At 71.0% G+C, this 55,539-nt stretch carries 52 protein-coding genes and 1 tRNA gene; 15 read left to right on the forward strand and 38 right to left on the reverse strand.

All coding sequences use genetic code 11. From position 1 onward, the window contains the following. Positions 1–33 precede the first annotated feature (33 nt). From C4V41_RS53635 to C4V41_RS53655, 5 genes are all read right to left on the reverse strand, one after another. Complete coding sequence (locus C4V41_RS53635) at positions 34–786, reverse strand: EI24 domain-containing protein (RefSeq protein WP_200824879.1); 753 nt, start codon at positions 784–786, stop codon at positions 34–36. Between the two features lie 10 nt (positions 787–796). Next, positions 797–1,378: a Maf family protein gene (locus C4V41_RS53640; protein WP_103963811.1), complete on the reverse strand. Its 582-nt coding sequence runs from the start codon at positions 1,376–1,378 to the stop codon at positions 797–799. Between the two features lie 16 nt (positions 1,379–1,394). Next, positions 1,395–2,003 carry a DUF937 domain-containing protein gene (locus C4V41_RS53645; protein ID WP_160150710.1) on the reverse strand — a complete coding sequence of 203 codons (609 nt, stop codon included), beginning with the start codon at positions 2,001–2,003 and terminating at the stop codon, positions 1,395–1,397. 69 nt (positions 2,004–2,072) lie between these two features. Continuing rightward, on the reverse strand, positions 2,073–4,028 hold the full coding sequence (gene ftsH, locus C4V41_RS53650) for an ATP-dependent zinc metalloprotease FtsH (RefSeq protein WP_103963900.1): 1,956 nt from the start codon (positions 4,026–4,028) through the stop codon (positions 2,073–2,075). 38 nt (positions 4,029–4,066) lie between these two features. Further along, entirely contained in the window at positions 4,067–4,828 is a 762-nt protein-coding gene (locus C4V41_RS53655) for a hypothetical protein (RefSeq protein ID WP_160150711.1), read from the reverse strand. Positions 4,829–4,998: 170 nt separating this feature from the next. Here C4V41_RS53655 and C4V41_RS53665 point away from each other — a divergent pair, with 170 nt between their 5' ends. Beyond that, on the forward strand, positions 4,999–5,961 hold the full coding sequence (locus C4V41_RS53665) for a DUF3616 domain-containing protein (RefSeq protein ID WP_235030959.1): 963 nt from the start codon (positions 4,999–5,001) through the stop codon (positions 5,959–5,961). Here C4V41_RS53665 and C4V41_RS53670 read toward each other — a convergent pair. Beyond that, positions 5,951–6,613, reverse strand: coding sequence for a peptidyl-tRNA hydrolase (locus tag C4V41_RS53670; RefSeq protein ID WP_103963815.1), 663 nt, complete (start codon positions 6,611–6,613; stop codon positions 5,951–5,953). The two genes, C4V41_RS53665 and C4V41_RS53670, sit on opposite strands and share 11 nt — an antisense overlap. Beyond that, positions 6,610–7,875, reverse strand: coding sequence for an MFS transporter (locus tag C4V41_RS53675; RefSeq protein WP_103963816.1), 1,266 nt, complete (start codon positions 7,873–7,875; stop codon positions 6,610–6,612). Before C4V41_RS53675 ends, C4V41_RS53670 begins: the two co-directional genes overlap by 4 nt. Before the next feature lie 70 nt (positions 7,876–7,945). Here C4V41_RS53675 and C4V41_RS53680 point away from each other — a divergent pair, with 70 nt between their 5' ends. Beyond that, the gene (locus C4V41_RS53680; RefSeq protein ID WP_103963817.1) at positions 7,946–8,896 is read left to right on the forward strand and encodes a GlxA family transcriptional regulator; all 951 of its coding nucleotides are present in this window, start codon (positions 7,946–7,948) and stop codon (positions 8,894–8,896) included. 84 nt (positions 8,897–8,980) lie between these two features. Continuing rightward, positions 8,981–9,802 (forward strand): SAM-dependent methyltransferase, encoded by an 822-nt coding sequence (locus C4V41_RS53685; RefSeq protein WP_103963818.1) that lies wholly within the window; start codon positions 8,981–8,983, stop codon positions 9,800–9,802. Positions 9,803–9,815: 13 nt separating this feature from the next. Here C4V41_RS53685 and C4V41_RS53690 read toward each other — a convergent pair whose 3' ends face one another. Both C4V41_RS53690 and C4V41_RS53695 read right to left on the reverse strand, forming a co-directional pair. Next, positions 9,816–11,267 carry an FAD-dependent monooxygenase gene (locus C4V41_RS53690; protein WP_103963819.1) on the reverse strand — a complete coding sequence of 484 codons (1,452 nt, stop codon included), beginning with the start codon at positions 11,265–11,267 and terminating at the stop codon, positions 9,816–9,818. Between the two features lie 9 nt (positions 11,268–11,276). Beyond that, positions 11,277–11,882 (reverse strand): TetR/AcrR family transcriptional regulator, encoded by a 606-nt coding sequence (locus C4V41_RS53695; RefSeq protein ID WP_103963820.1) that lies wholly within the window; start codon positions 11,880–11,882, stop codon positions 11,277–11,279. 85 nt (positions 11,883–11,967) lie between these two features. Here C4V41_RS53695 and C4V41_RS53700 point away from each other — a divergent pair, with 85 nt between their 5' ends. The 3 genes from C4V41_RS53700 (at position 11,968) to C4V41_RS53710 (ending at position 13,914) form a co-directional block, all read left to right on the forward strand. Then, positions 11,968–12,525, forward strand: coding sequence for a CGNR zinc finger domain-containing protein (locus C4V41_RS53700; RefSeq protein WP_103963821.1), 558 nt, complete (start codon positions 11,968–11,970; stop codon positions 12,523–12,525). Positions 12,526–12,610: 85 nt separating this feature from the next. Continuing rightward, positions 12,611–13,054: a VOC family protein gene (locus C4V41_RS53705; RefSeq protein ID WP_103963822.1), complete on the forward strand. Its 444-nt coding sequence runs from the start codon at positions 12,611–12,613 to the stop codon at positions 13,052–13,054. Then, positions 13,054–13,914: a pyridoxamine 5'-phosphate oxidase family protein gene (locus C4V41_RS53710; protein WP_200824881.1), complete on the forward strand. Its 861-nt coding sequence runs from the start codon at positions 13,054–13,056 to the stop codon at positions 13,912–13,914. Before C4V41_RS53705 ends, C4V41_RS53710 begins: the two co-directional genes overlap by 1 nt. On the opposite strand, the gene C4V41_RS53715 is transcribed toward C4V41_RS53710, so the two are convergent. After that, positions 13,898–14,800: a bifunctional helix-turn-helix transcriptional regulator/GNAT family N-acetyltransferase gene (locus tag C4V41_RS53715; RefSeq protein WP_103963823.1), complete on the reverse strand. Its 903-nt coding sequence runs from the start codon at positions 14,798–14,800 to the stop codon at positions 13,898–13,900. The two genes, C4V41_RS53710 and C4V41_RS53715, sit on opposite strands and share 17 nt — an antisense overlap. Positions 14,801–14,843: 43 nt before the next feature. Continuing rightward, the gene (locus tag C4V41_RS53720) at positions 14,844–15,089 is read right to left on the reverse strand and encodes a hypothetical protein (protein WP_103963824.1); all 246 of its coding nucleotides are present in this window, start codon (positions 15,087–15,089) and stop codon (positions 14,844–14,846) included. A 256-nt stretch (positions 15,090–15,345) separates the two neighbouring features. On the opposite strand from C4V41_RS53720, the gene C4V41_RS53730 reads away from it, so the two are divergent. Beyond that, entirely contained in the window at positions 15,346–16,971 is a 1,626-nt protein-coding gene (locus C4V41_RS53730) for an alpha/beta fold hydrolase (RefSeq protein WP_146104169.1), read from the forward strand. A 109-nt stretch (positions 16,972–17,080) separates the two neighbouring features. Here C4V41_RS53730 and C4V41_RS53735 read toward each other — a convergent pair. From C4V41_RS53735 to C4V41_RS53755, 5 genes are all read right to left on the reverse strand, one after another. Next, a tRNA-Ala gene (locus tag C4V41_RS53735) sits at positions 17,081–17,153 on the reverse strand. A 92-nt stretch (positions 17,154–17,245) separates the two neighbouring features. Further along, positions 17,246–18,736 carry a vWA domain-containing protein gene (locus C4V41_RS53740; RefSeq protein WP_235030960.1) on the reverse strand — a complete coding sequence of 497 codons (1,491 nt, stop codon included), beginning with the start codon at positions 18,734–18,736 and terminating at the stop codon, positions 17,246–17,248. A 175-nt stretch (positions 18,737–18,911) separates the two neighbouring features. Then, positions 18,912–19,457 carry a TIGR03086 family metal-binding protein gene (locus C4V41_RS53745; protein ID WP_160150712.1) on the reverse strand — a complete coding sequence of 182 codons (546 nt, stop codon included), beginning with the start codon at positions 19,455–19,457 and terminating at the stop codon, positions 18,912–18,914. After that, positions 19,420–19,977: an isoprenylcysteine carboxyl methyltransferase family protein gene (locus C4V41_RS53750; RefSeq protein ID WP_103963829.1), complete on the reverse strand. Its 558-nt coding sequence runs from the start codon at positions 19,975–19,977 to the stop codon at positions 19,420–19,422. Before C4V41_RS53750 ends, C4V41_RS53745 begins: the two co-directional genes overlap by 38 nt. Next, entirely contained in the window at positions 19,974–21,029 is a 1,056-nt protein-coding gene (locus C4V41_RS53755) for a type III polyketide synthase (protein ID WP_103963830.1), read from the reverse strand. Before C4V41_RS53755 ends, C4V41_RS53750 begins: the two co-directional genes overlap by 4 nt. Before the next feature lie 6 nt (positions 21,030–21,035). Here C4V41_RS53755 and C4V41_RS53760 point away from each other — a divergent pair, with 6 nt between their 5' ends. Beyond that, positions 21,036–22,007, forward strand: coding sequence for a helix-turn-helix domain-containing protein (locus tag C4V41_RS53760; protein ID WP_103963831.1), 972 nt, complete (start codon positions 21,036–21,038; stop codon positions 22,005–22,007). Positions 22,008–22,046: 39 nt separating this feature from the next. Here the strand turns inward: C4V41_RS53760 and C4V41_RS53765 are convergent, their stop codons facing one another. Then, entirely contained in the window at positions 22,047–23,135 is a 1,089-nt protein-coding gene (locus tag C4V41_RS53765; RefSeq protein ID WP_103963902.1) for a methyltransferase, read from the reverse strand. A gap of 44 nt (positions 23,136–23,179) precedes the next feature. Then, the gene (locus C4V41_RS53770) at positions 23,180–23,818 is read right to left on the reverse strand and encodes a TetR/AcrR family transcriptional regulator (RefSeq protein WP_103963903.1); all 639 of its coding nucleotides are present in this window, start codon (positions 23,816–23,818) and stop codon (positions 23,180–23,182) included. 23 nt (positions 23,819–23,841) lie between these two features. Here C4V41_RS53770 and C4V41_RS53775 point away from each other — a divergent pair, with 23 nt between their 5' ends. Continuing rightward, on the forward strand, positions 23,842–25,176 hold the full coding sequence (locus C4V41_RS53775; RefSeq protein ID WP_103963832.1) for an MFS transporter: 1,335 nt from the start codon (positions 23,842–23,844) through the stop codon (positions 25,174–25,176). On the opposite strand, the gene C4V41_RS53780 is transcribed toward C4V41_RS53775, so the two are convergent. After that, the gene (locus tag C4V41_RS53780) at positions 25,130–25,678 is read right to left on the reverse strand and encodes a TetR/AcrR family transcriptional regulator (protein WP_103963833.1); all 549 of its coding nucleotides are present in this window, start codon (positions 25,676–25,678) and stop codon (positions 25,130–25,132) included. The two genes, C4V41_RS53775 and C4V41_RS53780, sit on opposite strands and share 47 nt — an antisense overlap. 80 nt (positions 25,679–25,758) lie before the next feature. On the opposite strand from C4V41_RS53780, the gene C4V41_RS53785 reads away from it, so the two are divergent. Both C4V41_RS53785 and C4V41_RS53790 read left to right on the forward strand, forming a co-directional pair. Next, positions 25,759–26,430 carry an SDR family NAD(P)-dependent oxidoreductase gene (locus tag C4V41_RS53785; protein WP_103963834.1) on the forward strand — a complete coding sequence of 224 codons (672 nt, stop codon included), beginning with the start codon at positions 25,759–25,761 and terminating at the stop codon, positions 26,428–26,430. A gap of 16 nt (positions 26,431–26,446) precedes the next feature. Further along, positions 26,447–27,229 carry a DUF2071 domain-containing protein gene (locus tag C4V41_RS53790; protein ID WP_160150713.1) on the forward strand — a complete coding sequence of 261 codons (783 nt, stop codon included), beginning with the start codon at positions 26,447–26,449 and terminating at the stop codon, positions 27,227–27,229. Here C4V41_RS53790 and C4V41_RS53795 read toward each other — a convergent pair. The 5 genes from C4V41_RS53795 to C4V41_RS53815 all read right to left on the reverse strand — a co-directional run bounded on the left by C4V41_RS53795 (position 27,184) and on the right by C4V41_RS53815 (position 32,820). Then, entirely contained in the window at positions 27,184–28,707 is a 1,524-nt protein-coding gene (locus C4V41_RS53795; RefSeq protein WP_200824883.1) for an acyl-CoA carboxylase subunit beta, read from the reverse strand. The genes C4V41_RS53790 and C4V41_RS53795 overlap by 46 nt on opposite strands. Before the next feature lie 40 nt (positions 28,708–28,747). Further along, positions 28,748–30,247: an FAD-binding oxidoreductase gene (locus C4V41_RS53800; protein ID WP_103963836.1), complete on the reverse strand. Its 1,500-nt coding sequence runs from the start codon at positions 30,245–30,247 to the stop codon at positions 28,748–28,750. Positions 30,248–30,266: 19 nt separating this feature from the next. Then, positions 30,267–30,659 carry a DUF3224 domain-containing protein gene (locus C4V41_RS53805; RefSeq protein WP_235030962.1) on the reverse strand — a complete coding sequence of 131 codons (393 nt, stop codon included), beginning with the start codon at positions 30,657–30,659 and terminating at the stop codon, positions 30,267–30,269. A 36-nt stretch (positions 30,660–30,695) separates the two neighbouring features. Then, the gene (locus C4V41_RS53810) at positions 30,696–31,490 is read right to left on the reverse strand and encodes an LLM class flavin-dependent oxidoreductase (RefSeq protein ID WP_235030963.1); all 795 of its coding nucleotides are present in this window, start codon (positions 31,488–31,490) and stop codon (positions 30,696–30,698) included. Positions 31,491–31,611: 121 nt separating this feature from the next. After that, positions 31,612–32,820, reverse strand: coding sequence for an FAD-binding protein (locus C4V41_RS53815; RefSeq protein ID WP_103963839.1), 1,209 nt, complete (start codon positions 32,818–32,820; stop codon positions 31,612–31,614). Between the two features lie 79 nt (positions 32,821–32,899). On the opposite strand from C4V41_RS53815, the gene C4V41_RS53820 reads away from it, so the two are divergent. Continuing rightward, entirely contained in the window at positions 32,900–33,253 is a 354-nt protein-coding gene (locus C4V41_RS53820) for a PLD nuclease N-terminal domain-containing protein (protein ID WP_103963840.1), read from the forward strand. Here the strand turns inward: C4V41_RS53820 and araA are convergent. The 12 genes from araA to C4V41_RS53880 all read right to left on the reverse strand — a co-directional run bounded on the left by araA (position 33,250) and on the right by C4V41_RS53880 (position 48,022). Beyond that, positions 33,250–34,704: an L-arabinose isomerase gene (gene araA / locus C4V41_RS53825; RefSeq protein ID WP_103963841.1), complete on the reverse strand. Its 1,455-nt coding sequence runs from the start codon at positions 34,702–34,704 to the stop codon at positions 33,250–33,252. The genes C4V41_RS53820 and araA overlap by 4 nt on opposite strands. After that, positions 34,701–35,348: an L-ribulose-5-phosphate 4-epimerase gene (locus C4V41_RS53830; protein WP_200824884.1), complete on the reverse strand. Its 648-nt coding sequence runs from the start codon at positions 35,346–35,348 to the stop codon at positions 34,701–34,703. The genes araA and C4V41_RS53830 overlap by 4 nt, the downstream gene beginning before the upstream one ends. 14 nt (positions 35,349–35,362) lie before the next feature. Beyond that, entirely contained in the window at positions 35,363–36,979 is a 1,617-nt protein-coding gene (gene araB / locus C4V41_RS53835; RefSeq protein WP_103963843.1) for a ribulokinase, read from the reverse strand. Between the two features lie 55 nt (positions 36,980–37,034). Continuing rightward, positions 37,035–38,048 (reverse strand): LacI family DNA-binding transcriptional regulator, encoded by a 1,014-nt coding sequence (locus tag C4V41_RS53840; RefSeq protein WP_235030964.1) that lies wholly within the window; start codon positions 38,046–38,048, stop codon positions 37,035–37,037. A 35-nt stretch (positions 38,049–38,083) separates the two neighbouring features. Further along, positions 38,084–39,343, reverse strand: a complete 1,260-nt coding sequence (gene mmsB, locus C4V41_RS53845; protein WP_200824885.1) for a multiple monosaccharide ABC transporter permease — start codon at positions 39,341–39,343, stop codon at positions 38,084–38,086. Between the two features lie 5 nt (positions 39,344–39,348). After that, positions 39,349–40,878 (reverse strand): multiple monosaccharide ABC transporter ATP-binding protein, encoded by a 1,530-nt coding sequence (gene mmsA / locus C4V41_RS53850; RefSeq protein WP_103963844.1) that lies wholly within the window; start codon positions 40,876–40,878, stop codon positions 39,349–39,351. A gap of 55 nt (positions 40,879–40,933) precedes the next feature. Then, on the reverse strand, positions 40,934–42,052 hold the full coding sequence (gene chvE / locus C4V41_RS53855) for a multiple monosaccharide ABC transporter substrate-binding protein (RefSeq protein ID WP_103963907.1): 1,119 nt from the start codon (positions 42,050–42,052) through the stop codon (positions 40,934–40,936). A gap of 194 nt (positions 42,053–42,246) precedes the next feature. Then, the gene (gene yjfF, locus C4V41_RS53860) at positions 42,247–43,242 is read right to left on the reverse strand and encodes a galactofuranose ABC transporter, permease protein YjfF (RefSeq protein ID WP_103963845.1); all 996 of its coding nucleotides are present in this window, start codon (positions 43,240–43,242) and stop codon (positions 42,247–42,249) included. A gap of 4 nt (positions 43,243–43,246) precedes the next feature. Beyond that, complete coding sequence (locus C4V41_RS53865; RefSeq protein ID WP_235030965.1) at positions 43,247–44,347, reverse strand: ABC transporter permease; 1,101 nt, start codon at positions 44,345–44,347, stop codon at positions 43,247–43,249. After that, positions 44,344–45,855, reverse strand: a complete 1,512-nt coding sequence (locus tag C4V41_RS53870) for a sugar ABC transporter ATP-binding protein (protein ID WP_103963846.1) — start codon at positions 45,853–45,855, stop codon at positions 44,344–44,346. The genes C4V41_RS53865 and C4V41_RS53870 overlap by 4 nt, the downstream gene beginning before the upstream one ends. A 130-nt stretch (positions 45,856–45,985) precedes the next feature. Further along, positions 45,986–46,966 (reverse strand): ABC transporter substrate-binding protein, encoded by a 981-nt coding sequence (locus C4V41_RS53875; protein WP_200824887.1) that lies wholly within the window; start codon positions 46,964–46,966, stop codon positions 45,986–45,988. A 75-nt stretch (positions 46,967–47,041) separates the two neighbouring features. After that, positions 47,042–48,022 (reverse strand): LacI family DNA-binding transcriptional regulator, encoded by a 981-nt coding sequence (locus tag C4V41_RS53880; protein WP_103963908.1) that lies wholly within the window; start codon positions 48,020–48,022, stop codon positions 47,042–47,044. A gap of 229 nt (positions 48,023–48,251) precedes the next feature. Here C4V41_RS53880 and C4V41_RS53885 point away from each other — a divergent pair, with 229 nt between their 5' ends. Further along, a complete protein-coding gene (locus C4V41_RS53885) occupies positions 48,252–51,644 on the forward strand; it encodes an alpha-L-arabinofuranosidase C-terminal domain-containing protein (RefSeq protein WP_160150714.1) in 3,393 nt (1,130 codons plus the stop codon). Positions 51,645–51,678: 34 nt separating this feature from the next. On the opposite strand, the gene C4V41_RS53890 is transcribed toward C4V41_RS53885, so the two are convergent. Beyond that, positions 51,679–52,428, reverse strand: coding sequence for a metallophosphoesterase (locus C4V41_RS53890; RefSeq protein WP_103963848.1), 750 nt, complete (start codon positions 52,426–52,428; stop codon positions 51,679–51,681). 311 nt (positions 52,429–52,739) lie between these two features. Between C4V41_RS53890 and C4V41_RS53895 the strand changes: the two genes are divergently transcribed. Further along, positions 52,740–52,943, forward strand: coding sequence for a DUF4236 domain-containing protein (locus tag C4V41_RS53895; protein ID WP_103963849.1), 204 nt, complete (start codon positions 52,740–52,742; stop codon positions 52,941–52,943). Between the two features lie 101 nt (positions 52,944–53,044). Beyond that, the gene (locus tag C4V41_RS53900) at positions 53,045–54,511 is read left to right on the forward strand and encodes a pyridoxal-dependent decarboxylase (protein WP_235030966.1); all 1,467 of its coding nucleotides are present in this window, start codon (positions 53,045–53,047) and stop codon (positions 54,509–54,511) included. A gap of 37 nt (positions 54,512–54,548) precedes the next feature. Here the strand turns inward: C4V41_RS53900 and C4V41_RS53905 are convergent, their stop codons facing one another. Continuing rightward, the gene (locus C4V41_RS53905; RefSeq protein WP_103963851.1) at positions 54,549–55,490 is read right to left on the reverse strand and encodes a helix-turn-helix transcriptional regulator; all 942 of its coding nucleotides are present in this window, start codon (positions 55,488–55,490) and stop codon (positions 54,549–54,551) included. Between the last annotated feature and the right edge of the window lie 49 nt (positions 55,491–55,539).

Genomic DNA, 55,539 nt, shown 5'->3' on the forward strand with positions numbered 1-55,539 from the left:
AGAGGGGCGGGTCAGGGTTGTGGGGGGTGACCCTTAGGGGATGGGGGCTGGTGTCGGGGGTGGGGAGAGGCGGGTTCGTACGAGGAGCGCGGCGCCCGCGACGGCGGCCGGCATGGCGATGACGGCCACGAAGGGCACCAGGAAGAGCAGGAACACCGCCACCCCGAACCCCAGCGAGCTGGCCTTGTTCGCGCGCAGAAGCCGGAAGCGGTCCTTGCGGGCGAAGCCGCGGCGTTCGAGGGCCAGGGTGGTGAGTTCGACTGTCAGGAAAAATCCGGAAACGGCCGCGCCCAGGACCGGGGCGACCGTCTGGCCCACCACCGGCACGAACCCCAGGAAGAACAGCGGGATCGTGAACATCAGCACGTACATGAGCGTCACCAGGCTGTCCCGGATCGAGCGCGGCAACGTCCGCCACCACGGCTGCTCATGCTCCTCCACCAGCGGATCCACCGCCGCCGACAACTTCTCGTAGAACGGCTCCCCGATCACCAGCGTGATGGCCGCGAAGGTGATCACGGCCAGCGCCAGCCCCGCGACGAACAGCACGATGCCCACCAGTGTCCGGAAGGTCTCCCGCCAGCTCCACGAGTCCGCGAACGGCGTCAGGAACTCGGCCAGCTCCGTGGCGTTGGTGCCGAGGTAGATCAGCGCCGCCACGTACACGGAGAAGGCGATCAGCGCCGGGATCAACCCGAACAGCCACCACCGCGTGTTCTTGGCGACCCAGCCGAACCCCTGGAAGAAGAAGCCGACACCGGAGGTGAAGTCGCGCACTGATCGCATGCCCGGCAGGCTAGCGCCAGAACGACGTGATCGCGTAGCCGAGGTCGGCGAACAGCTCGCGGACCAGCGGCAGCGAGATGCCCAGCACGTTGCCGTGGTCGCCCTCGATGCCCTCCATGAACCACCCGCCGCGCCCCTCGATGCTGAACGCGCCGGCCAGGCTGAGCGGCTCCTCGGTGGCGACGTAGGCGGCGATCTCCTCGTCGGACGGCTGGCCGAAGCGTACGACGGTGGTGGCGACCTCGGCCGCCTGCCGGCCCGCGGCCACGTCGATCACGCAGTGGCCCGTGACCAGGCGGCCGGTGCGGCCCCGCATGAGCCGCCAGCGCGCGGCGGCCTCCTCGTTGGTGGCGGGCTTGCCGTAGGGGCGGCCGTCAAGCTCCAGGATCGAGTCGCAGCCGATGACCAGCCCCTCGTCGAGCCCGCTCGCGACCGCCTCGGCCTTGGCCTTGGCCAGCACCAGGCTGAGCGCGGCGGGAGAGTAGGCGGAGAACGCGTCCTCGTCGACGCCGCTGACGATCACCTTGGGGTCGAGACCCGCGCTGCGCAGGAGGGCCAGTCGGGTGGAGGAGGCTGAGGCCAGAACGATCACCGGCTTAGCCTACCGTTCACCAGTCGGGGTTCGACGTCCCCGGTGCCACCTCCCGCTCCTGCTGGACGCGCTCGCCCGCGGGGGTGTACGGCCCGCCCTGCTGCGGTACGGCGCCACCGAAGATGCTCCCCAGCAACCCCCCGAGCAGCTCCCCCAGCCCGCCGGGCACCGCCGACTGCTCCCGGTCGAGGGTGTCGGCCACGGCGCCCGCGTCCATGTCGCCGCGCGTGGCCCGGGCGGCGAGCAGCGACATGATCATGGGGGCGATCAGGGGCAGCAGCTTCATGATGGTCGCGGTGTCGACCCCGGCGAGCTGGGAGAGCCCGGCCGCGGCCTGCTCGGTGCCCTGCCCGCCGAGCACGTGACCGAGGATGCTGTGCCCGTCGCGGGTCAGCGAGGCCACGTCGCCGTTGAACGGGTCGGCGTCCAGATGGTCGTCGAGCGCCCCGCGCAGGGCGTCGGCGCCGTCAGGGTGCTCGGCGTTGCGGGCCATGCCGCCGACGATGGTGCCCGACACGGCCTCGACGACCTTGCGGGCCGTGAGGGTGTCCGTGCCGAGCATCCCGGCGATCTGTTCCAGTCCTGAGTCTCCGAGCCCGGCGAGCAGCTCGTCATTCAGTGTCACGACTAGTCCCCCGATCGTTGTACGCGGGAGACGTTCCCCTGCCGGGCTCCAGCCAACGTCCGGCCTGCCCTAATTCTCGGAAAAGCCCTCCGATGACGCACCGGAGAGTGCCGGCTGACCGTTGGAGGAGCGGGCGAGCCCGGCCGCCATGTAGGCGCTGGCCTCGTCGAGCGTCTCGTGCTCCAGCAGGGCCTCCACGATGGCGTCCAGCTTGTCGCGGTTGTCGCTGAGGATCCGGAGCGCTCGCTCGTAGCACTCGTCCACGATCCGCCGCGCCTCCTCGTCGACCATGGCGAGCGTGACGGGCGAGGCCTGCGGCGGCTGGCCGTCGTTGGGCAGGATGGTCAGCGGGCCGACCTTCTCCGACATGCCCCACCGGCCGACCATGCCACGGGCGATCATGGTGACCTGTTCGAGGTCGTTCTCGGCACCGGTGGTGATGACGCCGTAGACGACCTGCTCGGCCGCCATACCGCCGAGGGCGCCGGTGATGCGCCCGCGCAGATACTGCTCGTCGTAGGCGTAGCGGTCGGAGTCGGGGGTGGACAGCGTGACGCCGAGCGCCCGTCCGCGCGGGATGATCGAGATCTTCCTGACCGGGTCGGCGCCCGGCTGGAGCATGCCGAGCAGCGCGTGGCCGGCCTCGTGGAAGGCGGTCCTGGTGCGCTCCTCCTCCGGCATCACGATGCTGCGCGCCGCGCCGAGCTGCAGCTTCTCCAGCGCGTCGGCGAAGTCGGCCATCGCGACCTTGTCCTTGCCGCGCTTGGCGGCGAGCAGGGCGGCCTCGTTGACCAGGTTGGCCAGGTCGGCGCCGGTCATGCCGGGGGTGGTCTTGGCGAGCGAGTCGAGGCTGACCTCGCCGTCCATCGGCACGCCGCGCGTGTGCACGCCCAGGATCGCGGTGCGTCCTGCCGCGTCGGGCAGGCCCACCTGCACCGTACGGTCGAAGCGCCCGGGCCGCAGCAGCGCGGGGTCGAGGACCTCGGGACGGTTCGTGGCCCCGATGACGATCACGCCCTCGGCGCCGGAGAAGCCGTCCATCTCGGTGAGGATCTGGTTGAGCGTCTGCTCGCGCTCGTCGTGCCCGCCGAGGCCGCCGGCACCGCCGCGAGCCCGCCCGATGGCGTCGATCTCGTCGATGAACACGATCGACGGCGCCACCTTGCGCGCCTCCTCGAACAGGTCGCGTACGCGCGAGGCGCCCACGCCGACGATCATCTCGATGAACTCGGAGGCGCTGGCCGAGAAGTAGGGCACCTTGGCCTCGCCCGCGACCGCCCTGGCCAGCAGCGTCTTGCCGGTGCCGGGAGGACCGGCGAGCAGCACGCCCTTGGGCAGCTTGGCGCCCAGCCTGCGATATTTATCGGGGTCCTTGAGGTAGTCGACGATCTCGACGAGCTCGTTCTCGACCTCGTCGATGCCCGCCACGTCCTCGAACGTGACCCGCACCTGCCCGGCCTCGACCGGTTTGGCGGCCTTGGACTTGCCGAGCCCGCCCAGGCCACCGCCCATCATGCTGGCGCCGCGGCGCATGATCCAGATCCACAGGCCGGCCAGCAGCAGCACGGGCAGCAGCGACAGCAGTAGGTTGGAGAAGAAGCCCCGGGTGATGGGCTGGGAGGTGATCTCCACCTGGCCGGAGGCGAGCTGCTGGTCGAGCTGGTCGGTGTTGGCGAAGGCCGGGATCTCGGTCGCGAACTTGCTGTAGGACTCTTCGCTCTCGGGGTTGGTCGCGGCCTTCCTCAGGTCGCCTTCGACCGACAGGCCCTGGGCGTAGATGTCCTTGACGTTCTTGGCGTTCACCTGCTTGGTGAACTCGGTGTACGAGATCGTCTCGACCGATCCGCTGTCGACGAACGACGACACGACGAAGAAGCCCGCGTACACGACGAGCAGGGTGACGACGAACCGCCACCAGTTGATCTTGGGCCGGCCGCCAGGTGTTCCGGGCAGACCTTCCGAGCGCCAGGGCGGCTTGCCCTTGCCTTTGCTTCCAGAGGCCTGTGGCGGTCCAGAGCGTTCCACGGCGTCACTCCCCCACATCGCCGCAATACATGATCTTTCTAGCCTAGAACACGCACCCCTGAGGCCACGCGTGCGATATCGCGCCACTGTTTGCGCTGCGAGTCAGGCACTGACACGAACGCCAATCCGGGCTTGCTCATTCCCCCGTCCATCACCACGACGGCCGCGCGGGACGTGCGCTTGCCGTAGGTGACGCGGTAGACGAGCATCCAGCCGCGTTCGACCGGCTGGGAGGCCAGCCATTTGATGCGGGAGCCCTTGGGGTGGTGGTTGAGCGTCCAGCGGGCGGCCAGCAGCGCCGTGTTCCGGGCGGATTTCTGCTCCAGGATGGGCAGCGGGCAGGTGACGAACACGCCCCGCAGGCCGGTGCCGCGCTGCTTGGGGAGCACCTGCTTGGTGGTGAACGGCGCCGGCCCGTACGCCTTCCACGGCCGCGGCAACCGGGGCACGGCCAGCCCGGTACGCCCGTCCTTGATCACCCGCTTGCCCGGGGAGGCCAGGCTCATGCGCTTGACGGCGCGGGTCAGCCTGGGGACGCGCGGGTCGGCGTACAGGGCCTCCATGGCCGTGTAACCAGGGGCGAGCGACGACGTGGGAGAAGGCGTCGGGGAGAAAGACCCGGAGAACGACGGGGACGACGATGGGGAAGGTGCGGGGCCGGACGAGGGCGGCGGGGCCGGCGGCGCGGCTACCGGCCCCGCCACCACCTCGTCCGGCTCCGACGGGAGCGCCACGGCCAGCGTCACGGCGATCGCCACGACGGCGGCGACCACGGCCAGCCCCCGATACACCACCCGCATCCGGATATCTCCGATGCGGGAGCGTTTGGGCGGAGAAACAGGGATCCCGGGCCTGGGCGCGGTTCTCACTCGGGAACCCTTGATCTCTTCTTCCCCATCGAGCACGACGGGAGCGTACGACATATCCCGCCATTGCGCTCATGAAGCGACCGAAGTGCAATCATGGCAACGTGGAACAGGTTGAGCTGCGATTCGACCACGCCTCGCAAGCGTCTCAAACGCACACGAACCTCTCAGCGATCCGGCAGAGCGCCACCGGCCTTTGGGTCGCCGGCGACGAGACCGCGTCGTTCGAGCACCTCACGTGGACGGGCGACCATTACGGAGCCCAGCGCACGTACCAACTCGCCGACTACGTCAACCTCCCCGCGGGGCCCGAGGACGAAGCCGACATCGAGGGGATGGCCCGGGCCAACGGCCACCTCTGGCTGGTCGGCTCGCACAGCCTCAAGCGCCGGCGGGCCAAGGCCAAGGATCCCGACAAGGCCGCCGACCGCCTGGCCACGGTGATCAGGGAGGAGAACCGCTACATCCTGGTACGCCTCCCGCTCGACGACGCCGGAGATCCCGGCCCCGGGCTGATCATGTCGGGCGGCAACAGCCTGACCACGCACCTGAGCGACGACCGGCACCTGGCGCCGTTCCTGGCGCTGCCGGGCAAGGACAACGGGCTGGACGTCGAGGGCATCGCCGTCACCTCGGATCGTGTCTACATCGGCCTGCGCGGCCCGGTGCTGCGCGGCTGGGCGGTGGTGCTGGAGCTGTGCCCGGAGGAGGGCGGCAAGGGCCGGCTGCGGCTCAGGGAGCCGTACCGCAAGCACTTCCTCTACCTGCGCGGGCTCGGCGTGCGCGACCTGTGCCCCGACGGCGACTCGCTGCTGATCCTGGCCGGGCCGACCATGGACCTCGACGGCCCGGTACGCGTCCTGCGCTGGCGCCCGGGCAACAAGAAGCGCGTCGTGCCGGAGGACGAGCTGGAGGTCGTGCTCGACCTGCCCTACGGCGTCGGCTGCGACCACCCGGAAGGGCTGGTACGGCTGGCGGACGGCAGGCTCATGGTCGTGTACGACAGCCCGTCACCCGCCCGGATCACCCCGGCGGGCGGCGTGCTGGCCGACGTGTTCACGATCTAGCGACGCGCCCCCGCAACCAGGGGGCGTCCGCGACGAAGGTGCACGAACCCGGCTCGATCTCGGTGAACCCCGCGTCGCGCACCACGGGTAGCCCGGCGGCCACCATGGCGTCGAACTCGCCTCGCGCGGTGGCCGTGCGCACGGACACCGCCAGGCTGCGCTCCGCCCAGGCCGCCCGCTCGCCCGGGTCACTGGCCCACCAGGCGAGCTGGGCGGCGTGCCCGGCCTGGGCCATGGCCTTGCCCGCCGACATCTCCAGCGACGGGTTGGCCCACAGGACCGGTGGTTCGGCGGCCGGCGGCTCGGCCGTGTCGGTCAGCTCGGTGCCGCCCACCTGCAGCCGCGCCAGGTCACGGGGCCAGCCGTCGAGGGGCACGGGCGGGTGCACGCGCACCTCGGCCGTACGGTGCTCGACCGTGCGGCCGGGCAGCGCGACGGCCCTGCGCCACTCGGCGCCCCTGGCCCGGCGGACGACCTTGCGGATCCGGCCGGTGGACTGCCACGCGTGCAGCTCCTCGGCCCAGTCGCCCGGGTCGGCGAGCAGGCCGAGCACGGCCATGGCGGCGGCCTCCATCGCGTCCGTGCGCTCGGGAGGCGCCGCCTTCTCGATCCTGACGACCAGCGGCAGGACGTAAAGTTCGGAGTCGTTCATCGCCTTCTAGCATGCCCGATGGCCAGGGACATGCCGGCGGCGACGAGGCAGAGGGCGCCGGCGGCGTACCAGGCGAGGTCGTAGGCGCCCAGGTGGTCGCGGGTGAGGCCGGCGCCGACGGCGGCGATCGCGGCCCCGACCTGGTGCGAGCCGAACACCCAGCCGAACACCACGGCGCCGTCGGCCCCGTAGATCCGCCGGCACAGCGCCACCGTGGGCGGCACGGTGGCCACCCAGTCCAGGCCGTAGAAGATGATGAAGATCAGCATGCTGGGCTCGGTCGTGGCCGCGAACAGGCTGGGCAGCACCATCAGCGACAGCCCGCGCAGCCCGTAATAGACGCCGAGCAGCACCTTCGGGTCGATCTTGTCGCTGAGCCAGCCGGAGGCGATCGTGCCCGCGATGTCGAAGATCCCGATGACCGCCAGCAGCCCGGCGGCGACGGGCGCGGCCATGCCGTGGTCGTGCGCGGCGGGGATGAAGTGGGTGCCGACCAGGCCGTTCGTGCTGGCCCCGCAGATCGCGAAGCCGCCCGCGAGCAGCCAGAACGGCCGGGTCCGCGCCGCCATGACGAGCACGCCGATGGCTCTGACCGCCGCGTTGGCCTTGCTGGGCTCCGTACGCACCGCGCCCGGCTCCGCGCCGAGTGCCGTCGTGCCCACGTCCTCGGGGTGGTCGCGCAGCAGCCACCACACGAACGGCACCACGGCCAGCGCCGCCGCGGCCACGGTCAGCGAGGCGAAGCGCCACCCGGGCCCCTCGGCGAGCTGGGCCAGCACGGGCAGGAAGACGAGCTGCCCGGTCGCGCCGCCCGCGGTGAGCACGCCGGTGACCAGCCCGCGGTGCCGGACGAACCAGCGGTCCACCACGGTCGCGGCGAACACCAGCGCCATCGAGCCCGTCCCGAGCCCGACCAGCACGCCCCAGAACAGCAGGAGCTGCCAGCTCGCCGTCATCAGCACGGTGAGCCCGCTGCCCACGGCGATCAGCAGCAGGGCGAGGGCGACCACGCGGCGCATGCCGAAGCGGTCCATGAGGGCGGCGGCGAAGGGAGCAGTGAGACCGTAGAGCACCAGGTTGATCGAGACGGCCAGCGAGATCGTGCCGGCCGACCAGCCGAACTCCTCCCGCAGCGGGGTGATCAGCACGCCGGGGGTGGCGCGGAAGCCCGCGGCGCCGAGGATCGCGACGAAGGCGACGGCCGCGACGAACCAGGCGCGATGCAGCCTGCGGCGGGCGGGGGCGGTGGTGCTCACTGTCATGCGCCAATCCTGGTTCATCCCTTACCCGCTCACGAGTGGCCGGATAGCCAATATGTGAAAGAATCAGGCCATGCCCCATCGCATCGCCGTCGTGGTGGCCGACCATTTCGCCCCGCTCGACCTCGGGGTGCCCGGCCAGGTGTTCTGGGCAGCCAGGACGTCGTCGGGCGAGCACCTCTACGAGGTCGTGACCTGCTCGGAAGGGCGCCGTCCCGTGCGCTGCTCGGCCGGCTACAGCGTGCTGCCCGACCACGACCTCAACGTGCTCGACACGGCCGACACGGTGCTGGTGCCCGGCGTCCACGGCGGCCGGGTGATGAAGGACGGCACGATCTCCGCCACCCTGGCCGGGGCCCTGCGGGGCAGGCCACGCACGATGTCGATCTGCACGGGCGCGTTCATCCTGGCCGCGGCGGGGCTGCTCGACGGCCGCCGGGCCACCACGCACTGGACCGAGTCGGCGCGCTTCGCCCGGCTGTTCCCGCAGGTCGAGCTGGATCCGGACGTGCTGTTCGTGGACGACGGCGACGTGCTCACCTCGGCCGGGGTGGCGGCGGGCATGGACCTGTGCCTGCACGTGATCAGGCGCGACCACGGCAGCGAGGTGGCCAACCGGGCGGCGCGGCGCTGCGTGATGCCGCCGTGGCGGGAGGGCGGCCAGGCCCAGTTCATCGAGCGGCCCCTCCCGTACGGGAACGGCGGCGGCACCGCGGCCACCCGCGACTGGATGCTCGCCCACCTGCACGCCCCGCTCGACCTGAACGCGCTGGCCGAGCACGCCAGGATGAGCGTGCGCACGTTCACCAGGCGCTTCAGGGAGGAAACGGGCGTGAGCCCGGCCAAGTGGCTGACCGGGCAGCGGGTGCGGCACGCCCGGCACCTGCTGGAGACGACCGATCTCGGTGTGGAGGAGGTGGCCAGGCGGGCGGGCTTCGCCACGGCGGTGTCGCTGCGCCAGCACCTGCACGCGGCCGTCGGGGTGCCGCCGCTGGCCTATCGCCAGACCTTCCGCCGCGTCTGATCAGCCATTCAGCGCATGACTTGCGGCATTGGTCCGATTCCCGCCTAGAATCCCCATCAAAGATCATCTAGGGAAGGGCGTCAGATGTCCGAGGCGGACCGCGTACCCGCCGGGGTCAACCCGAACGTGCCCAGCGTCGCCCGGATGTACGACTACTACCTCGGCGGCCGGGACAACTTCGCGGCGGATCGCGAGGCGGCCGAGAAGATGATCGAGATCGGCCGTCAGATGGGTAATGACGCGCGCCAGATCGCCCTGGCCAACCGCGGTTTCCTGGGCCGCGCGGTGCGCATGATCGCGGAGGCGGGCGTGCGCCAGTTCGTCGACATCGGCGCCGGGCTGCCCACGCAGGACAACGTGCACCAGGTGGCCAGGCGGCACGCCTCCGGCTCCCGCGTCGTCTACGTGGACAACGACCCGATCGTGCTCACCCACGCCCGCGCCCTGCTGGCCAGGGACCCGGACGTCATCGCGCTGGAGGGCGACGTCAGGGACCCCGGCGCGATCCTGGACGACCCCCGTCTCACCGGGCACCTCGACCTCACCCGGCCGTACGCGGTGCTGCTGGTGGCGGTGCTGCACTTCGTCTCCGACGACGAGGAGGCCGCCAGGATCGCCGCCCGCGTCCGGGAGCGGCTGCGCCCCGGCGGCTATTTGGTGCTCTCCCACCTGTACGCGGGCAACGCCACCGACGACGTGACCCACGCGAGCCAGAGGGTCTACGCGAGCACCGCCCCCGGCGGCCTGGCCAGGCGCGACCACGGCCAGGTCGCCGGCTACTTCGACGGTCTCGAACTGCTCGGCCCCGGCATCGTGCCGGTCTCGGACTGGACGCCGGACGCCTCCCCCGCCGACACGTACGACCTCGTCACCCCGGGCATCGTCGCCGGGGTCGGCCGCGCGTAGTCACACCAGGCTGTCACACCAGGCTCTCGGCGAACCACGTCTCCAGGGCCTCGTCCAGCGTCCTGTCCGGCGTGCCCGCCCAGGCCACGTAACCGTCGGGGCGCACGAGCACGGCCTCGGGCCCGTCGGAGGGCACCACGTCGACCCGCCCGTGCCGTACGCGCAGGCCGCCCGTCACGTCCAGCAGCACCGGACGGGCCCGCGCGGCGGCCGCGGCGGGCACCTCGGGCAGGAACCGCCCCGCCAGCGGATGCGACGGCCCGGGCACCGGGTAGGCCACGTCGGAGCCGGCCAGCAGGGCGGCGACGCGGCGGCGGGCGGGCGGATCGTTCAGCAGCTCGCCGAACACCTCCCGCAGCGCCGTGACCCCCTGCCCCGGCGCGGTCAGCGCGAGCTGGGCCTGGCTGTGCACGGCGACCCGCTCGGCGGCGGGCCTGCGCTCGGCGTCGTAGGTGTCCAGCAGCCCGGGCGGCGCCCAGCCGTGGACCTCGGCGGCCAGCTTCCAGGCCAGGTTGGCGGCGTCCTGGAGGCCCAGGTTGAGGCCGGGCGCGCCCATCGCCGAGTGCACGTGCGCGGCGTCGCCCGCCACGAACACCCGGCCGGCCCGGTAGCGGTCGGCGACCCGGGTGTCGCGGCCGTTCAGCCGCCTGAGCATGTGCGGGCCCGGCCCGGCGGGGGCGGCCAGCGGCAGGCCGGCGCCGAGCACGCGGGCCAGGCTCTCGCGCAGCTCCCCGACGGTCATCGGCACGTCGTCGCCGGGCGCGTCCGCGTCCCACTCCATCGCGCTGACCGTCAGCACCTCGGCCCCGGCCGGCAGCATCGCGTACGCGCCCCGCTCGGTCCTGTGCCAGGCGTAGAGCCCGAACGTGCCCACCCCCGGCACCTCCATCTCGGCCCGCTCGGGCCGCAGCACGGCCCCCGGCACGGTCACGTGGGCGGCGCGGCTCACCACGTCGGCCGCGTGCACGCCGGGGAAACCGATGCCGGCGAGCTTCCTGACCGTGCTGTGCGCGCCGTCGCATCCCACCAGATAGCGGGCACGCAGCTCATAAGGCCCGTCAGGCCCTGCCAGCTTCAGGGTGACGCCCTCGGAGTCCTGGGTGAAGCCGCGCAGCTCGTGCCCGCGCCTGATCTCCACGCCCAGCTCGGCCGCCCGCCGCTCGAACAGCTCCTCCAGCTCGGGCTGCCTGATGCCCATCCCGTGCAGCGGGTTGTCGTCGAGCCCCGACAGGTCCAGCGGCATCGCGCCGAACATGAACGCCGGCATGGGCGCCTCCGCCTCGGCCAGGCCGCGCCCGCGCAGCAGCCGGACGACCTGGCCGACGATGCCGTTGGCCTTGGGCTGGTCGCTGCGCCGCGGCAGGCGCTCGATGACGAGGGGCCTGACCCCGGCCAGGCTGAGCTCACAGGCCAGCATCAGCCCGTTGGGGCCGCCACCGGCGATGACGATGTCCATGGTGTCCATGGGATCTCCTCAGGGAGTCGGCAGTCCCGCGGCGAGCGCGCGCAGGGAGTCGCGCAGCAGCGGCACCAGCGGGATCGGTGGCTCGGAGCGCAGCCAGTGGCCGACGGCGGCCTGGACGGCGGCGGTCACCGTGACGGCGACCAGGGTGGGGTAGAGATCGCGGGCGGGGTCGGTGCCGGTGCGCTCGGCCACGGCCGTGGCCAGCTCGCCGTCGGCCGCGAACACCACCTTCAGCGACTCGGCCCGCAGCATGGGCTCGTCGGCCAGCATGCGGATGCTCGCCAGCAGCTCGGGCGGCGGCGCCGCGTCGGTGGTGCCCGCATGGCGGGCCCATGGCTCGACCATGGCCTCGGTCATGGCCTCCCAGAAGGGCTCGCCCGCGGGCCGGGCGCGCAGCGCGGCCACCGACCGGCGGACGCGGTCGGTGTGGCGGGCGGTGATGGCCTCGTACTTGCTCGCGAAGTAGTTGTTGAACGTCCGTGGCGAGACCCCGGCCTCGGCCGCGATGTCCTCGACCCGGACGTTCTCCAGCCCTCGCTCGTGGGCCAGCCGGAGTGCGGCCGTCATCAGGGCCTCACGCGTGGCCAGCTTCTTCCGCTCTCTCAGCCCGCTCATGGCACGAGAGTCGCAGAATTTTGCCGAATCCGCAAGTTTTCCGACTCCGCAATTTTCGCCCGCGACGAGGCATTAGATTGAGGCAATGTCCTTGGCCTTGGAATTCGTCAGCACGGTGCGGGCCGATCGGTCCGGGCCGGTCGACACGCTGGCCGACGTGGACGGCCTGACGAGCTGGGCCCGCGCGCACGCGGCCGGGCCGGGCTTCACCGCCTCGGAGGAGGCGCGGCAGGAGACGGTGCGGCTGCGCCAGGCCGTCCGCGCGCTGTTCGCCAGGGCCGTGGCCCCGGAGCCGCCGAGCCGGGCCGATCTGCCTGACCTGCCCCCGTTCAAGGAGGCGCTGGCCCTGGTCAACGCCACCGCGCTGGCGGCGCCCACGGCCCCGCAACTGTCCTGGGACGACAAGCCGGTCCTCGTCATCGCGCCCGCCGCCGAGACGGACGAGCCGACCCGGCTGCGCGCCCGGCTCGCCACGGCGGCCGTGGAGTTCCTCGCGGGGCCCGAGGTGGCCCTGTTGCGCACCTGCCCGGCGCCGCGCTGCGTGCTCTATTTCGTGAAGGAACACCCACGTCAGGAGTGGTGCTCGACGGCCTGCGGCAACCGCGCCCGAGCCGCCAGGCACTACCGGGAGCACAAGAAATAGCCGACTTCTAACGCCAGAGACGCTGATTTGCCGTTATAGTCCTTCTAACGGCAAATCAGCTATTCATGCGTTAGAGGAGTGTTGGATGTCCTTTCAGACCGGGCACGTCGGGCTCAACGTCACCGATCTCGACGCCTCCAAGGCGTTCTACGAGCGCGTTTTCGGGTTCTCGGTGGCGGGCGAGTCGAAGGAGGACGGGCGGCGCTACGCGTTTCTGGCGCAGGACGGCACGCTGGTGCTGACGCTGTGGCAGCAGAGCGAGGGCCGGTTCGGCGCCGGGCTGCCGGGGCTGCACCACCTGTCGTTCCAGGTGGTGGATCTGGCGGCGGTGCGGCGGGCCGAGGCGGTGATCAGGGAGCTGGGCGCGACGCTGCACCACGACGGCGTCGTCCCGCATGGCGAGGGCGCCTCGTCGGGCGGCGTGTTCTTCGAGGACCCCGACGGCATCCGGCTGGAGATCTTCGCCCCCGACGGCGCCGGCGATCGTGGCGCGCCCACCTCGGGCGCGCCGACCTGCGGATTCTTCTAATGAGACGGCACCCGGGCGAGGTCGCCGTGCAGCGCAGGCTGGGTGTCCGGCAGGAGGATCACGGCAGCTCCCGCACCCGGCCGGAGATCCCGGAGGTGGCGGCCGCGTTCCTGCGCGCCCAGCGGCTGATCGTCACGGGCGCGGCCGACGATCTCGGGCGCGTCTGGGCGGGCGCGCTGACCGGCCCGGCGGGCTTCGCCGCCCCTGAGGACGACCGCACGATCGTGCTGCACGCCCTGCCCGCCGCCGGCGACCCCCTGCACGGGCTGTTCACGCGGGAGCGCGACCTCGGGCTGCTGGCCATCGAGGCGCACACGCGGCGCAGGATGCGCGTCAACGGCACCGCCGTACAGGCCGGTGACTCGCTGGTGGTCTGGACGGAGCAGGTCTACGCGAACTGCCCGAAGTACATCCAGACCCGCGAGCCCACCTCCGCCGCCGGCCCGCCCGCCGGCCTCGGGCGCGGCACCGAGCTGACGGAGCGGCACCGTGACTGGATCGGCGCGGCGGACACGTTCTTCATCGCCACGCGCGCGGAAGGGCACGGGGCCGACGTGTCCCACCGGGGCGGCAACCCGGGATTCGTCCGGGTCACCGGGCCGCGCACGCTGGAGTTCGCCGACTATCCGGGCAACGCGATGTACATGACGCTGGGCAACCTGGAGCTCGACCCTGCCGCCGGGCTGCTCTTCGCGGACTGGGAGCGCGGTGAGACGCTGCAGCTCACCGGCCGGGCCAGGGTGGAGTGGGGCGATCCGCGGGTGGTGCGGTTCGAGCTGGACGAGTGTGTCCACCTGTCGGGCACCGTGCCCGCCGGGTGGACCGCCCCCGGCTACCACCGGTTCAATCCGCCCGTGTGACGGCCACGCGCTTCTCGAACCAGTGGTGGGCGTAGGGCTCGTCGTTGAAGGCCGCCACCTCCTGGTAGCCGGCCTGGCGGTAGAGGGCGATGGCCTCGGCGAGCGCCCGGTTGGTCTCCAGCCGCAGCGTACGGACTCCGCGCCCGGCGGCCCGCGCCTCGACCTCGGCGAGCAGCCGGCGACCCAGCCCCAGCCCCCGGACGGACGGATCCACCCACATCCGCTTGATCTCCGCGAGCACGGACCCGGGGCGCGACTTCAGCGCCACGCACCCCACCGGCTCGGCGTGCAGCATGGCGACCAGCAGGAGCCCGACCGGGGGCCGCAGATCCTGGTCGTCGAGCGGCGTGCTGCGCGCCGGGTCGAAGCCGCTCTCGAAGCGGCGGGCCAGCTCGGCGGCGTAGGCCTGCAGGCAGTGCCGCGCGGCGGGGTGGTGCGGGTCGAGCGCGTCGATGTCCACCATGGACACGAGGAGCAGCCGCTCGACCTCGGACATGGCCGCCACCAGGCGGTCGCGCTGGGCCTCCGACAGCGGTTGGAGGATCGACGTGGCCGCCTCGTCGGACCGCCGGTCGAGCTCGGCGTGCTCGGCGAGCCCCGCCGGGGTGAGCCGGGCCGTGCGGACCCGACCGTCGGTGCCGCCGCAGTCGACGACGACCAGCCCGTCGGCCTCCAGGCAGCGCAGCAGCCTGCTCATGTAGCCGGAGTCGAGTTCGAGCCGGGCCCGCAGGGCGCGCACCTCGCTGCCGCCCGTTCCTATCTCCCAGAGCACCCGCGACTGCCCGAGGGGCCGGTCCCTGGCCAGGAACCTGTCGTTGAGCACCCCGATCCGCTGGGTCACGGTGCGCTGGAAACGCCGCACGTGCCCGATCGCCGTACCGTCCATTATCTGACCCTAGTCAGGTAACGGACGGTACGGAAGCCCCTAATCACATCAACGGGTCCGCGACCGGGACCGTGCTGTAGTCCTCGCCCATGATCGGGCGGATGTCCTCCCAGTGCACCCAGCGCGCGCTCCCCTCGCGCGCCGGCCAGAGCAGGTATCCCCACCGGGCGCCACGGGCGTCGTCGCCCCAGGCCAGCAGGTAGCGTGCCGCCCCGTCGGGTATCGCGGGAGCGTGCTCCACGATCGGCGGCCTCCAGAGCTCGGGCAGTTCCTCAGGCTTGAGATCCATCTCTCCATTATACGAACAAAAGTTCGATTTTGGTCTGTAACCTGCAAGATCGCGGGATCTTGTGGATGCTCCTGTTGTATCGTGCTGCCCGTCGATACGTCGTGGTCAACACGGGGGCCGCGGTCGCCGCCACTCCAGCCGTCGATCGACGAATCAGGGCCGGCCCGAGAGCCGCGCGAGCGAGCCCGGCCGGCCGATCCACGATGGGAGCACTGTGCCAGGAAGATCTTCTCTGCTCGCCACCGCCTTCATGGCGATGGCGACGCTGTTAACCGCATCCCCCGCCGTCGCGGCGGGCCCCACCGACCGGGCGACGCCGACCCCGGCGGCCTCGACGACCGCGAAGGCCGTGGCGACGCCGTCCGCGAGCCCGACTCCGTCGCCGTCGCCGACCCCGGCGACGACCGCCGGGAAGAGCACCATCACCTGGGCACCCTGTACGGAGGAGCCCGAGGCGGAGTGCGGCAAGCTGGCGGTGCCCATCGACTGGTCGCGCCCGAAGGGGCAGACCATCGACCTGGCCCTCGCCCGCCGCAAGGCCACCGACCCCAAGGCCCGCGTCGGCTCCCTGGTGATCAACCCGGGCGGCCCCGGCGGGTCCGGCGTGGAGGCCGCCTACGGCGCCCCCGGCTTCTTCACCGAGGAGCTGCAGAAGCGGTTCGACATCGTCGGCTTCGACCCCCGGGGCGTGGGCCGCAGTCACCCGGTGATCTGCTCGGCGTCGGTGTTCAACCAGATTCCGCCCGCCGTCATGAAGAGCCAGGCCGACTTCGTCAAGTGGACGGCCTACGCCAAGAAGCTGCGCGCCGACTGCCGGGCCCGCACCGGCCCGCTGTACGACCACGTCGACTCGGTCAACGTCGCGCGCGACCTCGACGCCCTGCGCGCCGCGCTGGGCGAGGAGAAGCTCACCTTCTACGGCATCTCGTACGGCACCCTGATCGGCCAGATGTACGCCGAGCTGTTCCCGAACAAGATCCGGGCCATGGCCCTGGACAGCAACATGGACCACAGCCTCGGCGTCAAGGCGTTCCTCGACACCGAGGCCGCCGCCGTCGAGGACGCCTTCGACCAGTTCGTCGGCTGGTGCGACCAGGAGGCCGCCTGCGCCCTGCACGGCAAGGACGTCCGCGCGGTCTGGGAGCGGATCCTGGCCAAGGCGCGCGACGGCAAGCTGTACTACCCGGGCGTCACGGACCGCCCCATGACCGAGATCCAGGTCCTGTGGCAGGGCGTGCTGGGCAACGAGGGCCCCGCCTGGCAGCTCCTGAGCGAGATGCTGCGCGCCCTGGACGGCGGCGACCCGCCATCGTGGGTGCCGCCGCTGCCCGGCCGTCAGCCCGTGTCGGGTGAGGTGGCCCAGTTGCCCACAGCGATCCTCTGCCAGGACTACAAGCTGCGGGTGCGCAACTACAAGGAGTACGCGGCCCTGCTGCGCAGCTCGAAGCGTCAGGCCCCGGACATGCGCTTCAACCCGATGCCCATGGAGGACCTGCCCGTCTGCCTCAACCACCCCACCACCAACCCGCAACACCGGCTGCGCTACACGGGCAACACCCCGATCCTGCTGGGCAACTCGCTGCACGACCCGTCCACCCCGTACTCCTGGTCGGCGAGCGTGGCCAGGCAGCTCGGCTCCAAGGCGCGCCTCATCACCTACGAGGGCTGGGGCCACCGCATCTACGGCAAGGACGAGTGCAGCACCGTGCCGATCGACAACTACCTGATCTCGCTGACGCTGCCTCCGCACGGCTTCCGCTGTGAGGTGGGCGGCCGAGTCGAGACCATGCTCAAGAAGCAGAAGCAGCAGCGTGAGCTGTGGCCGACGGACAAGCTCCCGTGGAGCGCCCCGTTCCTGGCCTCCGCCCGCACGTCCGGCTGAGTTCCGACCCGCTCCGGCCGTGCCGTCATCCAGACGGCACGGCCGGACGGCCATGTCCGGGCAGACGAAAACGGCGGCGCCCGGAAGGGCACCGCCGTAGTGATCGGGGTGGAGCTATGGGGATTCGAACCCCAGACCTCCTCCATGCCATGGAGGCGCGCTACCAACTGCGCCATAGCCCCTTGTTGCGTGCACAAGTCTAGCGGACTCCGGCACCACCGACGCACACGTATTTGACGGCGGTGGCGCGCAGGGCGCCACCGCCGCCGCGAGGTCAGCCCACCGACGACGCCTTGGTGATGAGGGAGGCCAGCTCGGTGACCATGGGGTCCTCCGAGTCGGCCGCCAGCCGGGTGACGTGTTCGCCGATCTCGGGCAGGTCGAGGCCGAACGCCTTCCGGTCCCGCATGTACAGCGCGAACGCGGCCACCGCCACGTCCACCTGCAGCCTGACCGGGGCCTCCTTCCACAGGGACTCGGCCAGCTGGCCGGAGGTCAGCGACTCGCTCGTCTCGGAGGCGGTCCTGGTGTCGGGGTCCTGCCAGCGCACGGTGGCCTGGGCGAGCTGGCCGGTGGCGCCGGGCTTGAGCTTGAGCGCGTACAGGGCGGTGACGGAGTGGCCGGGCCCGATCTCGCCGCCGTCCTTGCCGTCGTCGCGGAACTCCTCGGTGGTCAGGGCGCGGTTCTCGTAGCCGACGAGCTGGTAGCTCTCCACGACGGACGGGTTGAAGACGACCTGAGCCTTGGCGTCGCGGGCGCGGAGTTCGATGGTGGCGGGGAGCTGAGTGGTGAAGATCTTGGTGGCCTCTTCCTCGGTGCTGACGTACACGGCCATGCCGTCGCCGTTGTCGGCGAGCTGCTCCATCAGCTCGTCGCCGTAATCGCGGCCGACGCCGACCGTGAGCAGGGTGACCTGCCTGCCCGCATATTCCTTGGCCTGGGCCAGGATGGCCTGCCACTCGGTGTTGCCCTGGTTGGCCAGGCCGTCGGAGAGCAGGATGACCCGGTTGGTGGCGGCCGGGCGGAACGCCTTGGACGCCTGCTCGTAGCCGGTGACGAGCCCGGCCTCCAGGTTGGTGCCGCCGTCGATCGTGAGCTGGTTCACCGCGTCCATCAGCTCGCCCCTGGCGGTCAGCGGGGTCATCGAGGCGAGCACCTCGGCCTCGTCGCTGAAGGCCACGATGGAGACCTGGTCGCCGGGCGCGAGCTGGTCGAGCAGCTTCAGCAGGGCCGTCTTGACCAGGTCGAGGCGGCCGGGCTCGGCCATCGAGCCGGACACGTCGACCACGAACGTGAGGTTGGCGGGCCGCCGCGCGGACGCCTCGGACGCGCGGGTCTGCAGGCCGACGCGCATGACGGCCTCGTCGCGCGAGGGCATGCGGGCGCCGTCCACGTGCACGGCGAACCCGTCGTCGGACGGCTGCGCGTAGTCCTGCCGGAACGCGTTCACCCACTCTTCCGGGCGGATCTCGGCCGGCGCGGGCCAGCGGCCCTCCTGGAGGGTACGGCGGGCGTAGCCGTACGAGGCCGTGTCCACGTCCAGGGCGAACGTGGAGATCTGGGCCGTCGTCGTGTCCTTCTCGCTCTTGCTCTCGTCTTGGGCCTCGCTGGTCTGCTGAGGCGCTTGCTCAGGGCGCTGCTGCGTGCTGCTGTGCGCGGGCGCAGCCGCCCGGTCACCGCTCGTGGCGCTGGGGCCACCGCCGCAGGCGGCGAGTGCGAGAAGGGCGGTAAGCCCGACACCGACCACCAAAGGACGAAATTTCATTTCCAACCACCTCCGAGTCGTACGACGGAAGTGGCCCCCCGATGGCCGGGCCGGTGACGCAAGCGAGCACAAACCGCGATCGACACGTGATCAACCGTGACCATTGGCGCACGTGAGGCGGATGAGCGTTGCCGCTCAGGTCCTCAGAAGAGGTCGATCCGTTATCGAATGCCGATCACGGCTTCCATGCCGGATCCCGTCCGATGAGCCCGAGGAACCGGTCGAGCGACGAAGCGTCGTCGGGCACCGCCACCTCGTCGCCGAACGCCCCGCGAGCCCGGCCGGTCGGCGCCATCTGCGCCGAGAACGCCCGCAGCGCGGCCGCCGTCTCCTCCTCGACCTCGTAGTGCCTGCCCGTCGCCCGGGCCAGATCCCAGCCGTGGGCGACCAGGTCGGTCAGCGCCATGCGCGCGAGCACGGTCTTCGGCAGGCCGCCCATGGCCTCGCTGACGCCCTCCCACGTCTCCGGGCGCTCCCAGACGGCGAGCATGCGCTCGGCCCGCTCGGGGAAGTCGCCGGTGTAGTCCTTCGGCGGCAGGAACCCGCCGCCGCTCCCGACCGATTCGAACAGGGAGATGGCCCACTCCATATGGTTGATCAGGCCCTTGACGTCGTATTCGGAGCACGGCGTGGGGAGCCCCAGCTCGTCGTCGCTGACGCCCTTGACCAGCGCGGACGTGCGGTCAGCGGCCCCACGGAGCATCGCCAGGGTCTCGTTCATGTTCTCTTCCATGGGTACAGCCTGCCAGGGCCGCGTTCTCCACGTGTATTCGAACGGCGAGAAGCACCGCGTTCGCCGCCGTGAACGCCGACGCGGTCAGCCAGGCGGAGTGCACGAGCGGCAGCGCGATCCCCTCCGCGACGACGGCCACGTAGTTCGGATGCCGCAGCCACCGGTACGGCCCCCGCCTCACCAGCGGCAGCCCCGGCACCACGACGACCCGCGTGTTCCACTGCCGGCCCAGCGTGCCGACGCACCACCAGCGCAGCCCCTGGGCCAGGACGACGGCGGCGAGCATGGGCCAGCCGAGCGCGGGGACGAAGGGGCGGCCGAGCAGCCAAACCTCGGCGGGCGCCGCGATCAGCAGCGCCGTGTGGGCCACGACGATGAAGGGGTAGTGGCGGGCGCCGTACTCGACGCCGCCGGCGGACCTGGCCCAGGCCAGGTTGCGGCGGGCGACCGCCAGCTCGGCCAGCCGTTCGAGGACGACCAGGCCGATCAGGAGCGTGTAGGCGATCACCAGTGCAGCAGGAGGAGCTCGGCGGAGAAGCCCGGGCCCAGGGCCATGAGCAGCGCGGGGGCGCCGGGCTGACCGCGCGTCTCCTGCAGGACGTGCAGGACCGAGACCGACGACAGGTTGCCGTACTCGCTCAGCGAGCGCCGGGTCACCTCCAGGGCCCTGGGCTCCAGGCCGAGCGTCTCCACGATCTTTTCGATCACCTTCGGGCCGCCGGGGTGGCAGATCCAGGTGGCGACCTGCTCGGGGGTCAGGCCGTAGTCCGCCAGGAACGCCTTGATGTCGGCGCCCAGCACCTGCTCCACGAAGCCGGTCAGGTCCGCGTCCAGCACGATGCGGAAGCCGTGGTCGCCCACCTCCCAGCCCATGAGGTGCTCGGTGCCGGGGTAGAGCCGGCTGCGGGTGGCGACGACCTCGGGGCCGGGGCCGCGGCCGGTGGCGACGACGGCCGCCGCGCCGTCGCCGAACAGGCCGCTGGCCACCAGGTTGGCGATCGAGGTGTCGTCGCGCTGGATCGTCAGCGAGCACAGCTCCACGCAGACCAGCGCCGCGACGTGGTGCGGCCAGCCGCGCAGGTAGTCGTGCAGCCGCGCGAGCCCGGCCGCGCCGGCCGCGCAGCCCAGGCCGAACACCGGCACCCGTTTCACGTCGGGACGCAGGCCCATCCGCTGCGCCAGCCGGGCGTCGAGCGAGGGCGTGGCCAGGCCCGTGGTCGAGCAGAACAGCAGGTGGTCGATCTTCTCCGGGCGCACGTCGGCCTTCTGGAGCGCGCCGCGCAGTGCCCGTTCGCCGAGGTCGAGGGCGACTTCGGCGTACATGGTGTTCGCCCTGGCGAAGGAGTCGAGTTTGGTGTAGTCGGCCAGCGGGAGCGCGAGATTGCGCCCTTTCACGCCGGTGGCCGTGTGGAAGCGTTCGAGCTGGTCCTGATCGCAGTCGGTCAGCCGGGAGAACGCCTCGGTGATCTCCGCCTGTTCGTAGCGGTGATCAGCCAAAACGGTCTGCACTCCCGAAATATGCATACTGCTCTCCTGCCGCTGAGAGGCTCCGGCTAACATGCGGGCATGCTGCTCCCACTCCCGGCCAGGCGGCACGGAGTGGCCGTGCTGGCTTTCGAGGGCATGGCGCCGTTCGAACTCGGCTGTGTCGTGGAGTTCTTCGGCCTGCCCCGCCCCGAGCTGGACGTCCCCTGGTACGACCTGCGGGTGTGCGCGGAGACGCTGGAGCCGCTCCGGGTGGTCGGCGGGTTCACCCTGCAGGCGGCCCACGGGCTGGACGTGCTGGCCGGCTCCGACACGGTGATCGTGCCCGGGGTCGCCGACGTGCGCGGCCCGGTCTCCGGCGCGCTGGTCTCGGCCCTGCGCGCGGCGCACGCGCGCGGGGCGCGAATGGTGTCGATCTGTTCCGGGGCGTTCGCGCTGGCGGCCGCCGGGCTGCTCGACGGGCGCGAGGTGACCACCCACTGGAAGTACGCCGACCTGCTCCAGGAGCGCTTCCCCGCCGTCCGGGTCAACCCCTCGGTCCTGTACGTGGACGGCGGCGACGTGCTGACCAGCGCGGGCAGCGCCGCCGGGCTCGACCTGCTGGTCCACCTCGTCCGCAGCGACCACGGCCCCAACGTGGCCAACGCGGTGGCCCGCCGCCTGGTCATCCCGCCTCACCGGGAGGGCGGGCAGGCCCAGTTCATCCAGGCCGCGGTCACGCCGGTCGAGGACGACGACGCGGTGGCCAGGGCGATGGCGTGGGCCCTGGAGCACCTGGCGGAGCCGCTGTCCGTGGCCGATCTGGCCGGGGTGGCGCACATGTCGGAGCGCTCGTTCATCCGGCACTTCAAGCGGCAGACCGGGACGAGCCCGCTGCGGTGGGTGATCTCGCAGCGGGTGGCCGCCAGCCTGGCGATGCTGGAGTCGACGGCGGCCCCGGTGGAGGAGATCGGGGCGTCGGTGGGCTTCGAGAGCCCGGTGACCTTCCGGCACCACTTCACCCGCGCCATGCGCACCTCGCCTTCGGCCTACCGCAAGGCGTTCAGCGCCTGAGGCGCCACCACGAAGGCGGCCCGGCCTGAGCCGGCCCGATCAGCCCGGCCTGAGCCGCCACAGTGAGGTCACCTCGGCGGCGCGGGCCGCGTGCAGGGGGTCGGCCGGGTCGCCCGGCCGCTGGTGGCGGGGCGCGATGTCCAGGCGGGCCGCCACCCGCAGCCCCGCGCGCTCGAACGCCGCGAGCAGCTCGGCCCGGGTGCGCAGCCCGAGGTGCTCGGCCAGGTCCGACAGGATGAGCCAGCCCTCCCCCGCCGGTTCGAGATGCCCGGCGAGCCCGTCGATGAACCCCCGCAACATCCGCCCGCCCGGATCGTAGACGGCGTGGTCGAGGGGGGTGACGGGCTTGGCGGGCAGCCACGGCGGGTTGCAGACGACCAGCGGCGCGCGCCCCGGCGGGAACAGGTCGGCCCGCACGACCTCCACCCGGCCGGCAAGCCCCAGGCGGGCGAGGTTGTCGCCGGCGCAGTCGACCGCCCGCCGGTCGAGGTCGGTGGCCACCACGTGCCGCACGCCGCGCCTGGCCAGCACGGCCGCCAGCACGCCCGTGCCGGTGCCGATGTCGAAGGCCAGCCGGTCGCCGGGCAGCGGCGCCTCGGCCACCAGATCCACGTATTCGCCCCGGATCGGGGAGAACACGCCGTGGTGCGGATGGATGCGTTCGCCGAGCGCCGGCACGGGCACGCCCTTGACGCGCCATTCGTGCGCGCCGATCACGCCGAGCAGCTCCCCGAGCCGGCCGACCGCGGGCGGGGCCGTGCGGCCGTACACCTCGGTGCACGCCTCCCGCACGTCCGGCGCCCTGCGCAGCGCCACCACGTGCCCGTCCGCGTACGGAATGAGCACCATGCCCAGCGTGTGCGCCCGCTGGGACCGGGCCTGGCGATGGCGGTGGAAGCCGCTGCCGGGGGCGGCCGGCGCGCACCGGCGGCCCATGGCGTCGAGCACCTGGCGGGCCTGGTGGAAGTCACCCCGCCACAGCAGCGCCGTGCCCTCGCAGGCCAGCCGGTAGGCGACGGCGGCCCGCATCCGGTCGTCGGCGACCATGACGCGCTCCGGCGGCGGCGCGCCCAGCGCCGAGCGCCAGATCGCCGACCGCTCCCGCCCCGCTTCCGTCCACCGGATCATCGCCACCCGAAGGTTTCACGGTCCACGCCGCCCGGCCACCCTCTTTATGGAAGAAGTCCCCGCACCAGAGCGCGCACTCCCTTGGCGTAGGTGTCGCGCGCCGTCAGCTCCTCCCACCGGGCGCCGACCTCGCTCAGCCGTGGGAACTCCGCGGCGTCCAGCTCCCCGAACACCTGCTCCCGATACGTTCCGCCCCCTTCCTCCCTGCGCCCGCGCGCCGCCGCCCGCCCGCCGACCTCGCCGGCCGTGTAGTGCCAGATGATGCGGTAGACGTCCACGGCCTCCTCGATCGACGTCCCCGCCCGCACAGCGGCGTCGATGATCTGCTCCGGGTACCACAGCGCGCCGACCGAGAGCAGGTCGTCGGCCCTGAGCACGTCGACCACCCACGGATAGCCGGACAGCGCCTCGCGCAGGGCCACGGCGGCGGCCACCACGCGCTCGCGCGGCTCCTCCGGCAGCTCCGGCCTGGGCAGCGCCGCGGCGTGCTCGTCCAGCAGGAGCAGCAGCAGCCCCTCCCTGTCGCGCACGTGGTGGTAGAGCGCCATCGCCGTGCTGCCGACCTCCTTGGCCAGCCTGCGCATGGTCAAAGCGGCCACCCCGTCCGTCTCGACCACCCGGTGGGCGGCGGCCACGATGTCCGCTTTGGAGATTTTGGGCGGTCTTCCGGTACGCGTCGGCATGACCGCCATGTTACTTTCTATACATGTATAAAAACTCCTTGGCCGTGGCGGTGCTCGCCTTCGGGGTGGCCGTGGGGACCCTTCAGATGACCGTCGTGGTCCCGCTCCTGCCCCTCCTCCAGCAGCGCCTCGGCGCATCGCTCACCTCCGTCTCCTGGACGCTCACCGCCGGACTGCTGTCGGGAGCGGTCTCGATCCCGCTGCTGTCGCGCCTCGGCGACATGTACGGCCGGCGCCTGGTGACCCTGGTCGCCCTCGGACTCCTCGTCGCCGGCTCGGCCCTCGGCGCGGTGTCCGACGCCCTGGCCCCGCTCATCGCCGCCCGGGTGCTGCAGGGCACCGGCGCGACCCTGCTCCCACTGGCGATGGGCCTGGTCAGACAGGTGGTGCCCGGTCACCGGCTGCCGAGCGCGATCGGCGTGCTCAGCGCGACGATCGGCGTCGGGAGCGGCGGCGGCATGATCCTGGCGGGCCTGGTGGACGGGGATCACCGGGCGGTGTTCTGGGCGCTCACCGGGCTGGGCGCGCTCGCGTTCGCCCTGGTGGCGGCGGTCGTCAGGGAAACGCCGGCGCGCAACCCCGGGCGGCCCGACCTGGCCGGGGCGGCGCTGGTGTCGGGGTGGCTGGTCTGCCTGCTGCTCGCGCTCAGCAAGGGCGCGACCTGGGGCTGGACGTCGCCGCTGACGCTCGGCCTGTTCGGTGCGGCCGTGGTGGTGGCCACGGCCTGGGTCGTGACCGCGCGGCGCACCGCCGCCCCGCTGATCGAGATCCCGATGCTGCTGCACCGGGGCACGGTGGGGGCGACCGTGGCGTCGTTCCTGCTGGGGTTCGCCCTGTTCGCGACGATCACGACCGTCTCGGCGGTCGTCCAGGGCACGCTCGGCGCCTCGGTGCTGCGGGTGGGGATCTACCTGCTGCCGACGACGACGCTGATGCTCGTGGTCTCCGTGCTGGCGGGCCCGCTGATGCGCCGCTTCACCGCCTCCGCCCTGGTCGCGGCCGGCTCGGCGCTGGTGACGGCCGCCACGCTCTGGCTGGCCTTCTCCTCCTATTCCGACATCGACCTGTACGGCGCCGCGACCGTGCTCGGGCTGGGCCTCGGCCTCGGCTACGCCGCGCTCGGCACCATGGCCGTCGAGCACGTGGAACCCGCCAAGACCGCCGCGGCCGGCGGCGTGAACGGGCTGGTCAGGATCGTGGGCGGCAGCCTGGCCGGAGCGGTCGTGGCGGCGGCCGGCGACCCGGGGTGGAGCTTCGGCGTCGCGGCGACGGCGGCCCTGCTGGCGACGCTCTTCGCCGCCTGGACCACGCTCACCCTCCCGGTGGAGGCGCCGGCGGGCGCAGGGCGTCGAGCATGAGGCGGAAGTGGCGGCGCCACTGCCCGGGGTCCGCCTCCGCCACCCGCGAGTTGGCCATCATGAAGTAGGCCAGATCGATCGGCCCGATGTCGGCCCGGAGCGCCCCGGCCGACCGCGCCCGCTCCATGAGCCGTTCGACCAGGTCGCTCATCTCGGATCGGTCGTCCTGGTGCGACAGGCAGACCAGTTCGGTGAAGGCCCGGTCGCGCGCCTGCGTCTCGCACGTCTCCTCCAGAAAGCGCACGAGCCCGTCCCAGGCGTCCTCGGCCTCCAGCGAACGCCGCGCGAGCCCGGTCCAGGCGCTCACCTTCTCCTCCAGGAGCGCGTCGACGAGATCACCGCGCTCGGGGAAATGCCGGTAGAGCGTGCCGATCGCGACCCCGGCCCGCTTGGCGACGGCTTCGAGCGGCGCGTCGATCCCGCGCTCGGCCAGCACCTCCCTGGCGGCGGTCACCAGCGCGTCGCGGTTGCGCCGCGCGTCACGGCGGAGCGGTCGATCCATACAGCCATTCTAGTGAAGTCGAGGGTGTGCCTCAGGTTCGTGTTAACCTGAGGCATACCCTCGACTTAAGGAGACGTGACATGAAGGTCGCCATCATCGGCGCGGGCCCCGGCATCGGCCTGGCGGTGGGCCGCCGGTTCGGCGCGGAGGGCTTCGAGGTGTCCCTGGTCGCCAGGAACCAGGACCGGCTGACGGCCCTGGCGGGGCAACTGGCCGCCGAAGGCATCAAGGCGGGCGCCCAGGCGGGCGACCTGACCGACGAGGCCTCGCTCACCCGCGCCCTCGACCGCATCGGCCCGGTGGACGTGCTGGTCTACAACGGGGCGGGCACGGCCAAGGCGCACACCCCCGTGCTGGAGACGACCAGGGTCAGCGCCCAGGACGCCTTCGACGGCGCGGTGCTGGGGGCGATCACGGCGGTCCGCGCGGTGCTCCCGGCGATGCTGGCGCGCGGGTCCGGCACGCTGCTGTTCACCACCGGCGTCTCGGCCGTCCACCCGCTGCCGTTCCTGGGCAACATCGGCGTCGCGGCGGCGGCCCTGCGCAACTACGCGCTGTCGCTGGCCGAGGTGCTGGGCGGGCGCGGGGTGCACGTGGGCCATGTCCCCATCTCCGCCGCCGTGCTGCCCGGCTCGCCCGCCTCACCGGAGGCCGTGGCGGACACGCACTGGCGCCTGCACACGGAGCGGGACCGTACCGAGGTGGTGCTCGGCGATCTGGAGACGATCCGGGCGGCGATCGCGGCGCTCTAGATCGTACGGTGGGGGCATGAGCTTCGCCGGCACCCCGCGCCCGCGTCCCCGCTGGTTCCACGCCCAGACCGAGCTGGACGACTTCGCCATCGTCAGCTACCGCGTGGACGCCGACGCGCTGGCCCGGCACCTGCCCAGGGGGTTCGCCCCGATGAAGATGACCTTCGAGGACGGCCCTGGCGCGCTGGTGTCCGCCGTCGCCTTCCGCGACCGGGACTTCCACTTCCGTTTCCTGCCGCAGGTGGGCATCGACTGCGGCCAGATCAACTACCGGGCCTATGTCACCGCGCACGGCCGGCCGGGCGTCTGGTTCTTCGGCACCGCGCTCGACCATCCCGTCGTCGCGATCCCGCGGCACGTGTGGGGCATGCCGTGGCGGCGGGCCCGGATCAGCATCGAGGCGGACTGGGACGCCACTCCCGCCTGGTGGCGGCTGGAGGCGGGCACCGCCCATTGTGCGGCGGCCGAGCCGGACGAACCGCTCGCCCCGCTCGACGGCTTCACCGGCGAGACCGACTGGCTGGAGCGGCTCACCCATCCGACCCTGGGCTGGTATCGGCGCAGGGACGGGCGGGTGGGCACCTACAGCGTGTGGCATCCGGTGATGCGGCCGCGCCACCTGAGGGCGTCGGCCGCGAGGTTCCCCGTGTTCGAACGGCTGGGCCTGATCGAGCCGGGCACGCGGCCCCACTCGGTTCTGGCGCAGCCCAGCCTGCACTTCGACATCCACACGCCGCCGCGCCGGTTCGGCGCTCAGGGGCGGGCGGCGGGGTTCGGGCCGGGGTCCAGGACGGCATAGGCGTCATGGACCCACTCCGTCAGGGCGGGGCGGGTCTCGGCCGGGTCGATGATGTCCTCCACCAGGAACGCCTCCGCGGTCCTGAACGGTGACCTGACAGCTTCCAGCCGTCCGGCGATCTCGGCCTTCAGCTCCGCGGCCCGCGGGCCCGCCTCCGCCAGCAGCCGTTTGAAGGCCACCTCCAGCCCGCCCTCGATCGGCAGCGAACCCCAGTCGCCGGACGGCCAGGCCACCCGCAGGCCGTAGCGGTCGTGCGGCCGGTGGGCGGCGCCGGCCACGCCGAAGACGCGGCGGACCAGGACCGACGCCCACGGGACCGTCGACTGGTACACCGCCGCCAGCGCGCGGGCGCCCCTCCTGATCGTGCCCGCCCGTTCCGCGGCCGTGCCGATGACGAACCCGGGCTGGTCGACGAGGTGGACGACCGGCAGGTGGAACGTCTCGGCCAGGTCGACGAAGCGGGCCGTCTTGTCCGCGCCCTGGGCCGTCATGCCGCCGCCGTAGACGCGCGGGTCGGAGGCCAGGACCGCCACCGGGTGACCGTCCAGGCGGGCCAGGGCGGTGATCACGGACGGGGCGAAGCCGCGGGCCAGCTCCATCACCGTGCCCGTGTCGAAGACCAGGTCCAGGATCGCGCGCATGTCGTAGGGGCGGCGGCGGTCGCGGGGGACGATGGCGCGCAGCTCTGCCGCCGTCCTGCCCGGGTCGTCGGCCGGGGCGGTGACCGGGGGCGGCTGCCAGGCGCTCTGCGGAAGGTACGACAGCACCCGCCTGACCAGCTCGAACGCCTCCTCCTCCGAGTCGGCCACCAGGTCGACGGTGCCGGCCGCCGCCACCGTACGCCAGCCGCCCAGCTCCTCCTTGCCGACGCTCTCCCCCATCCCCGCCTCCACCACGGCCGGGCCGGCGATGAAGACCTGCGACAGCCCCTTGACCATGATCGAGACGTGCGAGGTGACCAGCCGGGCCGCGCCGAGCCCGGCGACCGGGCCCAGGGCCAGGGCGATCACCGGGATCCTGCCCAGGTTGGCCACCACCTGGTCCCAGCCGGGGTTGTGCGGCACGTACGTGCGCCCGTACTCCTCCAGTTGCCTGACGCTGCCCCCGCCCCCGGTGCCGTCGATCAGCCTGATGAGCGGCGCCCGCATCTCGCCCGCCATGCGCTCGGCCAGCACCTGCTTCTCGTGGATGGCGGCGTCGGCCGCCCCGCCGCGCACGGTGAAGTCGTCGCCCGCCACGATCACCCGGCGCCCGGCCAGCCGGGCCCGGCCGATGATGACGTTCGACGGCGTGAAACCGTCGTCACCGGTGCGGCCGGTGAGCCCGCCCACCTCCCGCCAGTCGTCGGTCAGGGCGGCCAGGCGCTCGCGGATGGTGAGGCGGCCGGTCGCGTGCTGGCGCGCGACCCGTTCCTCGCCTCCCATGCGCTCGGCCTGCTCTCTGCGGCGCCGCAGCTCGGCGAGTTCGGGGTCCCACACGACGCGCTCCCATCGGTCGGCGTACCGGCTGGTCGGTATATTAGATCAGCACGCCGGGATTCAGCAGGCCCGCCGGGTCCAGGGCGGTCTTGGCGGCCTTGAGCGCGAGGGCGAACGGGTCAGGCCGCTGCCGGTCGTAGAAGGGGCGGTGGTCGCGGCCCACGGCGTGGTGGTGGGTGATCGTGCCGCCCATCCGCAGCACGGTCTCCGACAGGCGGCGTTTGAGGTCGTCCCACTGCTCCAGCTCGCCGCCCTTCACGGCGGGGACGACGATCGTGTAGTACGGCGCGGGCCCGTCGGGATAGACGAAGGCCAGCCGGCACGTCGTGCCCTCGTGCTCCGCCATGACCGCCTCGTGCAGGGCCATGAAACGGTCCCAGGTGACGGCCGTCTCGACGGTCTCGGCCAGCACCCCCAGCCCCGGGTACGCGTTGCGCAGGTACGGCATCCGCGTGAACGCCCCCTTCCACGCCTGGTCCTGCCGCGCCTCCCCGGCCACGCCCCCGTGCCACGCGACGATCTCCAGCGCCCGCGACATCCAGGCGTCCACGGGATGGTCGGCCGACTCGAAGCCGATGATGAGCACGGGGTTCCGGCCATCGCCGCCCGAGGTCAGCGCCGCCTCGCGGGCGTCCAGCAGCCGGCAGTTCGACGGGTGCAGCCCCGACTGTGCGAGGTCGTGCACGGCGGACACCCCCGCCACCCATTCGGTGAACCGCACCGGCACCGAGACCTTGTGCACCGGCCGGCGGTGCACACGGATCCAGGCCCGGGTGATCACGCCGAGCGCGCCCTCCGAGCCGAGCAGCCAGCGGTCCGGCGACGGGCCCGCGCCGGAGCCGGGCAGCCGGCGCGACTCCCACGCCCCGGCGGGCGCGACGGCCCTGACGGACTCCACCAGGTCGTCGATGTGGGTGTGCAGGGTGGCGAAATGCCCGCCCGCCCTGGTCGCGATCCAGCCGCCGAGCGTGGAGAACTCGTACGACTGCGGGAAGAACCGCAGTTGCAGCCCCTCGGGCAGCCCCGCGTTGATCTCGGGCCCCGTCGCGCCGGCCTCGACCAGCGCCGCCTGCGAGGTCTCGTCCACCTCCACGATGCGGTTCATGCGCCGCAGGTCCAGGCAGAGGGAGGGCCCGTCGAAGCGGGATTCGACGCCGCCGACGACACTCGTCCCGCCGCCCCTGGGCACCACCGCCACCCCGTGGCCTGAGGCCCACTCCAGGGCCCGCTCGATGTCGTCCTCGTTCTCCGGCAGCGCCACCAGGTCGGGAGCGTTGGCGAAGTCGCCGCGGTAGGCGCGGATCAGGTCGCGGTAGGCCTGACCGTAGGTGCGCACGGCCCGCTCGAAGGGGTCGGCCGTGCAGAACGGCAGCGGGGGGACGTCGAGCCGGGGCGCGGGCAGCAGCGCCGGGGAGAACGGCACGGGCGGCTCCCAGGCGACCGGGTCGCCCAGCCCCGTGTGCTCGCTGAACAGCCGGGCGATCTCCCGTAGCTCGGACTCCTCCGGCTCTGGGCCCCATGCCCAGTGACTTGTCGGCATGGGACGATTTTTATCCCGATCAGAGCCTGTAGTCGAAGGTGTAGGAATGTCCGCCGTCGGGGGCGATGAGGATGTCCATCTCGCCGCGCAGGCCGCGCAGCTCTCCCGTCGCCGAGCCGGGGACGACCCGGACGCGCAGCGACTGCTCGCCCGCGTCGCTCATGGCGTCGTGCTGGACGACGAAGGCGCCGGTGCGCCCGTCGAGGGTTCCGTCGATGCGCTCCAGGGCGACGTACGAGCGCGAGTCCTCCTCCGGGGTGCTCGCCACCAGCATGGTCACGAGGCTGGTGGCGGTCAGGTCGCCGTGGAAGGTCTTGGTCAGCGTCACGAGGCCGAGCGTGACGCCGTCGCGGTCGTCATAGGAGGGCTGGGGTGTCCAGCCGGCGGTGTCGAAGGTTCCCTTGGCGGTCATGGCGACCATCGTGGCAGGCGTACCTGTCAGGTTCTGTCAGGTACCGGCGAGCTTTTCCACGACGGGTGCGAAGGCGTCCATGAACTGGGCGTTCACCGACACGTACGAGATTCCGAGCCGGTCTCTGCGGCGGCGTAGCGTGTCGGCCATCTCCTGCGGCGAGCCCGTGAGAATGCCGACGCCGCTGCTGCCGAAGCGGCTGACCGCCCACTCGGGCGGCTCGCCCCCGGCGCACGCCAGGTTCAGGTTGAGCTCCAGGCCGTTGAAGCGGTCGCCGGCCAGTTCGTACAGTTCGTCCAGCTTGGCGGTGAGCTGCTCCTCGGTGTGGTGCGGCGGGACGCCGAGCGCGATCGTGTCCGCCTTCTCCGAGGCCAACCTGAGCAGCCGGGGCCCGGCGGCGGCCACCATGACGCGCACGTCCTTCACCGCGTCGATGGTCTGGGACACCCGCTCGATGCGCCGGCCCGGCGTGCCGAAGTCGACGCCGAGGGCGGCCGCGTCCTGCTCGGCGCCCGGCCGTCCAGCGCCGAGGCCCAGCTCGAACCGGCCACCGGTGAGCGTCCGCAGCGTGCCGGTATCCCAGGCGACTGCCTCGGGGGTGCGCAGGGCGGCGTTCAGGACGAACGTGCCGACGCGCAGGGTCGTCGTGGCCGTCGCCGCCACGGCGGCGGCGGTGAACGGCGACAGAGTGCCCAGCGTGTCGGGCACCAGCAGGGTGGCGTAGCCCAGGCTCTCGGCGCGGCGGGCCAGCTCGGGCCACGAGGGAGCGCTGCCGGCGGAGTCGGCGGCATCATGGCGACCGAGCCGCGCGGAGCGTGGAAAAGCAGACACTGCGCCGAATCTGAACGGGTGATCGGTCATGCGTTCAACGATGTCCGACGGCCGGGCCCGGCACATCGTCCCCCGGACCGGTGGCCCGCTACATCCGGGGGCGCAAGCCCCCGGTCGTCCCCTACTCCCCCAGAAGTACGCCGGTGAAGTCGCTGCCGAACTTGCCCTCAGGGTCGAGGCGGCGCACCAGCGCGCGGAAGCGGTCGGGGCAGGCGGGCCGGCGGGTGAACAGCTTGCCCCAGTGCGGCCGCGGCTCGAACGGCGCCAGCGTCGCCTCCACCAGCTCCAGCACCGGCATCACCGAGGCGACGTCACGGATCCAGGTGAAGTGGATGCCCACGCTGTCGCGGCCCTGGAAGGGGCTCAGCCACAGGTCGTCGGCGGCCACGGAGCGGATCTCGGAGATCTGCAGGACCGGGCGGATGCGGTCGCCGATCGCGAACAGCTCGCGCAGCGCCTTGACCGCGTGCTCCCTGGGCACGATCAGCTCCGACTGCAGCTCGTCGCCCGCGCCGCTGGGCGGGAAGTCGGGGCGAAAGTGCGGCAGGCGCTCGAACCAGGGGCCGGGCACGCCGAGCTGGACCGTGCAACTGTCGGCGGGCATGGCCGGCAGCGGGTGGCGGGGGCCGTCCGCCGGGGTGGTGCCGTACCAGTCGGGGTCGGTCAGCTCCTCCGCGCGCTTCACCCAGACGCGGGTGTCGCGGTAGTCGGTGAAGAGGCTGACGCTGTAGCCGCTGGACATGATGGCGTCGAAGTCGGCGAGCGCGTCCGCGGACAGGCCCTCGCGGACGTACTGGCGCAGCTCGAACGCGGGCACCAGGTCGAGGGTGAGCGAGGTGACGATGCCGAGAGCGCCCAGCGACACCACCGCGCCGGGGAAGTCGGCGTCCCCGCGCGAGAGCGACAGGGTCGAGCCGTCAGCGGTGACCAGGTCGAGGCCGGACACGGCGGCCGCCAGGCTCTGTACGGCGTCGCCGGAGCCGTGCGTACCCGTCGCGACCGAGCCCGCGATGGAGATGTGCGGCAACGAGGCCATGTTGGCCAGCGCGAACCCGGCCTCGTGCAGCAGCGGCGCGAGCCGCGCGTACGTCATGCCCGCCCCGACGCGCACCTTCGACGCGGCGGCGTCGATCTCGACCAGGTCCGGCAGCCGGTCGAGCACCACGAGGTCACCGGTGGTGTCGGCGACGTGGTTGAAGGAGTGCCCGCTGCCCAGGGCCCGCACCCGGGGGCTGTTCGCCACGAGTCGCCGAAGCTCGTCGAGCGAGGTCGGATGGTGCACTTCTTTCGCGCGAAATGTGGTGTTTCCAGCCCAATTGGTCAGCGTCACGGCATTACCTTCCCACAGCTTCGCCTTGTCAGTCCGGTCGGGTACCGCTAGTTTCAGGTGCCGCTGACGGAGGTGTGCCGTGCTCTATTTGTCCCAGGCCGCCGGCCTGGTCACGCTCGTGCTCTGGCTCTACTGCCTCTTCGACGTGATCACCACACCGGACACGCTCTGCCGCAACCTGCCGAAACTGGGCTGGCTGATCGTCGTGATCCTGGTCCCGCTGTTCGGCTCGCTGCTCTGGCTGATCGCGGGGCGGCCCGCGCGTGCCCCGCAGAACGCCACGCAGCCGAGCGCGTTCCCCGAATACGACCGTCCCGGCCGGTTCGCCGCCGCTAATCCGGACGACGACGAGGAGTTCCTGCGCCGCTGCCGCGAGCGCGCCGAGGAGCAGCGCAGGAACGCCCCCAAGAAGCCTCCGGAAGAGGAGGGCTAGAAGCCCTGGGCCAGGCGGTAGTACGCCTGGTTCCAGCGCAGCTCCTTGGCGAACCGCTCGGTCGTGGTCTCGGCGTCGATGACCACCAGCTCCACGCCCAGCATGTCGGCGAAGTCGGTCAGCTCGTCGCGGCCGACGACCTGCGACAGCACCGTGTGGTGCGGCGCGCCGGCGGTGAGCCACGACTCGGTCGACGTACGCAGGTTCGGGTGCGGGCGCCACACGGCGCGGGCCACCGGAAGCTTGGGCAGCGGCTCGGGCGGCGACACGATGTCGATCTCGTTGGCCACCAGGCGGAACCGGTCGCCCATGTCGGCCAGGCCGACCACGATGCCGGGTCCGGGCTCGGCGTCGAACACGAGCCTGACCGGGTCCTCCCGGCCGCCGATGCCCAGCGGGTGGATCTCGCACGACGGCGTCCCGGCCGCGATGGACGGGCAGACCTCCAGCATGTGCGCGCCCAGGATGAGCTCCTGGCCGGGCGTCAGGTGGTAGGTGTAGTCCTCCATGAACGAGGTGCCGCCGGGCGCCATGGCCTTGAGGGTGCGCAGGAGGACCGAGGTCTTCCAGTCGCCCTCGCCGCCGAAGCCGTAGCCGTCGGCCATGAGCCGCTGCACGGCCAGGCCGGGAAGCTGGCGCAGGCCGCCGAGGTCCTCGAAGTTCGTGGTGAACGCCTTGAAGCCGCCCGCCTCCAGGAAGCCGCGCAGGCCCAGCTCGATCCTGGCCGCGTAGCGCAACGACTCGTTGCGCTCGCCGAGCAGCTCGGGAGCGACGGTGTACTGCTCGGCGTACTCCTTGACCAGCGCCGTCACGTCGGCCTCGGAGGCCGCGTCCACGACCTCGACCAGGTCGTTGACGCCGTAGGTGTTGACGGAGACGCCGAAGCGGAGCTGCGCCTCGACCTTGTCGCCCTCGGTGACGGCCACGTCGCGCATGTTGTCGCCGAAGCGGGCCAGCTTCAGCGTGCGCACCTCGGCCAGGCCCTTGGCGGCGCGCTCCCACGTCAGGATGCGCTCGCCCACGGCCGGGTCGCTGACGTGCCCGGCCACGGTCTTGCGCGGCACGCCGAGCCGGGTCTGGATGTGCCCGAACTCGCGGTCGCCGTGCGCGGCCTGGTTGAGGTTCATGAAGTCCATGTCGATGGAGCTCCACGGCAGCTCGACATTGGCCTGCGTGTGCAGGTGCAGCAGCGGCTTGCGCAGCGCGTCGAGCCCGGCGATCCACATCTTCGCCGGGGAGAAGGTGTGCATCCACGCGATCACGCCGGCGCACGAGTCGTCGGCGTTCGCTTCGAGCATCACCCGCCGGATGGCCGCGGCGTCGGTCAGCACGGGCTTCCACTCCACCGCGAGGGGGAGCTGCTCGGCGATCCGCTGGGACTGCTCGGCCACCTGGTTCAGGGTGTCCTCGCCGTACAGTCCCTGGCTGCCGGTCAGAAACCAGATCTTCAACGCGGGCTCCTCTGTCCGTAGACGTTCTGATAGCGGTCGTACAGGCGGTCGATGTCGTCCTGCGCGATGGGCAGCGGGTCGCCGAGCTGACGGGCCACGTGCACCGTACGGGCCACGTCCTCGCACATGACGGCGGCCTTCACCGCGGACTTCGGATCCTTGCCGATGCTGAACACGCCGTGGTTCTGCATCAGCACGGCCTTGGAGCGGTGGCCCTTGAGCGTCTCGACGATGCCCTGGCCGATCGAGTCGTCGCCGATCAGCGCGAACGGGCCGAGCGGGATCTCGCCGCCGAACTCGTCGGCCATCGCGGTCAGCACGCACGGGATGGCCTCGCCGCGGGCGGCCCAGGCGGAGGCGTACGTCGAGTGGGTGTGCACGACGCCGCCGACCTCGGGCATGTTGCGGTAGACGTACGCGTGCGCGGCCGTGTCGCTGGACGGCGAGTGCTCGCCCTCCACCAGGTTGCCGTCGAGGTCGCACACGACCATGTTCTCCGGCGTCAGCTCGTCGTAGGAGACCCCGGAGGGCTTGATGACGAACAGGTCCTCGCCCGGGACCCGGCCCGAGACGTTGCCCGCCGTCCAGACCACCAGGTTGTAGCGGACCAGCTCCGCGTGCAGGCCGGCGACTGCCGTTCTCATTGCCTCGCCCCGCATCAGTGGGCCTCGTTCCTGATCGCGCGCAGCGTGTGCAGCATTCGTCCGTCTCCGAAGAAGTCGTGGAGCCTGCGGTATTCGGCGTAGAGCCGGTCATATGCGTCGGCGCTGGCCTCGTCGGGCGCGTACGCGTTCTCGGTGCGCTTGCCCATGGCCGCGGCCGCCTCCTCGATGGAGGGGTAGGCCCCGGCGGCGACGGCCGCGTGGATGGCCGAGCCGAGCGCGGGCCCCTGGTCGGAGCCGATGACCGACAGCGGACGGCGCAGCACGTCCGCGTAGACCTGCATGAGGAAGCGGTTCTTCAGCAGCCCGCCCGCGACGACGAACTCCTCGACCGGCACGCCCGACTTCTCGAACGTCTCCACGATCATGCGGGCGCCGAACGCGGTGGACTCGATGAGTGCCCGGTAGACGTCCTCGGGCTTGGTGGCCAGGGTCTGGCCGACGATCACGCCGGAGAGGTTGTGGTCGACGAGCACCGAGCGGTTGCCGCCGAACCAGTCCAGCGCCACCAGGCCGTGCTCGCCGACGGCCTGCTTCCCGGCCAGCTCGGTGAGCCGCTCGTGGCCGTCGGTGCCGAAGTTGTCGACGTACCAGGCGAAGATGTCGCCGACCGCCGACTGCCCGGCCTCGTAGCCCCAGAGGCCGGGGACGATGCCGTCGCGGACCACGCCGCACATGCCGGGGACCTCGGCGAGCTGGTCGCTGGGCATGATGTGGCAGGTGGAGGTGCCCATGATGGCCACCATCTGGCCGGGACGGACGGCGTCCGCGGCGGCGGAGGTGACGTGCGCGTCCACGTTGCCGACGGCCACGGCCGCGCCCTCGGGCAGGCCGGTCCACGCGGCGGCCTGGGCGGTCAGGCGCCCGGCGAGGCCGCCCAGCGGGGCCAGCGTGGTGCCGTTGACCTTGTCGCCGACCTCACCGGTGGCGAGTTTGCCGACGAATCCGGCGAAGCCGGGGTTGAGCTCGGCCAGGAACTCCTCCGACGGGTAGCTCCCGTCCTGGAAGACGCCCTTGTAGCCGACGGTGCAGATGTTGCGGCTCTCGACGCCGGTGAGCTGCCAGATGATCCAGTCGGCGGCCTCGATCCAGCGCTCGGTCCTGGCGTACACCTCGGGGGCCTCTTCGAGGAGCTGCAGGCCCTTGGCGAACTCCCATTCCGAGGAGATCTTGCCGCCGTAGCGCGGCAGCCAGCTCTCACCGCGGCGCGCGGCCAGGTCGTTGATCCGGTCGGCGTGCGACTGGGCGGCGTGGTGCTTCCAGAGCTTGGGCCAGGCGTGCGGCTCGCCGGGCGTCTGCTCGCACAGCGGTGTGCCGTCCGCCGTGGTCGGCATGACGGTGCAGGCGGTGAAGTCGGTGCCGATGCCGGTGATCTCCTCGGGGCGTACGCCCGCGGCGGCCACGGCCCGCGGCACGGCGATCTTGAGCACGTCGATCCAGTCCTGCGGCGACTGCAGCGCCCAGTCGGGGCCGAGGCGCACGTCGGAGCCGGGGAGCGTGTGCTCGATGACCCGGTGCGCGTACTCGTGGACGGCGCTGCCCAGCTCGGCGCCGTCACTCACCCGCACGACGACGGCACGCCCTGAGAGCGTGCCGAAGTCCACTCCGACCACGTAATTGTTAGCGTTCACATTGAACTCCAGGGAATTTCGGGGGCATGCCAATCATCTACCTGACAGGGGCCGTGCTCGACCTCACCACGAAGCTGGGTCTGACGACCAGGCGCTCGTACGCGGCGACGCCCACATCGATCTGCCGCAGCAGCACCTCGATGCAGTGCCTGCCGACCACGTCGAAGTCCTGCCTGACCGTCGTGAGCGGCGGCGAGAAGAACTCCGACTCCGGGATGTCGTCGAATCCCACCACGCTGATCTGATCGGGAACACGCACCCCCATCTCCGACAGAGCGCGCAGCACGCCGAGCGCCATCTGGTCGTTGGCCGTGAAGACGGCCGTGACGCCGTCCATCGCGGCCAGGCTCTTGCCCGCCTCGTAGCCGGCACGCGCGCTCCAGTCGCCGGCCAGCGGCTCCGGCACCGGCCGGCCCGCCTCGACCAGCGCAGAACGCCAGCCCTCGATCCTGCCCTCGGTCTCCAGCCAGTCGGCCGGGCCGCTGACGTGCCAGACGGTCTCGTGCCCCTGCTGCAGCAGGTGCCGGGTGGCCAGCCTGGCGCCCTCGATCTGGTCGATGCACACCACCGACACGTCGGCGTTGTGCGTGCCCTCGACCGCCACCGCCGGCAGGCCGGGCGGCAGGTTCATCAGGGCCCGGGTGGCCGAGCGCTGCGGCGCGACCACCACGACCCCGTCCACGCCCTGCTCGGCGAGGTAGTCGATGGCGTCGCGCACGCCGGCCTGGTCGATGGACTTCAGGCTCACGATGCTGACGAAGTAGCCCGCGGTCCTGGCCGCCTGCTCGATGCCGTAGATGGTGCTGGCCGGGCCGTACAGCGTGGTGTCGAAGCTGACCACGCCGAGGGTCCTCGAACGCTTGGTGACCAGGGCGCGGGCGACCAGGTTGCGCCGGTAGCCCAGCCGGGTGATCGCCTCCTCCACCCGGGCGCGGGTGTCGGAGCGAACGTTCGGGTGATCGTTGAGCACCCGGGAGACCGTCTGATGCGACACGCCCGCCTCTTTGGCCACGTCGGCCATGACGGGCAGACGGCGCTTGGGGGTGGTCACGGTCTCTCCTCTCGGCTGGGCTCTGGAAATCTTAGTTACCGGCCTGCGCCCGCCCTGCGCTTGGTCCAGACGTCGAACGCGACGGCGGCCAGGAGCACGGCGCCCTTGACGAGCATGACGCGCTCGCTGGGCGAGCCGATCAGGGACATGCCGTTGTTGATGACCGCCATGATCAGACCGCCGGTGATGGCGCCGACGACCTTGCCAACACCGCCCTGGACGGCCGCGCCACCGATGAAGGCCGCCGCGATGGCGTCCAGCTCGAAGCTGTTACCGGCCGTCGGACCGGCCTGGTTGAGCCGGCCGGCGAAGATGATGCCGGCGATGGCCGACAGCACGCCCATGTTCACGAAGATCCAGAAGACCACCGACTTGACCTTCACGCCGGACATGACGGCCGCCTGGAGGTTGCCGCCGATGGCGTAGATCTGCCGGCCGAAGACCGTGCGGTTGGCCATCATCGAGTACGCCAGCACGAGGATCGCCAGCAGCACCAGCACCCACGGCAGGTTCTTGAACCGGGCGAGCTGGATGACCAGGAACATGATCAGCGCGGCGCCGGCGGCCATCTTCAGCACGAACAGGCCCATCGGCTCGACCATCTGGCCGTAACCCTTGCGGGCGCCCCTGGTGCGCCACTGGGCGGTGACCATGCCGACGACCGCGACGACGCCGATCAGCAGGCTGAACAGGTCGGCGCCGCCGAGCGGGCCGAGGCCCACGTTGCCGAGGTAGCTGTTGGTGAAGCCGTTGGCCAGCGTACGGACCTGGTCGGGGAACGGCCCGATGCCCTGGTTGCCCAGGACGGTGAGGGTCAGCGCCCGGAACAGCAGCATGCCGGCCAGCGTCACGATGAACGCCGGGATGCCGAAGTAGGCGATCCAGTAGCCCTGCCACGCCCCGATCAGGGCGCCGGCCACCAGCGTGGCGAGCAGGGCCAGCGGCCATGGCCAGCCCATGTTCACCATGAGCACCGCCGCCAGCGCTCCCGTGACCGCCACCACCGAGCCGACCGACAGATCGATGTGCCCGGCGATGATGATCAGGATCATCCCGATCGCGAGGATCAGGACGTAGGAGTTCTGGACGATGATGTTCGAGATGTTCTGGGGCGTGAGCAGAGCGCCGTCGGTGAGCACCGAGAACAGCGCGATGATCAGCGCGAAGGCGATGTAGATGCCGCTGGATCGCAGGTTGAGCGATATGCCGCCGAGCGACACCCGGCCCGGCTGCCGTGGCCCTCCCCCGTCGCCCTTGGCGCCGACTTTCACGTCGGCGGGCGTGATACTGCTCATCAGAGCTACTCCTGTCCCTTGGTCATGAGGTGCATGAGGCGTTCCTGGGTGGCCTCCTGGCGGGGCACCTCGCCGGTGATGCGACCTTCGGAGAGTGTGTAGATGCGGTCGCACAGGCCGAGCAGCTCAGGCAACTCGGAAGAGATCACCAGCACGGCCTTGCCCTGGTCGGCCAGCCGGTTGATGATCGTGTAGATCTCGTACTTGGCACCCACGTCGATGCCGCGGGTGGGCTCGTCGAGGATGAGCACGTCAGGTTCGGTCAGGATCCACTTGGAGAGCACGACCTTCTGCTGGTTGCCGCCGCTCAGCTTGCCGACGACGCTGTTGACGCTGGGCGCCTTGATGTTCATGCTCTTGTGGAACTGCTCGGCGACCTTGTATTCCTCGTTCTCGTTGACCCAGCCGTTCTTGGCCAGGCCCCTGAGTCCGGCGGCGCTGATGTTGCGCTTGATGTCCTCGATGAGGTTGAGGCCGTAGCGCTTGCGGTCTTCGGTGGCGTAGGCGATGCCGTGCCTGATCGCGTCCTGGACGTTGTTGATCTCGACCGGCTTGCCGTCCTTGAAGACCTTGCCGGAGATGTGCACCCCGTACGTCCGCCCGAACACGCTCATCGCCAGCTCGGTACGCCCGGCGCCCATCAGCCCCGCCAGGCCCACGATCTCACCGCGCCGCAGCGAGAGCGCGGCACCGTCGACCACCTTCCGGCCGGGCTGGCTCGGGCTGTAGACCGTCCAGTCCTCGATCCGTAGCGCCTCGGCGCCGATGGTCGGCTCGTGCGGCGGGAAACGGTTGTCGAGGGCGCGCCCGACCATGCCGGAGATGATGCGGTCCTCCGAGACGTTGTCGGTGGCCATGTCCAGCGTCTCGATCGTCCGGCCGTCGCGAATGATCGTGACGGAGTCGGCGATCGCGGTCACCTCGTTGAGCTTGTGCGAGATGATCACGCAGGTGATGCCCTCGTCCCGCAGCCCGCGCAGCAGGTCGAGCAGGTGCGCGGAGTCGTCGTCGTTGAGCGCGGCGGTCGGCTCGTCGAGGATCAGCAGCTTGACCTCTTTCGAGAGCGCCTTGGCGATCTCAACGAGCTGCTGCTTGCCCACGCCGATGTCGGAGATCGGCGTCGTCGGGTTCTCACGCAGGCCGACCCGCCGCATCAGCGCGCCGGCCTCGTAGTTGGTACGGTTCCAGTCGATGAAGCCGCGCTTGGCGCGTTCGTTGCCGAGGAAGATGTTCTCCGCGATCGACAGCTGCGGGCTGAGCGCCAGCTCCTGGTGGATGATGACGATGCCGGCGTGCTCGCTGTCGCGAATGCCGCCGAACTCGCAGCGCTTGCCCTCGAAGGAGATCTCGCCTTCGTACTCGCCGTGCGGGTAGACCCCGGACAGCACCTTCATCAGCGTCGACTTGCCGGCGCCGTTCTCACCGCAAATAGCGTGGATCTCGCCCCGCCGCACCGACAGGGTGACGTCCTGCAGCGCCTTCACGCCGGGGAACGTCTTGGTGATCCCGCTCATCCGCAAGATGTGCTCGGTCATATGCCCCTCACTCAGGGAGACCCCGGGGGCGCGACGGCCCCCGGGGTTCGCGCCCTTACTTGAGCTGGTCCTCGGTGTAGTAGTTGCCGCCGACGATGACTTCCTTGTAGTTGCTCTTGTCCACGATGACCGGGTCGAGCAGGTACGAGGGAACGACCTTGTTGCCGTTGTCATAGTCCTTGGTGTTGTTCACCTCGGGCTTGCCGCCCTTGAGCACGGCGTCGGCCATCTTCACCGTCTGCTCGGCGAGCTTGCGAGTGTCCTTGAAGATGGTGGAGTACTGCTCGTCGGCGATGATCGACTTGACCGAGGCGAGCTCGGCGTCCTGGCCGGTCACGGTCGGATACGGCTGACCGCTGGTGCCGTAGCCGGAGCTCTTCAGCGCCGACAGGATGCCGATGGACAGACCGTCGTACGGCGACAGCACACCGTTGACCTTGGTGCTGCCGGTGTAGGTCTTGGTGAGGATGTCCTCCATGCGCTTCTGCGCGGTGGCCGGGTCCCAGCGCAGGATGGCGGCGGTCTTGAAGTCCGTCTGGCCGCTCGGCACCTTCAGGGTGCCGTCGTCGATCTTCGGCTTCAGCACCGACATCGCGCCCTCCCAGAAGAAGGTGGCGTTGTTGTCGTCGGGCGAGCCGCCGAACAGCTCGACGTTGAACGGGCCCTTCTTGCCGTCCTCGACGCCCAGGCCCTTCAGCAGCGAGGTCGCCTGCTGCACGCCGACCTTGAAGTTGTCGAAGGTGGCGTAGTAGTCGACGTTCGGGCTGTTGCGGATCAGCCGGTCGTAGGCGATGACCGGGATCTTCGCGTCGGCGGCCTGCTGGAGCTGGGAGGTGATGGCGGTGCCGTCGATCGAGGCGATGATCAGGAGCTTGGCGCCCTTGGTGATCTGGTTCTCGATCTGGTTGGCCTGCGTCGGGATGTCGTTCTCGGCGTACTGCAGGTCGACCTTGTAGCCGAGCTTCTCGAGCTGCTCCTTGACGTTGTCGCCGTCGTGGATCCAGCGCTCGGAGGACTTCGTCGGCATGGTGACACCGATGAGGGCGCCCGCGTTACCGGCGGCGGCCGAGGTCGAGGCCTCGGCGTCCACGGTCTTCGTGCTCGAGCCACAGGCCGTCATGGTCGCGGCGAGCGCGATGGCGGACACCACGCCCCCGATTCGTCCCAACCTCATGTGCATCCCTTTCCATGGGGGTTGCGGCAGCGCAGGACGCGGCGACTGCCGATAGAGCGAAGGATTCGATCACCGAACGTGACGAATCAGAACAAAGTTCGCGTTCGTATCCGCCGATTGTTATCGCTAACAAAGTGTATGTCAACGCTCTGACATAACCCGACGGTAACTCTTAAGAAACTTTTATGGGCAGGTCAGCGGCGTGAGCGGGCTGAGAAGAGCCTCTGCAGCAAGATGAAGACGAAGAGCAACATTCCGATGAAGATCTTGGTCCACCACGAGGAGAGCGTCCCTTCGAACGTGATGATCGTCTGGATCAACCCGAGCACGAGAACCCCGAGCACCGTGCCGAACAGAAAGCCGCTGCCGCCGGTCAGCAGGGTCCCGCCGATCACCACCGCGGCGATCACGTCCAGCTCCATGCCCACGGCGTGCAGGCCATAACCCGAGAGCATGTAGAACGACAACAGCACCCCGCCGAGCGCCGAGCAGAACCCGCTGATGGTGTAGACGGCGATCTTCGTCCGGCCCACGGGCAGGCCCATGAGCAGCGCCGACTGCTCGCTGCCGCCGGTGGCGTAGACCGCGCGGCCGAGCCGGGTGTAGTGCAGCACGTACGCCGCCACCCCCACGACCACCACCGCGATGATCACACTCGGTGAGATCCACAGCCCGGCGAAAAGATCGACCTTGGTCTGCGCGAACGCCGTGAACGTCGGGTCGTCGATCGGGATCGAGTCGGTGCCGATCGTGTAGCACAGCCCCCTGGCCAGGAACATGCCCGCCAGCGTCACGATGAACGGCTGGATGTCGAAGGCGTGCACGATGTACCCCATCACCAGCCCCAGCCCGGACCCGATGGCCAGCACCAGCGGAATCACCAGGTACGGCGGCCACCCCGGCCCCTCCATGAGGCTGGCCGAGATCATCGTGGACAGCGCCACCACCGACCCCACCGACAGGTCGATGCCCCCGGTGAGGATCACGAACGTCATCCCGACCGCCACCACCAGCAGGAAGGCGTTGTCGACGAAGACGTTCAGGATCACCTGCCCGCTGGCGAACCCCTCGTAGCGGATCCCGCCCACCACGAACATGGCCAGGAACAGGCACCCGGTCACCAGGACAGGGAGATATTTGGTCGGCACGGAGGTCCGGCCGAGAGTCATCGTGGTCACGCTCGTGTTCATTGCCTCACTCCGTTCGGCGGGCTCGGTCGCCATATGCCGTCGCCTTCCCCCGCTCTGGTCGCTCCGCTCCCGCCGCTCCTCCAGGTGACGGCACCCCCTCGCGCACCCGCGCCTTCTCCTCGGAAACCGGGCTGGGCGGAGCCGTACGCCGCCGGCGGAACGCCTTCTCGCGGAAGGACGGGGACTGGATGAGGCAGACCGCCGTCACGACCAGCGCCTTGAACAGCAGCGTGGTCTCCGGCGGCACGCCGATCGAGTAGATCGTCGTCGTCAGGGTCTGGATGATCAGCGCGCCCAGCACCGTCCCGCCGAGCGAGAACCGCCCGCCGGCCAGCGACGTGCCGCCGATCACCACGGCCAGGATGGCGTCCAGCTCGATCCACAGGCCGGCGTTGTTGCCATCGGCGCTGGAGACGTTCGAGCTGATCATCAGGCCGGCCACGCCCGCGCACAGGGCGGCGAACGCGTAGACCATGATGATGATCCCGCGCGACCTGATGCCCGCCAGCCGGCTCGCCTCCGCGTTGCCGCCGACGGACTCGATCAGCATGCCCAGCGCCAGCCGCCTGGTCAGGAACACGGTGATGGCCAGCACGGCGATGACGATGAGGATGCCGAACGGCACGGTCAGCCAGTAGCCGCCGCCGATCACCTTGTACTCGGGGCTGTTGACGGTGATGATCTGGCCGTCGGTGATGAGCTGGGCCAGGCCGCGACCGGCCACCATGAGGATGAGCGTGGCGATGATCGGCTGGATGCCGATGCCCGCGACCAGGAACCCGTTCCAGGCCCCCAGCACCAGGCACAGCCCGAGCGCCAGCGCCACCGCGGTGAACAGGCCGGCGTCCTGGCTGATCTGCAGGCAGGCCAGCGCGCCCGAGATCGCCACCACCGAGCCCACCGACAGGTCGATACCGCCGGTCGCGATGACCAGCGTCATCCCCAGGGACACCAGGATCAGCGGGGCGCCGAAGCGCAGGATGTCGATCAGGCTGCCGTACAGGTGGCCGTCCCTGACCTGGATCGAGAAGAAGCTGGGCGTGAAGAACACGTTCAGCACCAGCAGCAGCGCCAGGACCGCCAGCGGCCACAGCAGGCGTCTCATGAGGCTCGCCCTCCGCTCGCGATGGTCTCCATCAGCACGTCCGTCGTCAGCCGATCGTCGTTGGGCAGCTCGGCGACCAGCCGGCGGTCGCGCAGCACCTCGACCTTGTGGCTGAGGCGCAGCACCTCCTCCAGCTCGGCGGAGATGAACAGCACCGCCATGCCGCCGTCGGACAGCTCCGCGACCAGCCGCTGGATCTCGGTCTTCGCCCCGACGTCGATGCCGCGGGTGGGCTCGTCGAGGATGAGCAGCCGGGGTTCCAGGATCAGCCACCTGGCCAGCACGACCTTCTGCTGGTTGCCGCCGCTGAGGTTGCGGACCAGGTGCTCGGGGTTGGGCGGGCTGATCTTCAGGGTCTTGATGTACTTGTCGACCAGCTCGTCCTGCTGCTCGCGCGGCACGGGCCTGGTCCAGCCCCTGGTGGCCTGCAGGGCCAGGATGATGTTCTCGCGCACGGTGAGGTCGGGGATGAGCCCGTCGGTCTTGCGGTTCTCGGAGCAGAACGCGATCTTCTGGGTCATGGCCGCGCGCGGCGTGCGCAACGACGACGCCGACCCGCCGATGGCGATCTCTCCCGTGCTGGCGTGGTCGGCGCCGAACAGCAGCCGGGCGACCTCCGTACGGCCCGAGCCGAGCAGCCCGGCCAGGCCGACGACCTCGCCCTCGTGGATGGTCAGGCTGAACGGCTCGATGGCCCCGGTACGGCCGAGCTGACGCGCCTCGACCAGCGGCCGGTCGAACACCTTGGCCTCGCCGTGCAGGCGCTCCAGCGCCGCCAGCTCCTGGCCGATCATCTTGGCGACCAGCTCGACCTGCGGCAGCTCGGCGGTGAGGTACTCGCCGACGAGCTTGCCGTTGCGCAGGATCGTCATGCGGTCGGAGATCTCGTAGATCTGGTCGAGGAAGTGCGAGACGAACAGGATCGCGATGCCCTCCTCCTTGAGCCGCCGCATCACCCTGAACAACTGCGCGACCTCGTCGGCGTCCAGGCTGGAGGTGGGCTCGTCGAGGATCAGCACTCTGGCGTCGATGTCGATCGCCCGCGCGATGGCCACCATCTGCTGGATGGCCAGCGAGTACGACGACAGCGGCGCCGACACGTCCAGGCTCAGCTCCAGCCGCGACAGCAGCTCACCGGCCCTGGCCCGCATCCGCTTCCAGTCGATGCGCCCCAGGCGGCGCGGCTCGCGGCCGAGCAGGATGTTCTCGGCCACCGACAGGTTCGTGCAGAGGTTGACCTCCTGGTAGACCGTGCTGATGCCGGCCTGCTGCGCCTCCAGGGGGCTGCCGAACGCCACGGGGGCGCCGGCCAGCTCGATGGTGCCCGCGTCGGCGGGGTACACGCCGGTGAGCACCTTGATCAGGGTGGACTTGCCCGCGCCGTTCTCTCCCATGAGCGCGTGCACCTCTCCGGGAAGCAGCCGCAGGTCCACGCCGTCCAGGGCCCTCACCCCCGGAAACTGTTTGCCGATCCCGCTCATCGTCAGGACCGGCGCGGGTACAGCCATGCTTGCCTTCCTTCCACTGATGTCTTTCTCAGCGCTGTCTTTCTCAGCGCGGGGGCGCCGGGGCCGGAGAGCCGATCCCGGCGCCCCCGTCTTCACGCCCCTCCAAAGGGACCGCAGGGGCGACCGCAGATCAGTACTGGCGGGAGGACAGGGCCTGCTTGGCCTGCTCCTGGTTGAAGGTGGTCTCCTCGGTCACCACGCGGGCGGGCACCTGCTCACCCTTGAGGACCTTCTTGGCCAGGTCCATGAGCTGCGGGCCGAGCAGCGGGGAGCACTCGACGATGAAGTTGATCTTCCCGTCGGCCAGCGCCTGCATACCGTCCTTGACGGCGTCCACAGTGATGATCTTGATGTCCTTGCCGGGCACCTTGCCCGCGCCCTCGATCGCCTCGATGGCGCCCAGGCCCATGTCGTCGTTGTGGGCGTACAGGACGTCGATGTCCGGGTTGGACTTCAGGAATGCCTCCATGACCTCCTTGCCCTTGGCCCGGGTGAAGTCACCGGTCTGCGAGGCGATGATCTCGAACTTGGTCTCGGCCTTGATGACGTCCTGGAAACCGGCCTTGCGGTCGTTGGCCGGCGCCGAACCGGTCGTACCCTGCAGCTCGACGATCTTCACCGGGTCGGTCGAGGACTTGTACTCCTCGACCAGCCACTGGCCGGCCTTCTTGCCCTCCTCGACGAAGTCCGAGCCCAGGAACGTCTTGTAGAGGGAGGTGTCCTTGGAGTCCACGGCGCGGTCGGTCAGGATGACCGGGATCTTCGCGTCCTTGGCCTCCTTGAGCACCGTGTCCCAGCCCGACTCCACCACCGGCGAGAAGGCGATGATGTCCACCTTCTGCTGGATGTAGGAGCGAATGGCCTTGATCTGGTTCTCCTGCTTCTGCTGGGCGTCGGAGAACTTCAGCGTGATGTTCGCGTTCTTCGCCGAGTCCTGCACGGACTTGGTGTTCGCGGTACGCCAGCCGCTCTCCGCGCCGACTTGGGAGAAGCCCATGGTGATCGAGTCACCGCCGCCGCCCGTGGCGCCGCCGCCGGTGCCGCCGCCGCAGGCCGCCACCGACATCGCGGTGAGCCCGGCCAGCACCATCCCCGAGATCCTTTTGAACACGTGGGGGTTCCCTTCTGATGTGAACGCTAACATCCCAGGGCGGGCGCCAGCGCTGCCTGTCTTTCCCGTACGGCACTAAGCCCGGGCCGTACTGACCCTGGCGACGAACGTCGGCGGCACCACGAGCCGCTCCCGCTCCTGCGGGCCGCCTTCGAGCTGCCGGATGAGCACCTCGATGCTGTGCCTGCCCACCGCGTCGAAGTCCTGCCTGATGGTCGTGAGCGGCGGCGAGAAGAACTCCGACTCCGGAATGTCGTCGAAGCCGACCACACTCACCCGTTCGGGCACCCTCACCCCCTGCTCGGTGAACGCCCGCAGCACGCCCAGCGCCATCTGATCGTTGGCGACGAAGACCGCGGTGACGTTCCTCATGCTCGCCAGACTGCGCCCCGCCTCGTATCCCGAGCGCGGGCTCCAGTCCCCGGCGAGCGGTCGCGGGGCCTCGCGGCCCGCCTGCTCCAGCGCGGCCCGCCACCCGGCCACGCGTCCTTCCGCCTCCAGCCAGTCGGAGGGACCTCTGACGTGCCAGACCGTCTCGTGGCCCAACGACAGCAGATGCTCGGTGGCGAGCCTGCCTCCCGCGACCTGGTCGACGCAGACCACCGAGACGTCTCCCGCCTCGCCGCCCTCTACGGCGACGGTGGGGACGCCGAGTGGCAGGTCGGCCAGCGCCTGGGCGGCCGAGCGCTGCGGCGCGACCACCACGATTCCGTCCACGCCCTGGTCGGCCAGGTAGTCGAGGGCATCGCGCACGCCGGCCTTGTCGATGGACTTGAGGCTGACGATGCTGACGAAGTAGCCGGCCGCCCTGGCCGCCTGCTCGATGCCGTAGACCGTACTGGCCGGGCCGTACAGCGTGGTGTCGAAACTGACCACTCCAAGCGTTCTGGAGTGCTTGGTGACCAGGGCGCGGGCGACGAGGTTGCGGCGGTAGCCGAGCTTGTCGATCGCCTCGAGCACCCGCGTACGGGTCTCGCTGCGCACATTGGGGTGATCGTTGAGCACACGCGAGACCGTCTGATGCGACACGCCCGCCTCCTTGGCCACGTCGGCCATGACCGGCAGGCGGCGCCCCAGGCTGGATCCCACTGCCGTGCTCCTTTCCTGGCTTGGGCACGACTGTGAACGTTAACAACGTGTCTCGTCAAGGGGACCTTGGTTACGGTCGTGTCACACGGGCCGCCCCTTGACGAGGGCCGTATCAGGTCCTTAACTTGTCGCGAATCGCCGTTGTTAACGCTCACTTTTGTGTTAACGCTAACAACTCCTGAGGAGCCCCCCGCTCATGCTGCGAATCGCCTTATCCGCCCTGCTCTTGGCGGGTCTGATAGTGGCTCCGCCGGCCGCAGCGCTGGCCGAGCCCATCCCGGAAGGGGCCGTCGTGGACCAGTTCGACGGCACCACGCTCGGCCCGGACTGGACGGTGCTGTCACCCGACAGCGCCCGCTACAGCCTGTCGGGCGGCGCGCTCCATCTGGACACGCTGACCGGCGACACCCACCAGGCCACCAACAACGCCAGGAACCTGTTCCTCGTGGACGTCCCCGACGGCGACTTCGAGGTGGTCACCAAGCTGAGCGCGCCGGTCACCCTGGACTACCAGAGCGCCGGTCTGCTGGCCTGGCAGGACTGGGACAACTACGTGCGGGCGGGGCTGGCCCACGTCGGGTTCGCCGGCGGGCCGGTGATCGAGACGGCCACCGAGGTGGGGGCGGCCTTCACCTCGGCCTTCGCGGCCAGGCCCGGCTCCACGGCCGAGATCGTCAAGCTGGCCAGGACCGGGGACGAGTTCGTCTCCTCCTACTGGGACGGCGCGGCCTGGGTGCAGGCGTCCAGGATGACCGCCAGGATCACGGTCGGGCAGGTCGGGCTCTTCGGGCTGTCGGCCCAGAACGGCACGTCCATGCGGGCCGACTTCGACTACCTCGCGATCAGGGCGGCGCCGGGCGAGACGGTGGTCCCGCCGGAGCCGTTCACGCTGCGGGCGGCGGCGCTGCCGTACCTGTCGGCCGACAGGTCGGGCGTCGTACGGGCCTCGGCGAAGGCGGGCATGACCAACCTGGCCTTCACGGCCGCGCCCGGCGGCGACGGGGTGAAGCTGAGAGACCTGGCGAGCGGCAGATTCCTGGAGGCCGGCGCGAAGGTGCGGCTGAGTGCGACCGGATCGGTCTTCACACTCAGGGACGCCGGCGGCGGCAAGGTCACGGTGTCCTCGGGCGGGCAGAACGTCGCGATCAGCGGCGGAACCCTGGTCATGGGCACGGAGGCGGCCAAGTTCCGCATCGAGGAGTACACGCGGGGCAGGCTCACCGTGGACACCCGGGCCAAGGGCACCAAGGTCAGCCCCGACCTGTACGGCGTCTTCTACGAGGACATCAACCACGCGGCCGACGGCGGGCTCTACGCCGAGCTGGTGCAGAACCGCTCGTTCGAGTTCAACGCCACCGACGAGCCCTCCTACACCGGGCTGACCGCGTGGACCAAGGCCGAGCGCGGCGCCACCGCCACCCTGGCCGTCACCGGCGAGGACCCGCTGAACACCAGCAACCGCAACTACCTGCGGCTGGACGTGACGGGGTCCGGCACGGCCGGGGTGAGCAACGCCGGGTTCAACCGCGGGCTGGCGCTCAAGGCCGGCAAACGGTACGACCTGTCGCTGTGGGCTCGCCGCACCGAGGCCGGGCCGCTGACGGTCACCGCGGAGGACGGCACGACCGTGCTCGGGAAGGCCACGGTGCGGGTCAGGGCGGGCGGCTGGGCCAAGTACACGGCCTCGTTCACCGCCTCGGCCACCACCGACGCGGGGCGGCTCGTCGTGCAGGCGCCCGGCGGGCGTACCGACCTGGACATGGTGTCGCTGTTCCCGCGCGACACCTTCAAGGGCCACGGCATGCGTACGGACCTGGCGAAGATGATCGCAGACCTGGAGCCGCGGTTCCTGCGCTTCCCCGGCGGCTGCGTGACCAACGTCGGCACCTACGACCCCTACGCCGAGACCGGCGACCGGCGGCGCATCTACCAGTGGAAGGAGACGATCGGCCCGATCGAGGAGCGGCCGACGAACTTCAACTTCTGGGGCTACAACCAGAGCTACGGCATCGGCTACTTCGAGTACTTCCAGTTCGCCGAGGACATCGGGGCCGAGGCGCTGCCGGTGCTGTCGGTGGGCGTGAACGGCTGCGGCGAGAACCGGCCGCTGACGGACGAGGCCAAGCTGGCCCGCTGGGTGCAGGACACGCTGGATCTGATCGAGTTCGCCAACGGTCCCGTGACGTCCGAGTGGGGTGAGAAGCGGGCCCGGCTGGGGCATCCGCGGCCGTTCGGGCTGGAGTACATCGGGCTCGGCAACGAGGAGATCTATCCCGAGTTCTTCGCCAACTATCCGAAGTTCGCCGACGCGATCAGGGCGAAGTATCCGTCCATCAAGATCATCAGTAACTCGGGGCAAACGTCGCAGGGCGCCTGGTTCGACCGGATGTGGCAGTTCGCCCGCGACCAGAAGGCCGACCTGGTCGACGAGCACTACTACAACAACCCGAGCTGGTTCCTGGCCAACAACCGCCGCTACGACTCCTACGACCGCGAGGGGCCGAAGGTGTTCGTGGGCGAGTACGCCTCCCGGGGCAACGCGTTCTCCAACGCGCTGGCCGAGGCGTCGTTCATGACCGGGCTCGAACGCAACTCCGACGTGGTGGAGCTGACGTCGTACGCGCCGCTGCTGGCCAACGTCGACTACGTGGACTGGGCGCCGGACCTCATCTGGTTCGACAACGACCAGGCGTACGGCTCGCCGAGCTACCACGTCCAGCGCCTGTTCTCCACAAACGTGGGCGACCGGGTGCTGCCGAGCACGTTCGAGGGCGAGGTCAAACCCGTCGAGGGCATCAAGGGCGCGGTCGGCCTCGGCGCCTGGAACACCGCCGTCAGGTACGACGACGTCAAGGTCACCGGGGCGGACGGCAGCGTGCTGCTGTCGGACGACTTCGCCGCGGGCGCTTCCCAATGGAGCCCCGGCCTGGGCACCTGGGCCGTACAGGACGGCGCGTACGCGCAGACGGCGCTCGTCGAGGACGCCCGCTCCACGGCGGGCTCGGCCGGCTGGTCGAACTACACGATGGAGGTGACCGCCAGGAAGACCTCGGGGGCGGAGGGCTTCCTGGTGATGTTCGGCGTGCGTGACAGCGGCAACTTCTACTGGTGGAACGTCGGCGGCTGGGGCAACACCCAGTCCGCCATCGAGAAGGCCGTCAACGGCGGCAAGTCCTCGATCGCCACCTCGCCCCACACCGTCGAGACCGGCCGCGACTACCGGCTCAAGATCCAGGTCACCGGCCGCAAGATCACGACCTGGATCGACGGTGAGCAGGTCAACGAGTTCGTGGACAGCGCCACGGTGGAGCCGCTCTACCAGGTCGTCTCCAGGGACGGCCGGAACGTGACGCTCAAGGTCGTCAACGCGGAGGACACGGCCGTACGCGGCAGCGTGGACCTCGGCTCCGCGCGGATCCGGCCGTCGGCCACGGTCACCACGCTGACCGGCGCGCCGTCCGACACCAACTCGATCGCTCAGCCGGAGCTGATCGCGCCGGAGGAGCGGCAGGTGAGCGGCTTCTCCTCGGCCTTCACCTACGACTTCCCCGCGCACTCGGTGACGTTCGTGAAGCTCACGGAACGCTGATCCTGGGCGGGCCCGTCCGCGGGCCCGCCCGCTCTCACGCCGGGACGACGCGGTAGTGGGTGGTCAGCCGGCCCCCGTCGTCGAGAACGTGGAACGCGATCACCGGCGGCAGGTCGTAGTCGACGCAGGTGTCGAAGCTGACCCCGCCCTCCCACGGCAGCGTCAGCGTCGACACCACACCCCCGCCCACCAGCAGCGGCCGCCCCCCGAACGTGGTCGCGGCGGCCATGTGGGCGTGGCCGACGAGCACCGCGGCCACGTGGGAGTGGGCCGCCACCAGCGCTTCGACGCGCTCGTGCCGGTGCAGCCTGATGCCGTCGATCGGCGCCGCGTGCAGCAGCGTCGGCGGATGGTGGAAGGCCACGAACACCGGCAGGTCCGTGCCGGTGAGCACGCCTTCGAGCCAGGAGATCGTCTCGTCGTCCAGGTGGCCGGAGGGCTCGCCGGGGATCGAGGAGTCGCACATCGCGTAGACGGCCTTGGCCGTGTGGCGGACCTGGTTGATCGGGGTGCCGGTCGGCTCCGCGCCGAGCAGGCCCCGGCGGAACTCACCCCGGACGTCGTGATTGCCGGGGCCGATCAGGACGGGGTGGCGAGACGTGAGCACCTTGGCGGCCGCCTCGTACTCCTCGGGGAGGCCGTGGTCGGCGATGTCGCCGGTGATGAGGACGGCATCGAGGTCGGCGGGCAGCGCGTCGAGATAGCGCATGACGGCGTCGGCACGGCCCGCGCTCTCGGGCGTGGCGCCGAAGTGCACGTCGCTCAGGTGAGCGATCACGATCATGGATGTGGTCCTTTCCCTCTCCGCCCAAGGTAGGCCCGGCATGGCTCGTACGTAAGATCCGGCTTGCGGCCCGCCCCGGCCGGTGAGGCACGAGGGAGCCGGACGACCGGCTCACGTTCCTCGCACACGCGATCTCCATGTCGTCCCTGCACGGTTCCGGCCCCTGGCCACCGCATGCCCAGGAGCTGCCGGACGAGCCCCCGCGCCCGGACGACGGAGGCGTACGAGGCGGAGCTGCGCGGCGTGCTCGGGGAACTCACCCGGGGCGCCGGCCGTTGTCCAGGGTGAGCACATGATGGCGGAGGAGGGGCATGGGCTGGCAATACCGCAAGTCAATCAAAGTGGGGCCGTTCCGGATCAACCTGTCGCGGCATGGCATCGGCCACAGCTACGGCAACCGGCGTTTCCACATCTCGACCACCCCCGACGGCCGCCGTCACGTGTCCTTGCGCCTGCCCGGCGGCTTCCACGTCGGCAAGACGTTCGGCGGCAGGCGCTACCCGCGTCATTACTGACCCTCGGCGGTCCCGCGACCGCTTGAGATAGAACGGGCCGGAGGCGAAAGCCTCCGGCCCGTCCACTTTCGCGCTGCCGCGGATGCGATCAGAGTGGGCGGATGAGCCCTCATATGACCCCGGAGGAGTTCCGCCGCCACGGCAGGCAGGTCGTCGACTGGATCGCGGACTACCTCGCCGGTGTCGCGTCCCATCCGGTGATGTCCCAGGTCAAGCCCGGCGAGATCCGCGACGCGCTGCCGGCGCGGCCGCCCGAGCGGGGTGAGCCGTTCGAGGCCGTGCTGGCGGATCTGGACCGCATCCTGCTGCCGGGCATCACGCACTGGCAGCATCCCGGCTTCTTTGGCTATTTCCCCTCCAACGCTAGCGGCCCGGCCATTCTGGGCGATCTGCTGTCCAGCGGGCTCGGCGTGCAGGGCATGCTCTGGGTCACCAGCCCGGCGTGCACGGAGCTGGAGACCGTGGTGGTCGACTGGCTGGCCGACCTGCTGGGGCTGCCCGCCCACTTCCGTACCGACGCGCGGGGCGGGGGCGTCATCCAGGACTCGGCGTCCAGCGCGTGCCTGGTCGCGCTGCTCGCGGCGCTGCACCGGGCCGGTGGCGGGCGGGTCGCCGTCGAGGGGATCGACCGGCGTTACACGCTGTACGTGTCGTCGCAGACGCACTCGTCGCTGGAGAAGGCGGCGCGGATCGCGGGGCTGGGGGCGGCGGGGGTGCGGGTGGTGGACGTCGATCCGGGCACGCTGGCCATGGACCCGGAGCGGCTGCGTACCGTGCTGGCCAAGGACGTGGCGGCGGGGGCCGTGCCCGCGATGGTGTGCGCGACCGTCGGCACCACCTCCACCACGGCCATCGACCCGGTGGCCGCCATCGGCGAGGTGTGCCGCGAGCACGGGGTGTGGCTGCACGTGGACGCCGCCTACGCCGGGGTCGCGGCCGTCTGCCCCGAGTTCCGGTGGCTGAACGACGGGCTGGGCGAGTACGCCGACTCCTACTCCACGAACCCGCACAAATGGCTGCTCACGAACTTCGACTGCAACGTGCTCTGGACGGCCGACCGGACACCGCTGATCGGCGCGCTGTCGATCCTGCCCGAATACCTGACGAACGCCGCCACGTCGGCCGGCTCGGTCGTCGACTACCGCGACTGGCAGGTGCCGCTGGGCCGCCGGTTCCGGGCGCTGAAGCTGTGGTCGGTGATCCGCTGGTACGGCGCCGAGGGGCTGCGCGCCCACATCCGCAAGTGCGTCGGCCTGGCGGCGGACGTGGCGTCGTGGATCGCCGCCGATCCCGGGTTCGAGCTGCACGAGCAGCCGCCGCTCGGGCTCGTGTGCTTCCGCCCGCTGTGGCCGGGGCTGGTGGCGGCGGAGGCGGACCGGGCCACGACGCGGCTGATGGAGCTGCTCAACGCCGGCGGTTCCCTGTACCTGACCCACACCAGGGTCGCCGGGCGGGTGGTGCTGCGCCTGGCCGTCGGGGGTGCGGCGACCGAGCGACGGCACGTGGAGCAGGCGTGGGAGCAGATCCGCTGGGAACACGCGGCCCTGTCGGCGACGCTCCCCGGATGATCGTCAGCGATGGCGGACTGATGGAGGCCCGCCGACGTCAGCCGTAACGGCCGACCAGCTCGGCTCCTATCCTCGCCAGCTCGGCTTTGACCTCCTCCGGCTCCACGACCTCCACCCGCGCGCCCCACCCGGCCAGTTGCTCGGCGATCGACAGCGCCATCGGCGCCGCCACCCGTACCCTGACCCGCCCGTCCTCCTCGTGCCCCTCGACGTGGCAGTGCCGGCCGAAGTGATCGCGCAGGATGGGCAGGAGCCTGGCCGCGATGAGCACGGTGGCCGAGAGCGTCGAGCGCCGCCGCTCCATGTCGGTCACGACCCGTTCCCACGCCTGCGCCAGCTCGAAGTCGCCGGGCCGTTCGAACTCCGTCTCGGTCACCGTGGCCGCGGCGATGCGATCGACGCGGAAGGTCCGCTGTCCCCGTTCGGTGCCCGCCAGCAGATACCAGACGTCGTCCTTGTCCACCAGCCCCCACGGCTCGACGACCCGCTCGGTACGCTCGCCGCGCCGCCCCTCGTACCCGATCCTGACCTGGCGGCGCCGCACGGTGGCGGCCTGCAGCACCTCGACCAGCTCGGGCCGTGCCTTCTCCGGCTCGCCCCAGCGCGCGGGATCGACCACCACCGCCGCCGCGGCCACCTCCGCCTCGGCCCTGAACGTCTGCGGCAGCGCCCGCAGCAGCTTGCGCAGCGCCGACTTCACCTCGGGAGCGGCGCCCGCGGCCGGGCCCGCGAGCAGGAACAGCGCCTGGGCCTCGTGGGCGGTGAGCCCGCTGAGATCGGTACGCGCGCCGCCCAGCAACGACCAGCCGCCACCCCGCCCCGCCTGCGGATAGACGGGGACGCCGGCCGTGGACAGCGCCTCCAGGTCACGCCGGGCGGTGGCCACGGACACCTCAAGCTCCACGGCCAGCTCCGCCGCCGTCACCCGCCCGCGCGCCTGCATCAGCAGCAGCACGGCCACCAGCCGGTCAGCTCTCATACCGCCGATTCTCCCGCGAAAAGCGCTCAACCCATGAGCACTTTGAGCC

Source organism: Nonomuraea solani (genome assembly GCF_900108335.1).
GTDB classification, from domain to species: domain Bacteria; phylum Actinomycetota; class Actinomycetes; order Streptosporangiales; family Streptosporangiaceae; genus Nonomuraea; species Nonomuraea solani.

What these genes read in the sequence shown, in the direction of transcription:
- C4V41_RS53635 (WP_200824879.1), bottom strand. Translation starts at nt 786, where the DNA reads ATGCGATCAGTGCGCGACTTCACCTCCGGTGTCGGCTTCTTCTTCCAG.
- C4V41_RS53655 (WP_160150711.1), bottom strand. Translation starts at nt 4,828, where the DNA reads ATGCGGGTGGTGTATCGGGGGCTGGCCGTGGTCGCCGCCGTCGTGGCG.
- C4V41_RS53670 (WP_103963815.1), bottom strand. Translation starts at nt 6,613, where the DNA reads ATGAACGACTCCGAACTTTACGTCCTGCCGCTGGTCGTCAGGATCGAG.
- C4V41_RS53675 (WP_103963816.1), bottom strand. Translation starts at nt 7,875, where the DNA reads ATGACAGTGAGCACCACCGCCCCCGCCCGCCGCAGGCTGCATCGCGCC.
- C4V41_RS53680 (WP_103963817.1), top strand. Translation starts at nt 7,946, where the DNA reads ATGCCCCATCGCATCGCCGTCGTGGTGGCCGACCATTTCGCCCCGCTC.
- C4V41_RS53685 (WP_103963818.1), top strand. Translation starts at nt 8,981, where the DNA reads ATGTCCGAGGCGGACCGCGTACCCGCCGGGGTCAACCCGAACGTGCCC.
- C4V41_RS53690 (WP_103963819.1), bottom strand. Translation starts at nt 11,267, where the DNA reads ATGGACACCATGGACATCGTCATCGCCGGTGGCGGCCCCAACGGGCTG.
- C4V41_RS53695 (WP_103963820.1), bottom strand. Translation starts at nt 11,882, where the DNA reads ATGAGCGGGCTGAGAGAGCGGAAGAAGCTGGCCACGCGTGAGGCCCTG.
- C4V41_RS53700 (WP_103963821.1), top strand. Translation starts at nt 11,968, where the DNA reads ATGTCCTTGGCCTTGGAATTCGTCAGCACGGTGCGGGCCGATCGGTCC.
- C4V41_RS53705 (WP_103963822.1), top strand. Translation starts at nt 12,611, where the DNA reads ATGTCCTTTCAGACCGGGCACGTCGGGCTCAACGTCACCGATCTCGAC.
- C4V41_RS53710 (WP_200824881.1), top strand. Translation starts at nt 13,054, where the DNA reads ATGAGACGGCACCCGGGCGAGGTCGCCGTGCAGCGCAGGCTGGGTGTC.
- C4V41_RS53715 (WP_103963823.1), bottom strand. Translation starts at nt 14,800, where the DNA reads ATGGACGGTACGGCGATCGGGCACGTGCGGCGTTTCCAGCGCACCGTG.
- C4V41_RS53720 (WP_103963824.1), bottom strand. Translation starts at nt 15,089, where the DNA reads ATGGATCTCAAGCCTGAGGAACTGCCCGAGCTCTGGAGGCCGCCGATC.
- C4V41_RS53730 (WP_146104169.1), top strand. Translation starts at nt 15,346, where the DNA reads ATGGCGACGCTGTTAACCGCATCCCCCGCCGTCGCGGCGGGCCCCACC.
- C4V41_RS53740 (WP_235030960.1), bottom strand. Translation starts at nt 18,736, where the DNA reads ATGAAATTTCGTCCTTTGGTGGTCGGTGTCGGGCTTACCGCCCTTCTC.
- C4V41_RS53745 (WP_160150712.1), bottom strand. Translation starts at nt 19,457, where the DNA reads ATGAACGAGACCCTGGCGATGCTCCGTGGGGCCGCTGACCGCACGTCC.
- C4V41_RS53755 (WP_103963830.1), bottom strand. Translation starts at nt 21,029, where the DNA reads ATGTTAGCCGGAGCCTCTCAGCGGCAGGAGAGCAGTATGCATATTTCG.
- C4V41_RS53760 (WP_103963831.1), top strand. Translation starts at nt 21,036, where the DNA reads ATGCTGCTCCCACTCCCGGCCAGGCGGCACGGAGTGGCCGTGCTGGCT.
- C4V41_RS53765 (WP_103963902.1), bottom strand. Translation starts at nt 23,135, where the DNA reads ATGATCCGGTGGACGGAAGCGGGGCGGGAGCGGTCGGCGATCTGGCGC.
- C4V41_RS53770 (WP_103963903.1), bottom strand. Translation starts at nt 23,818, where the DNA reads ATGCCGACGCGTACCGGAAGACCGCCCAAAATCTCCAAAGCGGACATC.
- C4V41_RS53775 (WP_103963832.1), top strand. Translation starts at nt 23,842, where the DNA reads ATGTATAAAAACTCCTTGGCCGTGGCGGTGCTCGCCTTCGGGGTGGCC.
- C4V41_RS53780 (WP_103963833.1), bottom strand. Translation starts at nt 25,678, where the DNA reads ATGGATCGACCGCTCCGCCGTGACGCGCGGCGCAACCGCGACGCGCTG.
- C4V41_RS53785 (WP_103963834.1), top strand. Translation starts at nt 25,759, where the DNA reads ATGAAGGTCGCCATCATCGGCGCGGGCCCCGGCATCGGCCTGGCGGTG.
- C4V41_RS53790 (WP_160150713.1), top strand. Translation starts at nt 26,447, where the DNA reads ATGAGCTTCGCCGGCACCCCGCGCCCGCGTCCCCGCTGGTTCCACGCC.
- C4V41_RS53800 (WP_103963836.1), bottom strand. Translation starts at nt 30,247, where the DNA reads ATGCCGACAAGTCACTGGGCATGGGGCCCAGAGCCGGAGGAGTCCGAG.
- C4V41_RS53805 (WP_235030962.1), bottom strand. Translation starts at nt 30,659, where the DNA reads ATGACCGCCAAGGGAACCTTCGACACCGCCGGCTGGACACCCCAGCCC.
- C4V41_RS53830 (WP_200824884.1), bottom strand. Translation starts at nt 35,348, where the DNA reads ATGAGAACGGCAGTCGCCGGCCTGCACGCGGAGCTGGTCCGCTACAAC.
- mmsB (WP_200824885.1), bottom strand. Translation starts at nt 39,343, where the DNA reads ATGAGCAGTATCACGCCCGCCGACGTGAAAGTCGGCGCCAAGGGCGAC.
- mmsA (WP_103963844.1), bottom strand. Translation starts at nt 40,878, where the DNA reads ATGACCGAGCACATCTTGCGGATGAGCGGGATCACCAAGACGTTCCCC.
- chvE (WP_103963907.1), bottom strand. Translation starts at nt 42,052, where the DNA reads ATGAGGTTGGGACGAATCGGGGGCGTGGTGTCCGCCATCGCGCTCGCC.
- yjfF (WP_103963845.1), bottom strand. Translation starts at nt 43,242, where the DNA reads ATGAACACGAGCGTGACCACGATGACTCTCGGCCGGACCTCCGTGCCG.
- C4V41_RS53865 (WP_235030965.1), bottom strand. Translation starts at nt 44,347, where the DNA reads ATGAGACGCCTGCTGTGGCCGCTGGCGGTCCTGGCGCTGCTGCTGGTG.
- C4V41_RS53870 (WP_103963846.1), bottom strand. Translation starts at nt 45,855, where the DNA reads ATGGCTGTACCCGCGCCGGTCCTGACGATGAGCGGGATCGGCAAACAG.
- C4V41_RS53880 (WP_103963908.1), bottom strand. Translation starts at nt 48,022, where the DNA reads ATGGCCGACGTGGCCAAGGAGGCGGGCGTGTCGCATCAGACGGTCTCG.
- C4V41_RS53885 (WP_160150714.1), top strand. Translation starts at nt 48,252, where the DNA reads ATGCTGCGAATCGCCTTATCCGCCCTGCTCTTGGCGGGTCTGATAGTG.
- C4V41_RS53890 (WP_103963848.1), bottom strand. Translation starts at nt 52,428, where the DNA reads ATGATCGTGATCGCTCACCTGAGCGACGTGCACTTCGGCGCCACGCCC.
- C4V41_RS53895 (WP_103963849.1), top strand. Translation starts at nt 52,740, where the DNA reads ATGGGCTGGCAATACCGCAAGTCAATCAAAGTGGGGCCGTTCCGGATC.
- C4V41_RS53900 (WP_235030966.1), top strand. Translation starts at nt 53,045, where the DNA reads ATGAGCCCTCATATGACCCCGGAGGAGTTCCGCCGCCACGGCAGGCAG.
- C4V41_RS53905 (WP_103963851.1), bottom strand. Translation starts at nt 55,490, where the DNA reads ATGAGAGCTGACCGGCTGGTGGCCGTGCTGCTGCTGATGCAGGCGCGC.